54 protein-coding genes and 1 pseudogene (1 of these 55 only partly in view) are annotated in these 57671 nt (G+C 53.9%); 36 read left to right on the top strand and 19 right to left on the bottom strand.

Features of this window, described 5'->3' with window-relative positions:
• The 4 genes from EJQ19_RS09880 to EJQ19_RS09865 all read left to right on the top strand — a co-directional run.
• A protein-coding gene (locus EJQ19_RS09880; protein ID WP_126141041.1) for a HAMP domain-containing sensor histidine kinase crosses the window boundary here: on the top strand, window positions 1-34 show its final stretch. It extends 1076 nt beyond the left edge of the window; 34 of the gene's 1110 nt are visible here — the last part of the coding sequence; its start codon lies off the left edge, out of view; it ends in the stop codon at window positions 32-34.
• A 47-nt stretch (window positions 35-81) separates the two neighbouring features.
• Window positions 82-1536: a serine hydrolase domain-containing protein gene (locus EJQ19_RS09875; protein WP_126141040.1), complete on the top strand. Its 1455-nt coding sequence runs from the start codon at window positions 82-84 to the stop codon at window positions 1534-1536.
• Between the two features lie 83 nt (window positions 1537-1619).
• On the top strand, window positions 1620-2081 hold the full coding sequence (locus EJQ19_RS09870; protein ID WP_126141039.1) for a phage tail protein: 462 nt from the start codon (window positions 1620-1622) through the stop codon (window positions 2079-2081).
• Between the two features lie 174 nt (window positions 2082-2255).
• Window positions 2256-4760 (top strand): cadherin domain-containing protein, encoded by a 2505-nt coding sequence (locus EJQ19_RS09865; protein WP_126141038.1) that lies wholly within the window; start codon window positions 2256-2258, stop codon window positions 4758-4760.
• Between the two features lie 59 nt (window positions 4761-4819).
• Here the strand turns inward: EJQ19_RS09865 and EJQ19_RS09860 are convergent, their stop codons facing one another.
• The 4 genes from EJQ19_RS09860 to EJQ19_RS09845 form a co-directional block, all read right to left on the bottom strand.
• Window positions 4820-5545, bottom strand: a complete 726-nt coding sequence (locus EJQ19_RS09860; protein ID WP_126141037.1) for a hypothetical protein — start codon at window positions 5543-5545, stop codon at window positions 4820-4822.
• Between the two features lie 13 nt (window positions 5546-5558).
• Complete coding sequence (locus EJQ19_RS09855) at window positions 5559-6302, bottom strand: hypothetical protein (protein ID WP_126141036.1); 744 nt, start codon at window positions 6300-6302, stop codon at window positions 5559-5561.
• Between the two features lie 14 nt (window positions 6303-6316).
• Window positions 6317-7609: an SPFH domain-containing protein gene (locus EJQ19_RS09850; RefSeq protein ID WP_126141035.1), complete on the bottom strand. Its 1293-nt coding sequence runs from the start codon at window positions 7607-7609 to the stop codon at window positions 6317-6319.
• Between the two features lie 206 nt (window positions 7610-7815).
• Window positions 7816-8169: a DoxX family protein gene (locus EJQ19_RS09845; protein ID WP_126141034.1), complete on the bottom strand. Its 354-nt coding sequence runs from the start codon at window positions 8167-8169 to the stop codon at window positions 7816-7818.
• 142 nt (window positions 8170-8311) lie between these two features.
• Between EJQ19_RS09845 and EJQ19_RS09840 the strand changes: the two genes are divergently transcribed.
• Window positions 8312-8692, top strand: coding sequence for a winged helix-turn-helix transcriptional regulator (locus tag EJQ19_RS09840; RefSeq protein ID WP_126141033.1), 381 nt, complete (start codon window positions 8312-8314; stop codon window positions 8690-8692).
• A 112-nt stretch (window positions 8693-8804) separates the two neighbouring features.
• Here EJQ19_RS09840 and EJQ19_RS09835 read toward each other — a convergent pair whose 3' ends face one another.
• A complete protein-coding gene (locus EJQ19_RS09835; RefSeq protein WP_126141032.1) occupies window positions 8805-9104 on the bottom strand; it encodes a hypothetical protein in 300 nt (99 codons plus the stop codon).
• Between EJQ19_RS09835 and EJQ19_RS09830 the strand changes: the two genes are divergently transcribed.
• The 17 genes and pseudogenes from EJQ19_RS09830 (at window position 9076) to EJQ19_RS31775 (ending at window position 29478) form a co-directional block, all read left to right on the top strand.
• The gene (locus tag EJQ19_RS09830) at window positions 9076-9744 is read left to right on the top strand and encodes a hypothetical protein (protein WP_126141031.1); all 669 of its coding nucleotides are present in this window, start codon (window positions 9076-9078) and stop codon (window positions 9742-9744) included. The genes EJQ19_RS09835 and EJQ19_RS09830 overlap by 29 nt on opposite strands.
• Window positions 9745-9822: 78 nt before the next feature.
• On the top strand, window positions 9823-10497 hold the full coding sequence (locus EJQ19_RS09825; protein WP_126141030.1) for a response regulator transcription factor: 675 nt from the start codon (window positions 9823-9825) through the stop codon (window positions 10495-10497).
• A complete protein-coding gene (locus EJQ19_RS09820; protein WP_126141029.1) occupies window positions 10490-11842 on the top strand; it encodes a sensor histidine kinase in 1353 nt (450 codons plus the stop codon). Before EJQ19_RS09825 ends, EJQ19_RS09820 begins: the two co-directional genes overlap by 8 nt.
• 29 nt (window positions 11843-11871) lie before the next feature.
• Complete coding sequence (locus tag EJQ19_RS09815) at window positions 11872-12567, top strand: response regulator transcription factor (protein WP_126141028.1); 696 nt, start codon at window positions 11872-11874, stop codon at window positions 12565-12567.
• Window positions 12560-13645 carry a HAMP domain-containing sensor histidine kinase gene (locus EJQ19_RS09810; RefSeq protein WP_126141027.1) on the top strand — a complete coding sequence of 362 codons (1086 nt, stop codon included), beginning with the start codon at window positions 12560-12562 and terminating at the stop codon, window positions 13643-13645. Before EJQ19_RS09815 ends, EJQ19_RS09810 begins: the two co-directional genes overlap by 8 nt.
• A 99-nt stretch (window positions 13646-13744) precedes the next feature.
• Complete coding sequence (locus tag EJQ19_RS09805) at window positions 13745-14611, top strand: M15 family metallopeptidase (RefSeq protein ID WP_126141026.1); 867 nt, start codon at window positions 13745-13747, stop codon at window positions 14609-14611.
• A 330-nt stretch (window positions 14612-14941) separates the two neighbouring features.
• Entirely contained in the window at window positions 14942-16489 is a 1548-nt protein-coding gene (locus EJQ19_RS09800) for a malate:quinone oxidoreductase (RefSeq protein ID WP_126141025.1), read from the top strand.
• 164 nt (window positions 16490-16653) lie between these two features.
• Window positions 16654-18222 carry a histidine kinase N-terminal 7TM domain-containing diguanylate cyclase gene (locus EJQ19_RS09795; protein WP_126141024.1) on the top strand — a complete coding sequence of 523 codons (1569 nt, stop codon included), beginning with the start codon at window positions 16654-16656 and terminating at the stop codon, window positions 18220-18222.
• A gap of 135 nt (window positions 18223-18357) precedes the next feature.
• On the top strand, window positions 18358-20199 hold the full coding sequence (locus tag EJQ19_RS09790; protein ID WP_126141023.1) for a carboxypeptidase-like regulatory domain-containing protein: 1842 nt from the start codon (window positions 18358-18360) through the stop codon (window positions 20197-20199).
• Between the two features lie 248 nt (window positions 20200-20447).
• Window positions 20448-20759, top strand: coding sequence for a hypothetical protein (locus EJQ19_RS09785; RefSeq protein ID WP_241242818.1), 312 nt, complete (start codon window positions 20448-20450; stop codon window positions 20757-20759).
• A 2-nt stretch (window positions 20760-20761) separates the two neighbouring features.
• Complete coding sequence (locus EJQ19_RS09780) at window positions 20762-22543, top strand: ABC transporter ATP-binding protein (protein ID WP_126141022.1); 1782 nt, start codon at window positions 20762-20764, stop codon at window positions 22541-22543.
• Window positions 22503-24365 (top strand): ABC transporter ATP-binding protein, encoded by a 1863-nt coding sequence (locus tag EJQ19_RS09775; protein WP_126141021.1) that lies wholly within the window; start codon window positions 22503-22505, stop codon window positions 24363-24365. Before EJQ19_RS09780 ends, EJQ19_RS09775 begins: the two co-directional genes overlap by 41 nt.
• Window positions 24365-25153 carry a hypothetical protein gene (locus tag EJQ19_RS09770; RefSeq protein WP_126141020.1) on the top strand — a complete coding sequence of 263 codons (789 nt, stop codon included), beginning with the start codon at window positions 24365-24367 and terminating at the stop codon, window positions 25151-25153. The genes EJQ19_RS09775 and EJQ19_RS09770 overlap by 1 nt, the downstream gene beginning before the upstream one ends.
• Window positions 25154-25423: 270 nt before the next feature.
• Window positions 25424-25945 carry a TetR/AcrR family transcriptional regulator gene (locus EJQ19_RS09765; protein WP_126141019.1) on the top strand — a complete coding sequence of 174 codons (522 nt, stop codon included), beginning with the start codon at window positions 25424-25426 and terminating at the stop codon, window positions 25943-25945.
• A gap of 194 nt (window positions 25946-26139) precedes the next feature.
• Window positions 26140-27091, top strand: a pseudogene (locus tag EJQ19_RS09760) (NAD-dependent epimerase/dehydratase family protein).
• Between the two features lie 180 nt (window positions 27092-27271).
• Window positions 27272-29125, top strand: coding sequence for an LTA synthase family protein (locus EJQ19_RS09755; RefSeq protein WP_126141018.1), 1854 nt, complete (start codon window positions 27272-27274; stop codon window positions 29123-29125).
• A gap of 182 nt (window positions 29126-29307) precedes the next feature.
• The gene (locus tag EJQ19_RS31775; RefSeq protein WP_164716433.1) at window positions 29308-29478 is read left to right on the top strand and encodes a hypothetical protein; all 171 of its coding nucleotides are present in this window, start codon (window positions 29308-29310) and stop codon (window positions 29476-29478) included.
• A 97-nt stretch (window positions 29479-29575) separates the two neighbouring features.
• Here EJQ19_RS31775 and EJQ19_RS09750 read toward each other — a convergent pair whose 3' ends face one another.
• On the bottom strand, window positions 29576-30427 hold the full coding sequence (locus EJQ19_RS09750; protein ID WP_126141058.1) for an SDR family oxidoreductase: 852 nt from the start codon (window positions 30425-30427) through the stop codon (window positions 29576-29578).
• Between the two features lie 193 nt (window positions 30428-30620).
• Here EJQ19_RS09750 and EJQ19_RS09745 point away from each other — a divergent pair, with 193 nt between their 5' ends.
• Window positions 30621-30941: a winged helix-turn-helix transcriptional regulator gene (locus EJQ19_RS09745; protein ID WP_241242817.1), complete on the top strand. Its 321-nt coding sequence runs from the start codon at window positions 30621-30623 to the stop codon at window positions 30939-30941.
• 864 nt (window positions 30942-31805) lie between these two features.
• Here EJQ19_RS09745 and EJQ19_RS09740 read toward each other — a convergent pair.
• The gene (locus tag EJQ19_RS09740; protein ID WP_126141017.1) at window positions 31806-32195 is read right to left on the bottom strand and encodes a VOC family protein; all 390 of its coding nucleotides are present in this window, start codon (window positions 32193-32195) and stop codon (window positions 31806-31808) included.
• A 132-nt stretch (window positions 32196-32327) separates the two neighbouring features.
• Between EJQ19_RS09740 and EJQ19_RS09735 the strand changes: the two genes are divergently transcribed.
• Together EJQ19_RS09735 and EJQ19_RS09730 are read left to right on the top strand one after the other, a co-directional pair.
• Window positions 32328-32774, top strand: coding sequence for an Rrf2 family transcriptional regulator (locus EJQ19_RS09735; RefSeq protein ID WP_126141016.1), 447 nt, complete (start codon window positions 32328-32330; stop codon window positions 32772-32774).
• A 120-nt stretch (window positions 32775-32894) separates the two neighbouring features.
• A complete protein-coding gene (locus EJQ19_RS09730) occupies window positions 32895-33533 on the top strand; it encodes an NAD(P)-dependent oxidoreductase (RefSeq protein WP_126141015.1) in 639 nt (212 codons plus the stop codon).
• A gap of 44 nt (window positions 33534-33577) precedes the next feature.
• Here EJQ19_RS09730 and EJQ19_RS09725 read toward each other — a convergent pair whose 3' ends face one another.
• Both EJQ19_RS09725 and EJQ19_RS09720 read right to left on the bottom strand, forming a co-directional pair.
• Window positions 33578-35047, bottom strand: a complete 1470-nt coding sequence (locus EJQ19_RS09725) for a methyl-accepting chemotaxis protein (RefSeq protein WP_241242816.1) — start codon at window positions 35045-35047, stop codon at window positions 33578-33580.
• 176 nt (window positions 35048-35223) lie between these two features.
• The gene (locus EJQ19_RS09720; RefSeq protein WP_126141014.1) at window positions 35224-35877 is read right to left on the bottom strand and encodes an FMN-dependent NADH-azoreductase; all 654 of its coding nucleotides are present in this window, start codon (window positions 35875-35877) and stop codon (window positions 35224-35226) included.
• A 279-nt stretch (window positions 35878-36156) separates the two neighbouring features.
• Between EJQ19_RS09720 and EJQ19_RS09715 the strand changes: the two genes are divergently transcribed.
• Window positions 36157-37590, top strand: a complete 1434-nt coding sequence (locus EJQ19_RS09715; protein WP_420901669.1) for a DHA2 family efflux MFS transporter permease subunit — start codon at window positions 36157-36159, stop codon at window positions 37588-37590.
• Window positions 37591-37655: 65 nt separating this feature from the next.
• Here the strand turns inward: EJQ19_RS09715 and EJQ19_RS09710 are convergent, their stop codons facing one another.
• Complete coding sequence (locus EJQ19_RS09710) at window positions 37656-38933, bottom strand: sensor histidine kinase (protein WP_126141012.1); 1278 nt, start codon at window positions 38931-38933, stop codon at window positions 37656-37658.
• Window positions 38933-39610 carry a response regulator transcription factor gene (locus EJQ19_RS09705; protein ID WP_126141011.1) on the bottom strand — a complete coding sequence of 226 codons (678 nt, stop codon included), beginning with the start codon at window positions 39608-39610 and terminating at the stop codon, window positions 38933-38935. Before EJQ19_RS09705 ends, EJQ19_RS09710 begins: the two co-directional genes overlap by 1 nt.
• A 212-nt stretch (window positions 39611-39822) precedes the next feature.
• Here EJQ19_RS09705 and EJQ19_RS09700 point away from each other — a divergent pair, with 212 nt between their 5' ends.
• From EJQ19_RS09700 to EJQ19_RS09685, 4 genes are all read left to right on the top strand, one after another.
• Window positions 39823-40563: a polyphosphate polymerase domain-containing protein gene (locus EJQ19_RS09700; protein WP_126141010.1), complete on the top strand. Its 741-nt coding sequence runs from the start codon at window positions 39823-39825 to the stop codon at window positions 40561-40563.
• A complete protein-coding gene (locus tag EJQ19_RS09695) occupies window positions 40560-41240 on the top strand; it encodes a DUF4956 domain-containing protein (protein ID WP_126141009.1) in 681 nt (226 codons plus the stop codon). The genes EJQ19_RS09700 and EJQ19_RS09695 overlap by 4 nt, the downstream gene beginning before the upstream one ends.
• 31 nt (window positions 41241-41271) lie before the next feature.
• Entirely contained in the window at window positions 41272-43140 is a 1869-nt protein-coding gene (locus tag EJQ19_RS09690; RefSeq protein WP_241242815.1) for a carbohydrate-binding domain-containing protein, read from the top strand.
• A gap of 208 nt (window positions 43141-43348) precedes the next feature.
• Window positions 43349-43561, top strand: a complete 213-nt coding sequence (locus EJQ19_RS09685; RefSeq protein ID WP_126141008.1) for a hypothetical protein — start codon at window positions 43349-43351, stop codon at window positions 43559-43561.
• Window positions 43562-43629: 68 nt separating this feature from the next.
• Here the strand turns inward: EJQ19_RS09685 and EJQ19_RS09680 are convergent, their stop codons facing one another.
• The 3 genes from EJQ19_RS09680 to EJQ19_RS09670 form a co-directional block, all read right to left on the bottom strand.
• Window positions 43630-45126 (bottom strand): DHA2 family efflux MFS transporter permease subunit, encoded by a 1497-nt coding sequence (locus EJQ19_RS09680; RefSeq protein WP_126141007.1) that lies wholly within the window; start codon window positions 45124-45126, stop codon window positions 43630-43632.
• Window positions 45119-45580, bottom strand: a complete 462-nt coding sequence (locus tag EJQ19_RS09675; RefSeq protein ID WP_164716431.1) for a MarR family winged helix-turn-helix transcriptional regulator — start codon at window positions 45578-45580, stop codon at window positions 45119-45121. The genes EJQ19_RS09680 and EJQ19_RS09675 overlap by 8 nt, the downstream gene beginning before the upstream one ends.
• A 389-nt stretch (window positions 45581-45969) precedes the next feature.
• Window positions 45970-46386 (bottom strand): MarR family winged helix-turn-helix transcriptional regulator, encoded by a 417-nt coding sequence (locus EJQ19_RS09670; RefSeq protein ID WP_126141005.1) that lies wholly within the window; start codon window positions 46384-46386, stop codon window positions 45970-45972.
• A gap of 182 nt (window positions 46387-46568) precedes the next feature.
• Between EJQ19_RS09670 and EJQ19_RS09665 the strand changes: the two genes are divergently transcribed.
• The 4 genes from EJQ19_RS09665 to EJQ19_RS09650 all read left to right on the top strand — a co-directional run bounded on the left by EJQ19_RS09665 (window position 46569) and on the right by EJQ19_RS09650 (window position 50545).
• Window positions 46569-48002 carry an MDR family MFS transporter gene (locus EJQ19_RS09665; RefSeq protein ID WP_126141004.1) on the top strand — a complete coding sequence of 478 codons (1434 nt, stop codon included), beginning with the start codon at window positions 46569-46571 and terminating at the stop codon, window positions 48000-48002.
• A gap of 227 nt (window positions 48003-48229) precedes the next feature.
• Window positions 48230-48979 (top strand): DUF4352 domain-containing protein, encoded by a 750-nt coding sequence (locus EJQ19_RS09660; RefSeq protein WP_164716429.1) that lies wholly within the window; start codon window positions 48230-48232, stop codon window positions 48977-48979.
• 22 nt (window positions 48980-49001) lie between these two features.
• Window positions 49002-49355: a DUF4064 domain-containing protein gene (locus tag EJQ19_RS09655; RefSeq protein ID WP_126141002.1), complete on the top strand. Its 354-nt coding sequence runs from the start codon at window positions 49002-49004 to the stop codon at window positions 49353-49355.
• 179 nt (window positions 49356-49534) lie between these two features.
• Entirely contained in the window at window positions 49535-50545 is a 1011-nt protein-coding gene (locus tag EJQ19_RS09650) for an SDR family oxidoreductase (RefSeq protein WP_126141001.1), read from the top strand.
• 81 nt (window positions 50546-50626) lie between these two features.
• On the opposite strand, the gene EJQ19_RS09645 is transcribed toward EJQ19_RS09650, so the two are convergent.
• From EJQ19_RS09645 to EJQ19_RS09630, 4 genes are all read right to left on the bottom strand, one after another.
• Window positions 50627-51202: a GNAT family N-acetyltransferase gene (locus tag EJQ19_RS09645; RefSeq protein WP_126141000.1), complete on the bottom strand. Its 576-nt coding sequence runs from the start codon at window positions 51200-51202 to the stop codon at window positions 50627-50629.
• A 595-nt stretch (window positions 51203-51797) separates the two neighbouring features.
• Window positions 51798-53384: a catalase gene (locus tag EJQ19_RS09640; RefSeq protein WP_126140999.1), complete on the bottom strand. Its 1587-nt coding sequence runs from the start codon at window positions 53382-53384 to the stop codon at window positions 51798-51800.
• An 82-nt stretch (window positions 53385-53466) separates the two neighbouring features.
• The gene (locus EJQ19_RS09635; protein ID WP_126140998.1) at window positions 53467-54321 is read right to left on the bottom strand and encodes an aldo/keto reductase; all 855 of its coding nucleotides are present in this window, start codon (window positions 54319-54321) and stop codon (window positions 53467-53469) included.
• On the bottom strand, window positions 54318-55544 hold the full coding sequence (locus tag EJQ19_RS09630) for an MFS transporter (protein ID WP_126140997.1): 1227 nt from the start codon (window positions 55542-55544) through the stop codon (window positions 54318-54320). Before EJQ19_RS09630 ends, EJQ19_RS09635 begins: the two co-directional genes overlap by 4 nt.
• A 145-nt stretch (window positions 55545-55689) precedes the next feature.
• Between EJQ19_RS09630 and EJQ19_RS09625 the strand changes: the two genes are divergently transcribed.
• Window positions 55690-56082, top strand: a complete 393-nt coding sequence (locus EJQ19_RS09625; protein ID WP_126140996.1) for a winged helix-turn-helix transcriptional regulator — start codon at window positions 55690-55692, stop codon at window positions 56080-56082.
• Between the two features lie 50 nt (window positions 56083-56132).
• Window positions 56133-56498, top strand: coding sequence for a DUF4180 domain-containing protein (locus EJQ19_RS09620; RefSeq protein WP_126140995.1), 366 nt, complete (start codon window positions 56133-56135; stop codon window positions 56496-56498).
• A 563-nt stretch (window positions 56499-57061) separates the two neighbouring features.
• Here the strand turns inward: EJQ19_RS09620 and EJQ19_RS09615 are convergent.
• Window positions 57062-57400: an antibiotic biosynthesis monooxygenase gene (locus EJQ19_RS09615; RefSeq protein WP_126140994.1), complete on the bottom strand. Its 339-nt coding sequence runs from the start codon at window positions 57398-57400 to the stop codon at window positions 57062-57064.
• Between the last annotated feature and the right edge of the window lie 271 nt (window positions 57401-57671).

Genomic DNA, 57671 nt, shown 5'->3' with positions numbered 1-57671 from the left:
CGCAAGTTTTTTGACGGGGTTGATAAATCGTTGATAATTATCGCTTAGTATTTCCTTATCAAAAGATGAGGAGTGCTGAACATGTTCACCATACTTAAAAAAATAGGGTTGAGCTTGGGCTGCTTGTTGTTGCCGCTGATCGCCTTTATGGCTGAGCCCACATTCGCTTTGGGCGTTGAAATCCAAAACAAAGCTGACATTCAGCAGAAGCTTGACGATTACGTAACAAAGACGATGAAAGCCAATCATATCAAGGGCGCGGCGCTTGCGATCGCCAAGAATGATGAGGTTTTCTATGCGCAAGGTTTCGGAGCCCAGTCCGATGGCCGCGTGATAAACGGCAGTACCCCCTTCCCCATTGCTTCTCTAAGCAAGTCGTTTACGGCGTTGGCCGTTCTGCAGCTAGCGGAGCAAGGATTAATCGATCTTGACGCGCCATACGCGTCCTATTTTCCCGATTTGTCGGCTAAAGACGAACGTGTTCGCCATGTGACGATCCGAAACTTACTCAATCAGACCAGCGGTCTAAATGATAACGTGAATCCAGACATGACAAGATCCCCTCAATACCAATCATTGCAAGAAATTAATCAATCGCTGAATACGGTTAAGCTTGCTCATGATCCCGGAACTGCTTATAGCTATCACAATCCGAATTATGAATATTTGGCTCTGCTGGTGGAGCATGTCAGCGGTCAGAATTTCGCCGATTACCTGGCAAGTCGAGTATTTAAGCCTTTAGGCATGAATCAAACCTACAATGTCAGTTCTACACAGCAATTCAAGGATGATTCCGCTATTCCGCAGGGACATTATCTTCTGTTTGGGCGCTCTATCCGTCAAGCGGAACCATCTTGGTTTATTAATGGTCCCGCCGGTATCGTCTCTACGGCCGAAGATATGGCGAAATGGATGCTTGCCCAATATAGCGGTCGTCTGCTTTCCCCGGAACTGCTGGAACAATACCATCAAGCCGGGCAGATGAGCCCGTATGGCATGGGCTGGCTTGCCGGCAATGATGAACAAGAGGGCCGCACGATTTCCCATAGCGGAATTTTCTGGACGTATAAGTCGGAAGAGACGATCTATTTGGATCAGCAGTTGGGGATTACGATGTTGTTTAATTCAGGTTTAAACGCATTTGTTGACTATTCGGCATTTATTGACGGGATAGCAAGCATTATGCACGGCCAAGACCCCGGCGCCTCTAACCTGAACGGCAGAAATCTGGAAATCGCCATGGGTTTCTTGACCATCGTCACGTTAATCTGGGGCATCTATAGATTTATTCGTCTAGGGACAAACAAGGGCAGCATCACGACGGGAAAATGGATTCTCTCAACGGTTGGAAGAATAATTCCGGTTGCTATTCTCTTGTTTTTGCCGTCATTAGCTGCATGGATTGGTGCCGGGCGGGTAGTGCCCTGGTTTGGACTTTGGACCACCATGCCATCTCTGATCATATGGCTTGCCGTAGTATCGCTCATAAATATAGCGAATGTGGTACGCCGGTTCACGATAATAAGGCGAGTTTAGGGTGTAACGGGCAATTTTTTTATGGTGTATATTTATGGTAAAGTAGGTCTAAGCTCGTACTACAATGAAAAGAGGGATTGGCAATGTCCTATATCGTAGATTTTAAAAAAGTGTCCACGGTCGGTTTAGAATCCTCGCCTGTAGCAGAAGCGCTTGCCGGTTTACGTGCCAATGAAGCCCGTTATTTTATGAACAAATACAAGCATGAATTTACGGTTGTACCGGCTAGTGAAAGTCAGGAAACCCTTGATTATGTGAACCGCGTTTTGAAAGAACGTGATATTGCCTTTGCGGCCAAACCTTTGGAAACATCGCGTTTTCAAGTGGAAAACATCAAATTTGCCTACGTATTCTATGAGGATGGTCTTTCGATCAATGTCATGTACACCGTGGATGACCCTAAGAAGCGGGCCGTGGGCTTCAAGCTTTCAGAGGGGATGGAGGTACCGCAGGAGCTGGAAGGGAAGTTTAAGTTTGCTAGGCAGAAGTCTGCATTGGCTGGAACGATTCGAGGCTCGTTTTTTGTGATCAAAGGCGAATATTAAGAAAGTCGTCGTAAAAGGAATAAGGAGCAGCTGCTTAAAGGCAGCTGTTCTTTTTTTGAGAAAATCGACAAATCCCGCTTTTTAATGAGACAAAAGTCCTATACACCCCTTGATATATGGTATAATTCAGATATTAAATGTTTGCTTTCGGCTTATTTTCAGGGGGGAATGATTGTGCTGTCTTATCTGCATCGCTTATTAATAATCGCATTCGGGCTGCTGGGTCTGTCTCTTGCAGTTCCAGCGCTTGCTTCAGCGCAAGGTTCTCCGCAAATAGTCTCTGTCACAACTTCAGCGCATGGCTTGTTCTCGCTGGGCGTTCCGATCAACATTTACGTCACCTTTGACGCGGAAGTCGCGGTTACGGGAACACCTACAGTTGCGTTAAATAACGGGGGAACCGCGTACTATGTATCTGGCGATCATTCGAATACGCTGGTGTTTCGATACACGCCCTCATTTGGTCTGAGCATTCTCGGCCTTAATTTGTTGAACGGCAACGCACTCTCACTCAATGGCGGCACGATTACGGATATTGTGGAGAGTGTCGCCGCAGGCCTGTCGACGGTAGGATTGGAGTTAGGCTCCACGGGAGGCAGCTTCGTAGATACGACCCCGCCAGTAGCAACGTTTACGGCGAACAATGGGGCTCACGCTACGAACAATAGAGCGGTTTCGCTTGAATTCACGTACCTAGATGATGTCACCGTTAGCGGAGAGGTGTACCTGTCCCTTGATGGAGTAGCCTGGGGAAGTTCGCAGCCGGTAGGACCGACGACATACAGCTTGCCAGATGAGGATGGGTCCTACACGATCTACGCCAAGTTCCGGGATGAAGCGGGCAATGAGACAGCACCTGCCTCGCAGACGATTGTGCTCGATCGCATTGCGCCCGCAGCTCCCGTGATTACGCCGTCCACAACGGATCGTGCACAAGAAGTAACGGTAACCATCAGCTACTCGGGTGATACGGTGGTCAAAAGGTATCAGCTGTGGGGCGATAACATTGCTGAGTACACGGGACCTTTCGTGCTGACATCGAATCGGACGATCTCGGCGTATGCCACGGACGAGGCCGGCAATCCGTCTGAAACGGTGCTCGGTATTACGAATATCGATCATACGCCGCCGACCGTGACCGCAACGATCAATAACGGTGCGCTATGGACAAAAGATGCGGTTGTCACATTATCCTTCAGCGACGGAGGAACCGGCGCCGCCGGGATGAGGTTCTATTCTCCTCCTGAGACGGTCTGGTCTGATTGGGAACCATATTCGTCGACCCGACTGTACGCACTTTCGGACGGGGATGGCGAGAAGACGGTTCATCTGCAATTTCGAGATGATTATGGCAACGAAGGGGCAGCCATCTCCCTGACGATTAACTTGGATACCACACCGCCAGGAGCCGCCTTGATGATCAATGGCGGGGCGCAGGTTACGGACTCCCGTGAAGTGACGCTAGGGCTTTTTGATGACGGCAGCGGTGCGATGGAGATGCAATTCTCGGAGGACGGTGTAACGTGGACGGATTGGGAGGCTTATTGTGAGACAAAAGCGTTCACGCTGCCTGACGGCAACGGTATGAAGACGATCTATGCCAAGGTAAAAGATGCTGTCGGCAACGAAAGCGACCCGATCACCGAATCGATTATGCTGGATGTGCCGCCGCCTCCCAATCTGCCGCCGGTGATTACGTCACATGGCGGGGCGGCCACCGTGAATCTCGATATTGAAGAGAACACAACAGCAGTGAAGACGATCACGGCCGAGGATCCGGAAGGGGAATTCATCACGTTTGCCATCTCGGGCGGGAGCGATCAAGCGAAGTTCAGCATCGACGCCGTGACTGGGGCGCTGGTCTTCCAGGAGCCGCAGGACTACGAGAACCCGAGCGATACGGATGCGAACAACAGCTATGAAGTCGAAGTGACGGCCATCGACAAACGAGGAGATACGGCAACGCAGACGATCATTGTTCATATGATCAAATCGAATGACGAGCTTGCCGCAGCGGCGGTCATGGAGACCATTGATTTGCTGCCGTCGGCAACGGCCCTAACGTTATCGGACAAAACAAAGGTCGAAGCAGCACGTGCTGCCTACGACAATCTCACGTCCGTCCAGCAAAGCCTGGTTACAAACAGCAGTAAACTGTTCGCAGCGGAAGCGGCTATGCAGGCATTGGAACATGCGACAACAGAGGTCTCGGTCCTATCGGCCTTCGGTAATGCGGCTGGCGATGCGATTACGCTGCGCGTATCCTCCGAGCTGGACGGTATGCATGCGATGGAAGCCAGCCGTTTCCAGCTCATTGTGAATGGCGCGGTCGTCACGGCTTCAGAAGCGGCCTATGATCCAAGCGATGCCAGCGGCAGAACGATTCGACTTTTGTTCTCATCACCGGTCCTGCTCCATGCAACGTCGGCCTCAATAGCCGTGCAAAGCGGGGCTTTCAGAACGAGCACGCAGTACTTGAACGCGGAGATCCTATTTAGACCGATGATTACTTTTAAAAGTCTCGACATCACGCAAAACGACCGGATTGGTGTGGATGATATCGCCGGCATCATCCTGAATCCCGATTGGCATCTGGATGTGAATGCGGACGGCTTCTTTGATCAAGAGGACGTTCGGATGCTGCTCAGTCAGATTTCACCGGTATCCGAAAATAATTAGTAACGTCAGAAGCAACAGAACACATAAGTGCCCCGGTTCCTATAACCGGGGCATTCGTCTTAGGTATAGTGCAGCACAGATCCGCAGTATTCGCACGTTTTCTGTTCGCCATACTGCAGCTGCGTCTTGGAGCCGCAGCCGAAACATTCGATCGTTTTGGGCGGCGGCGGCGGTTCCTTGGGCTGCTCTTGCGTGCTCTCAAGTGTGGCGGCAAGTCCGAGAAGATCGGCGGCGAGGTTAACGGTAAGGTTGTTCGTTGCCGAGAAAGAGGCTGCTGGCTTCTGTCTGTTGGTCAGAATCACTTGGCCTGTCGGCAAATGCACGTAAGCGTCAGGCAGACGGCCCAACGCAGCCATGTGGGTCAACTCGTTGGTGACGGTCTCTACGTTCTGATTGACCACTTGCGCCATGTGGGCGATCAGGGAAACCTCTTGCTCATAGATCATGAAGTGATACTGCTCCATTCGGTTCTCCAAATCTTTTTTAAGAATGGAGGCTCTGCGGAAGTTGAGGAGGCTGGGGAGCAGGAAAATTAGACCAGTACCTATTATGCTAATGAACCTATCGTAGTTGGTGGTTGACTGAACAAACATCATAAGGAACATAAACAGAAACAGACTTAACAGCAGCCCTCCGTAAAACTGCTTATCCATAATCCTAAGATGGGTTATGTTTCGATGCTTAGCAGACCGGATAATCATCAGGATGATCGAAATAGGAAAAAAGATAATCAAAGTCGCAATGATAATACCGCCATGGATCGACGGCTTGTTGTCGGTTGCCACGCAGGTCCCCCCTTTATTTGAGCAGTTGCAGCTTCTGATTGCGATTGTTTAGCGCATTCACAATGTCGCGCACCAAGCGCCGGGTCATCGTAGGCGACGAGGGATTGTCCTGGTCACGGAGCAACTCCCGTACGCATTTATGCAGCTCGCCGGCCTGCCACAGCAGGTCTTCCTCCAAATGCACCAGGGACGGATGTCCGACAGGATCGCTGAACTTCACATTCTCCTCTAGTTCGGCGACGATTCGATGAATGTCTGTCAGATCCGTGCGCTCGAGGGCGGACAAGTCCTGCTTGATCGCGAAGATCGACGACTGGAGCTGCTTCATGAGCAGTGTTTGCGACTTGGTGCTGTCATCTTGCTCCTGAATGACGTTCTTCGCTGACGACATGATGGCGATGCCGATCCCAGCTAGAGCGGCGGTGATGAGGTGAAGATAGAGATAGGTGGAAAGAGCAACTCCGATGACCAGCCAGAACAGCAGGATGTCCACTAGGACGACGACACCGTACGCAATAATCACAACGCTAATACCGAGGTAGGCGGGTACCGTCTGCTGGAATTTGCGGCTGTTGCGTGTGGCCGTCACGACGTAGCCGAAAGCGGTCAACTCCATCAGGATCATGGCGACTAGGGAAACAAGCCAGTGGCCCCATGGCGTCGTATCCTGCCGGAAAACCATAAACAACAGAATCGTAACAAGAACAGCTAAAATGAAAACAATTGAAGCGTTACGGGAAGACCCGAACGAGTTCATGGCACTTCCTCCTTTTAGGACAGTTTATTTCCGCACTCTAGGCAAAACTTTTGTCCTGGCTGTACGTCCGTCTTACATTGTTCACACTGCGGTAAACCCACATGCACGCCGCATTCCGGGCAGAACTTGGCTCCCGGCGCCAAGACATGTCCACATTGTGGACAAGGCATGGACAGGGCGGCTCCACATTTGACGCAGGCACGTGCATGCTGGGGATTATCGGCTTTACACGTTGGGCAAGGACGGACGGCATCTCCGCAATGCGAGCAGAACTTGGAGTTCGGATCAACCGGCTTTCCGCAATTGTCGCAGGCCACTTTCTCTGCGATAGGCGCACCGGATTGAAGCGAACTGCCGCAACTGTAGCAGAATCGAGCGTCCGCTTTATTGGCGGCCTGACACTTCGGGCACGCCCGCGTCTCATCCTGCACGGTGAGCTGATTGGTAAGCTGCGCCAGATTCTGGCCGATCGGGCCGCCGATGCCGATGCCCATAGCAGCCCCGAGACCTGCGTCCATAATGGACGAGCCCACGCCATTCTTGGATGCTGCGCCTTCCAGCGTATTAAACGTCCGTTCCTGCTGGTAGGTGAAGCCGAGAATATCCATTTCCGCGCGTTTAGCCAAGGCATCTTTAAGACGCTGTGTCACGTTGTCGTTGTCCGGAATATTGATCGAGACGACATTGAAATTGGCGAGCCGGATGCCATACTCCTCGAACACGGGGCCGATCGATTGCTCCATATGTTTGGAAATGTCTTCAACATAAGCGTTAATGTCCAGAATGCTGATTTTGTTATGTACCAAATAGCCGGAAATCAGCTTGTTCACGTTCATAAGCAGCACGCCGCTAAAGTGCTTGACCAGGGTGGCCTGATCGAAGACCGGGAGCGTTCCGTTGATTTTGACCAGAAATTTGCGGGTATTCTCGATTTGCACACCGAATTGACCGAAAGCGCGTACCGACACCGGCAGTTGATACTTCGGATCCTGCAGCTGAATCGGCGATGGTGTTCCCCATTTGATGTCAAGGGTATGTGCCTTGTTCACAAACCATATTTCCGCTGTGTACGGAGATTTGCCGCCGAAAGGCAGGTTGATGATGGAGGATAATAAAGGAATGTTTTGCGACGACAGCGTGTGGCGTCCTGGTCCGAACAGATCAAGCGCTTGACCGCCTTTGACAAAAAGCGCCTCCTGCGACTCGTTCACAATCAACTGAGTCCATGTCGAAAGCTCCTCGTTGGGATACTTCCAGGCCAGAGCGAGTGGAGGTCCGTTGTATTTGACAAGATCAATGATAGCCACGTGAACAGCTCCTTTCGTAGTGCTTTATAACCAGATGAGTATAGTAAATATTACGCACGAATGTCTAATTTCGTTTCTTTACTTAATTCTCTAATCGACAAGATTTTCCTTTTTCTTTGTCAATTTTTCTGGGAGGTAGGGCAGATCGAAAGACGGTCAAAATAAAAAAAGCCTCAGCCGTTTGCAGCAGCTAAAGCTTCTTTTACTCAAAAACGGCCGATCATCACCACAACGGCCAGTGCCAGGAACACGAGATTGACGCCGATGTCCTTATACTCTTTTCGCACAATATGAAAGAGAGCGCCGAGCAGTACCACGACAGCCAATGCTAGGGCAGCAACCGGCGTCAACCAGGGGGTAATGCCTGCCGCTTGCGGCACAATAAGTCCTACCGCGCCGAGGAGCTCCAGGATGCCGATGAAGCCGACGGGGCCTCGCGGCACATCTTTGACCCACGACCAGGACTGCTGCGCTTGATCAGCTCGAAACGCCTTCATCCATCCAGAGTAAACAAAGCCCAGTGCCAAAATTCCTTGTACGATCCAAATGGTGATATGCATGTGTGAGATTCGCCCCTTGTCGGTATTGTTGGTTGACCCTTCCTAGATGCATAATAGAGCAAAGCGATTCATACAGGAAGTAGGCACTTTATCTTTACCTGGTCTACAAAAAGTTACCTTGGCAGGAGAAAGGACGGACGCGATGCCGACCATTTGTAAATTCGAGAAAGCGCTGGAGATTCTGACGGGGAAGTGGAAGCCGGTGATCTTGCTGAGGCTGTTTGCGAATGGCACAATGCGATTCAGCGAGATCCAGAAGGCGATTCCGGACATTAATAAGAAAATGCTGGCCCAGCAGCTTAAAGAGCTGGAGCATAACGACATTGTCCACCGCGAGGTGTACAGCCAGGTGCCGCCGAAAGTCGAATACTCGATAACGGCTTACGGTCACAGTCTCCATCCAGTCTTGCAAACGTTGAATGATTGGGGAGAGGGGCATGTTGAACATATGAGCCGCTTGCATGGAGAAGAGACCTCAACTGAAGCGGTGGATCGCCCCCAGACGCCGGTACGCAAGGCGTAGACCTAGACCCGTTCACAGAAGTAAAAGCCCTCACCATGAACGCTTCCCCGTTAGCGCGTGTCTAACTTGCAGGGGCGTCTCATGACTGAGGGCTCTTGGCCGTATTACGGATTTACTTCAATGCAATCGTAGTTAAGCTGCCATTCGTTGTAAAATCTTGCGTATAAGCCACGCTCGCCTTCGCCGTCACGGTACCGTCCGGACCGGTTATCGTCACGGTCGGCGCGCTGGTATAGCCCGAACCGGGGTTCGTGATCGTGGCGCCGGTGACTTTGCCATCGGTGACGATCGGGGTTGCAGTCGCCAGCGTATGCTGCCAGAGGGCGCCGTCCCTGCCGTTGTAGCGATAGAAGTTCGACACTTCGTCCAGGCGGTCGTTGGTGATGCCGTACGGCGCGAGAACGCGCAGCAAGGCTGCTTTGTTCCGCTGCGCCTCCTCGGCAGTCGGCCCGCGGTCCAGCCCGGCAGGGGTGACGCCGCTGAAGGCTTCGCGGAACACCTCGTCCGGCACGCCGAGCGCGGCGGCGATCACTGCGATCGGGCGGCCATGGTCACGCGGGTCGGTGTCGAACCCGCCGGCGATCGTGACCGTGTACGCGCCGACCACGGTCGCGCTCACGGTATCAGCGCTGCCCGCTTGCTGCGGCGCGTGGTCCGCCGGCGCACCCGGAGCGGGCGCGTTTGCCGGCGGACGCGGTGCGCCTTGCGCGGGCGCTTGCCCCGGGGGCTGCGCGCCTGCGGCCGGGCAGTCGCTGCCGGCCCCCGCTGCTTGCCCGGCGGGGCTCGGGCGATCCCCCGGCGGCTTGGCCTTTGGCGGCGGCGGTTGCGTAGCCTCCGCTGCGGCTGGGGCAGCCGAGGCCTCCTTGTTCGGCAGCACGGTTAGCAGCGTGCCTCCAGCAACGACAGTGGCCAGAAGGCCGGTGATGAGCATTTTTTTCATAGATATCATCCTTCCTTGGGGGAGTGGTGGTTCGTTTCTTGAGAACATCGTACCTGCGTTTGGTGAAAATACGGTGAAAGCGTGCGCGATATCGCCTATACTGATTTCATAAAGACTGAAGGCGGATGCTGGTGACAGGTATGGAGGATCAGGATCGGAGAGGTAGCAACCGAAAAGGGAGGGTTTGCCCATGAAAATATTGCTGGCCGAGGACGACCTGCGGCTTGGTGAACTGACGGCCCACATGCTGAAACGAAAAACGGGCGGCGACGTCGACTGGGTGACGACGGGGAGCAGCGCCTTCGACTACGCGACTGCTTCCAGCTACGACGTTGTCGTGCTGGATTGGATGATGCCGGACGGCGACGGCCGGGAGACGTGCCTCAAGCTGCGCAAAGCGGGCTATCGCGGCGCGATCGTGATGCTGACGGCCAAGGATGCGCTGCAGGATCGGGTAGAGGGGCTGGACGCGGGGGCGGATGACTACGTGATCAAGCCGTTTGAGATGGACGAGCTGCTGGCTCGGCTGCGGGCGCTGATGCGCCGTAATTTTGCGCCGCTGCAGGATGATATCGTCACGATCGGCCATCTGGAATTGCAGCGAACGAATCAGCAGGTCATGCAGGGCGGCCGGGAAATGCAGCTGTCACCGCGGGAGTTCCAGATTCTCGACCTGCTGGTTCAGAACCGCGGCCGCACGCTGTCGCGCGAGCTGATCCTGGATCGTATCTGGGGACTGGACGCCGACGTCAACCTGAAAACCATTGACGCGATCGTGAAGCTGATTCGCAAGAAGCTGGCATTCTCCGGGGCGCAGGATCTGATTCAGAGCGTGAGAGGGGTAGGATATAAAATCGATGCCTAACGCGAGCGTACCCAACGTGTTCGACCGCATGCAGCGCAAGCTGACGCTGCAGTACAGCGGGGTGCTGATCGTATTCCTTACGCTGTTTGTGATCATTGTCTATGCGCTGCTGTATCTGCTCATCTGGAACGATCAGCGCGCCCGCCTGACGAAGCTGGCGGACAGCGAGATCCGGATCCTCCAGGCCTGGGCGAATCAGGACAGCAACCCGAACCGGCTGCCGCCGCGCGAGATTGAGGACAAATTCTCGATCAGCGCCGATCAGTCGTTCTACTATTTGATCGCGGAGAGCGGCAATGTGCAGCTCGGCGACGAGACGCAGTCGGAGCTGCGCGCGCAGGTGATGGCGCTGATCGGGCAGGGGCATTTTCACGGGAAGTCGATGGAGAAGGTAACGCTGCAAACGTTCGATGATCCGAACGCGAGAGACACCGCTGTTGGCGGCAGCGCGAACTTTCTGGTCGTAGATCGGGACTTGCAGTGGCAGGGGAAGCGTATCGGCAAGCTGTATGTAGGGAAAGAGGTGACGTTTCAGCACAATCTGTTCCGCTACTTGCTGGCGGTGCTGGTCGGCCTGGCGCTAGCGTTCTTCGCGCTAGCCTTATGGCTAAGCCACTACATGTCGCGCAAGGCAATCGTTCCGGTGGCTCATGCCTACCAACGGCAGCGCGAGTTCGTCGCGGACGCCTCGCATGAGCTGCGCACACCGCTAAGCGTGCTGACGACCTCGATGGAGGCGTTGGAGCTGGAGGACCGCGACCCATTCGAGCGGAAGGTGCTGGATGGGATGAAGGCGGAGGCGCGCGCGATGACGAAGCTGACCGGCGAGCTGCTGCAGCTTGCCCGCTCGGACTCCGGCGATGATCGGCTGGCGTTCGCACGTTTCGACGCAACGGCGGCAGCGCTCGGCGTGGTCGAGAAGCTGCGCCCTATGGCGCAGGCGAAGTCGCTCGTGGTGGAGCTGGACACGCCGAGCGAGCTCGTGATCGACTGGGATCGCGAGAAAATGACCCAGCTGCTCGTTCTGCTGCTGGAGAATGCGATCAAGTACACGCCCGAGGGCGGCCGGGTCGTCGTGCGGCTGGCGGTCGTGCCGGAGAAAGGCGGCCGCGTTCTGACGATTGAGGTGCAGGACAACGGCATTGGCATCGCGGCGGAGGCGCTGCCGCGTATTTTTGACCGCTTTTACCGTCAAGATAAAGCAAGATCACGTCAAAGCGGCGGTCATGGCCTTGGTCTCGCGATTGCGAAGCAGATTGTGGAGCTGGGCCGGGGGACGATTCGGGTGAACAGCGAGGAGGGCGCGGGCAGCACGTTTCAGGTGCGGATTCCCTTGCAAGCGTGACGTACTAGAAAGAACAGGAGGAGCTCGTGATGAAGCCTACGACGATTTTAATTGCCGACGATGAGCCGGAGATTGCCGATCTGATTGCGCTGCATTTGGGCAAGGAGGGCTATCGCTGTATCAAGGCGGCGGATGGCCGGGAGGCGGTGCAAGCGGTACAGACGCATGCCATCGACCTGGCGATTCTGGACATTATGATGCCGCAGCTCGATGGCTATGAGGTGACTCGGCAAATTCGCGAGCGGCACCACCTGCCGATCATTTTCCTCAGTGCGAAAGCTTCCGATCTCGATAAAATTACGGGACTCGTGCTGGGCGCCGACGATTATATGACGAAGCCGTTCAACCCGATGGAATTGGTTGCACGGGTGAACGCCCAGCTGCGGCGGGCTCAATTGCTGAATCAGCCGGCGCCGGACGCCAGAGCCGTGATCGAAGCGGGCGGTCTGATCATCGACCCTGAGCAGCGCAGCGTGATGCGCTACGGCAGGCCGGTCGAGCTGACGCCGAAGGAGTTCGATATTTTGTACCTTTTGGCCGCTCATCCGAAAAAGGTGTTTAGTGCGGAGCATCTTTTTCAGGCGGTCTGGGGAGAAGTCTACTATGAGAACGGCAATACGGTGATGGTGCATATTCGCACACTGCGCAAGAAGCTCGGGGAAGAACACGACAAGCAGAAGTGGATCAAAACCGTCTGGGGGGTCGGTTACACATTCAATGGCTAACATACTGCGAAGCTTCCGTTTCAAAATGCTGCTGCTGCTCGGACTGAGCATGGGGATGTCCGGCACGCTGGTCTATCTGCTCTATAAAGTCTTGCAGATTTACTATGCGGGCGTGCGCCGAGAAGATTCGCTGGCGCGGGTGCGCAGGGCGATCTATGAATTCGGGGACTTGAATTTTTTCCTGCTGCTGTTCATTCCGCTTGCGATTGTGTTTTTCTTTTTTCTAACGAAGCCGTATGCCGCTTATTTCCGGGAAATATCGACCGGCATTCACCGGTTGGCGCAAGGCGATTTCGGGCATCGCGTCCATGTGGAATCGAACGATGAGTTTCAAACAATTGCAGCGGACATCAATATGGCCGGCGAGAAGCTGCAGAAAGCGATGGAGCGGGGTGATTTCGCCGAAAGCAGCAAGGACCAGCTGGTTCTGAACCTGGCGCACGATTTGCGCACCCCGCTGACGTCGGTGCTCGGTTATCTCGATTTGCTGCTGCGTGACGAAGGGCTGACGCGGGAGCAGGCTGTGCACTATACGACAATCGCTTTCACCAAGTCGAAGCGCCTGGAGCGGCTCATCGACGAATTGTTTGAGATCACGCGGATGAATTACGGCAGGCTGGAGCTAGAGAAGCGGGACCTTGATCTCAGTGAGCTGCTGGCGCAATTGCAAGAGGAGCTGTATCCGATCATGGAGAGCAGCGGGTTGATTGTGCGCCCGGAGCTTGCGCCACAAGTGAAGATCGCGGCGGATGGGGAGCTGCTGGCGCGTGTGTTTGAGAATCTGCTGACCAATGCCTGCCGATACGGACAGGACGGGCAATTTATCGATATTCGCTGCTTTGTGGAAGCCGGCGAGGCTGTGGTGCAGATCATCAATTATGGGGACGTGATTCCGCAGGAGGAGCTGCCGCGTGTGTTTGAGATGTTTTATACCGGCGACCGGGCCCGGACACATCGGGAAGGGGGGACTGGCCTCGGTTTATTTATCGCGAAAAACATCGTCGAGCAGCACGGCGGCACGATCTCGGCGCAGAGCAGTGTCGTTGGCACGAAGTTTGAGGTGCGGCTGCCTCAGTAGCCGCCCAGCCGTTTTAAGAAAAATTTTAGATTTGACCCACTTCGGATTTAAACCGTTTTTCTTATCCTGATAGCAGGAAATTCAGGGAGGAAATGAACGATGAAGAAGTGGCTTTTGGTGCTTATTCTTGTAGGGCTTCTAGGTTATGGAGCTTCGAATTGGCGGTCCTCCGCGCAGCCGTCGCTGTCGGTCGACTTTCAAGCTGAGGATCAACCGGCTTCCCTTGGCCCGACCAAGACCGTTAAAGTCAAGAAGGAACAGGTCAACCAAGGGAATCTGGTCCTCATTAATAAAACGAACCCTGTCCGCGCGGCAGGCAAGAAGGCGGATGTGGTTAAGCTGTCTCAACAACGGGATCAAGCTGTCAGCTACAGTCTGCTCGATAATACGATCCGTTTGTCGCAGAGTGTGCTGGGGCCCTTGCAGACGATGCTTGGAGCGGCTGAACAGGAAGGGGTTCGCCATTTCATGATCACCAGCGGCTACCGGGACAACGATGAGCAGGAAAAGCTGTACCGTGAGATGGGCTCCGATTACGCGCTTCCCGCCGGCTACAGTGAACATAATCTGGGCCTTGGTCTCGATATTGGCTCGACGCAGGGCGAAATGAGCCGAGCCCCGGAGGGCAAGTGGCTGACGCGCAATGCGGCGGCGTATGGCTTTATTTTACGCTATCCCAAAGATAAAACGGCCGTCACCGGCATCCAGTTTGAGCCTTGGCATTTTCGGTATGTCGGCTTGCCGCACAGTGTTGTGATGCAGGAGAAGAACATGGCACTGGAGGAGTACCTGGATTATCTGAAGGAGCAGAAGACGTACGCTGTGAAAATCGGCGAAAAAACGTATCAAGTGTCCTATTATGAGGTCACAGGTAGCGCCTCCATACCGGTACCGGCCAACGGCCGCTACGAGCTGTCTGGCAACAATCGGGACGGTGTCATTGTGACGGCAACGGTTGGCGGATGAGAGGGCGACGCCTGCGGTCTGCTCATCTTTGGGAAAACATCGTTGGATGCTGTCCGCTTTCTTGGGGCAAATTAAGCTTGGGCATACAACCCTCCATAACCAATTAAACTCAATGAGGGTCATGCTCGCTGCGGGCGCTCCCTAATTGAGTTTTTTGTATCCTTGACAGGATGGTGGGGCCGGTTGTCTTCTACAGAACGGAAACTGTAAACGGATTGTCACTTTTTAACCGCTTCTAGGCACCTTCACTAAAATTTACAGGCTTTCAAATACGTTTTAACTATCATATAATAGTAGGTAATCTTATCTGTCCATCGGCGCGATGAACGGATGATCGGCAAAGCATGGTCAAATATTAGTGTAAGGATGGTAACTATGAGCAGCAGAGACAACCATACAGACGTTATCTTAATTGGTGCCGGCGTTATGAGTGCGACATTAGGATCGCTGTTGAAAGAATTGGTGCCGGATTGGAAAATCTCCGTATTTGAGAAGCTCCCGACCGCAGGGGAAGAAAGCTCCAATGAATGGAACAATGCGGGTACAGGGCATGCAGCGCTGTGCGAGCTGAACTACACGGAAGAGAAACCGGACGGTTCCGTCGACATAAGCAAGGCGATTAAAATTAATGAGCAATTCCAGGTGTCCAGACAGTTCTGGTCCTACCTCGTTGAGAAGAAATTGATCGAGAACCCGCAGGAATTCATCATGCCGCTGCCTCATATGAGCATGGTCCAAGGGGACAACAATGTGAAATTCCTCAAAAAAAGGTTCGAGGCGATGTCCAGCAATCCGCTGTTCCAAGGCATGGAATTCTCCGATGATCCGAAGAAATTGATGAAATGGATTCCGCTCATTATGGAAGGCCGGACGTCGAAAGAACCGATCGCGGCGACCAAAATTGACACCGGTACGGACGTGAACTTTGGCGCTTTAACGCGACTCTTGTTTGACTACTTGGTGGAGAAAGATGTCAAAGTCAACTACATGCACAGCGTTGAAAACATTAAACGCACAAGAGACGGCCTGTGGCAGTTAAAAGTGCGCAATTTGTACAACGGTGTGGCCGAATATCATACAGCCAAATTCGTCTTTATCGGCGGGGGCGGCGGCAGCTTGCCTCTGCTGCAGAAATCCGGCATTCCGGAAGGCCGGAATATCGGTGGCTTCCCGGTCAGCGGGATTTTTATGGTATGCAACAACCCTGAGGTCGTGGAACAGCACAATGCCAAAGTGTACGGCAAAGCGCCGGTCGGCGCGCCGCCGATGTCCGTTCCGCATTTGGATACGCGTTACATCGACAACAAGAGATCGCTGCTCTTCGGACCGTTCGCCGGCTTCTCGCCGAAGTTCCTCAAGACTGGCTCGATGTTCGACTTGCTCGGCTCCGTGAAGCCGAACAACGTAGCGACAATGCTCGCCGCGGGCGCGAAGAACATGTCGCTAACGAAGTATTTGATCCAGCAAGTGATGCTGTCCAAAGAGAAACGGATGGAAGAACTGCGTCAATTCGTGCCGAACGCGAAGAGCGAGGACTGGGATCTGGTCGTTGCGGGTCAGCGCGTTCAAGTCATCAAGGATACGGAGTCCGGCGGCAAAGGAACGCTGCAATTCGGTACGGAGGTCGTCAGCAATGCGGACGGCACGATTGCAGCCCTGCTCGGCGCTTCTCCAGGCGCATCGACGGCGGTGTCGGTTATGCTCGAGTTGATGAGCAAATGCTTCCCTTCTCACATCAAGGAATGGGAGCCGAAAATCAAGGAAATGATTCCTTCCTACGGCCAATCTCTCGTAAAGAATCCGGAGCTGATCAAGCAGATTCATGCATCTACCTCACAGGCGCTCGGTCTGAACCGGGAACTTCAAACGGTAAACTAATCCGTCACATCGCTGTGCCGATGAAGCGGCCCTCGTCCCCGAAGTTAGGGGACGGGGGCCGTTTTGCTTTGTGGAGAGGCGCTGCAACAAATCATGCAAATTTAATTTCATCTGTGCTAACATGAAAGGTATCCAACAGCTGAATCAAAAGAGGGTAATCCGCCGTGCATTCGGAACTGACCGCTTATATTACACTTGCTTGTACATCGGGCGTACTGAACCTGTATCTCTGCCTCTACGTGCTGATCAAACGCCATCGATACACGAATATCGCAAAGCTGTTTCTTGTCTATACGATCTGTATCGCCGTCTACTGCTTTTCTTCGGCGCTCGGCTTGCTGTCCACGACAATCCATGAGCTTAAACTATGGACCGCCGTGCAGTATATCGGCATGCCATTTTCACCGCCGCTGGGCCTGCTGTTTGTCATGCGTTATTTGGGCTTCCCTGTGACAAGAAGAAGAGTCATCTTGCTGCTGGCGATTCCTGTGATTAGTTTATGTATGGTCGCGACCAACGACTGGCATCATCTGCATTACCGCGTATTCGAAATCGACCCGATCCTGGGCGCGCCTTACGTTCATCAGGAGATCGGCGTCTGGTATATGATTCACGGCGTGTTTACGTTCGGAAGTATGTTCGTCGCCTTCTGGCTGGTGATTTTCCAGTGGCGGGAGACGGCAAAGACGTACCGCCCGCAGCTGATTGCGCTGATGTTCGGGCAGTTGGTGCCGATTGTCACCGCGTTTGTCTATCTGGTTGGGCTTACGCCGCCCGGCGTGGACCCCGTACCGATGGTGCTCTGGATTTCTTCGCTTCTCTACGTATGGTCGATTAACTCATCGCGCTTGTTCACGCTGATGCCGATCGCGAAGGATGCGATTTTCCAGAGCATCAATGACGGTGTGTTAGTCCTCGATGAATTCAACCGGATCATTGAGTTTAATCGCGCCTGCCAGAGGATGCTGCCCCGCCTGCACAAAAGGCAGCTGGGACAGCAATTCGCCGAGACGTGGCCTAAGCTGGCCGGGAGTCCGTTTCCGTTCCCGCTTAAGGTGGAGGCGCAGAGCTTGGAATTGCAGCTTGCTAATGAGGGGCGGCCGGACGCGATGTACCAGGTACGGATCACGCCCCTGGAGCATGCGAATCAAGGCGAGGGCTTGCTGCTGATTTTTACTGACATTACGGAGTTAAAAAGGCTGCAGCGGCAGCTGGAACACCACGCGTATTACGATGAATTGACCGGGGCTCCGAACCGCCGCGCGTTCTTTCAGCAGGGCACGATGACGCTTGAAGAAAGTAGACAAGCCGGGGAGCCGTTTACGGTCGTGCTAATGGATGTTGATTATTTCAAAAAAGTCAACGACACCTTCGGCCACCATGTCGGCGACCAGGTGCTTATGCACGTGGCGCACCTATGCCAGCAGGAGCTGCAAGCCGGCGAACTGTTCGCCCGATACGGCGGCGAGGAGTTCGTGCTTGCCCTGAAAGGGCGCACAATGCAAGAGGGCGAGGCGGTGGCGAACCGCCTGCGGACCTGCATCGCTTCCAAGCCGCTCACGACGACCGAGGACAAGATCCCGGTGACGCTCAGCCTCGGTGTCGCCGAAGCGGAGGACGGGCCGGAAGAAACCTTGTCGCAGCTGCTGAACAAGGCGGATCAGGCGCTGTACGCGGCGAAGCAGGCTGGGCGCAACCGGGTGTGCGTGTATGCAGGGGGCGGAACAGCCTGAGAAATAAGTCATCGAGGCCCAAGCGGTTTTAAGCGCTTGGGTCTTTTTGGTGTCGATTTATGCAAAAATCCGTCTATTTATGTCTAAAGTCCTATGATATGATGGGAGTAATCAGCCATTTTTTGGAGGGAAATCATGAAACGGTTCGGCAATTATTCAGTATTTCTGCTGTTGATTATGCTTTTTGGTACGTTCGCCGCGCTGGCGCCTGCCGCTTCGGCTTCAGTTGCGAACAGTCGAGCTGCGGTCAATGTGATGGTGAGCAGCTCGCACGGGTACCAGCTTTCTAGTTCCAGCGTCACGCTGACATCGTCGGCGCTTTCTTTTCCGCTTACCTTGCGAACGAATGCTTCGGGGAAAGCCACTATTCCCAATTTGCCGGTTGGTGAGTATACATTAACCGCATCGGCCAGTGGGCATACACCAAGTCAACCGATCATCGTCACATTGACAGCGGGGCAGACCCTCGACTATACGTTTACGCTTGTCGGCGACGATGCCGCCATGGGGATTGACTTTCTCAACCCCAACAATTATTCGCAGGATGCAACTCAGTTTCAAGGCACCGTCTCCTGGTCAACCTACGGTCCGATTCCGCTGCATTCCGAAATGCAGCTGCAATTTCTGGATGCCCAGAACGGGCAGGTAGGTTCGCTGATCGCGACGATGTATACGAGCAACAATACGAATACTTATTCCACTGACGTGTCGGCAACGGCAATTCCTTCAGGCGCCACTCGGATCGGAATCGCGCTATTGAATGAGAGCGGGAATGTCATCGCGACGCGAACCTCTCCGATTTGGAATTATGGGCGGCACAGCGCGAAGGCCTTCAAATTTCTGGACACGGATCCGAATGGCGGGGGCATTCAGGCTGTCGTGACTTGGTCGGGTGCGTCGGATGAAGCTTCTCTGGCAGGGTACAAGCTTTTTTACTGGGTCAAGGGTGAGAATTTGTGGAGCTATTGGGACAGTGTAGCGAAGCAGGAAACGGGGATAGGTACGGCGGGGAAGTACGGTTATGCCTTTGATGCACTCCCCGCAAAGACGATCGCGATCCTAATCGGCAGCGTCAACAGCAGCGGGGAGGAGATCAACTCTTATCCGACGGTTTACGTTATCGATAATCGACTGGGTGATGTCGATCTGGATGTTGATTATCCAGGCAGTCTGCCGGCACCGGCTATTCTTCAGGATTACACGTATTCACTGGTGCCGGGCACCATTTCCGGCCAAATTAACTTCTCAGTGCCCGCGAATCACAGCCAGATTCAGGGCTACAATCTTTATTTTGCCGATGCGGCAGGGACGAAACTGCAAGCCATCGGCAGAATCGACGTACCGGATTCTCATTCCCAGCAAACGTATGATTTAAATGCTAACCAGCCCATTCCTTGCGGCGCAGCCAAGTTTGCGCTCTATTCTTACGGAGTGGATGGGGAAGACACCTATGAAAGCGAACCGGTCTTGTTCCCGATCAAGACGCTGAACGGTGCGACAAGTACGGCGGGTTGCGTGCATTTTGTGGATATGGAAGCGCAGGGGAATCTTCTGCACGGTCTTCTGACCTGGCAGTCGGCAACGAGTACAGCAGGGTATAGCAGCTACCAGATCGATTTTCTCGATAGCGAGGAGCATTTTGTAGACAATATCGGTGAAGTGCCGACAGATGCAGAGACGACCTTTGCTGTACCACGCGGGTTGGTGATTCCGAGCGGCGCTGCGTACATCGGTATTCGGCTCAAGGATAGTCAGGGGCACACTTCCGACTATTTGACGGCGTTCCGGATTGAGGACAATCAGTCCGAGGAGCAAGTAAGAGCGGCCGTCAGAGAGGCCTATTTCCCAGGCGCCTACCCTATTGGCTTGGACGCGATTACAGGCGTTTTGCTTCAGCCGGGCGGCGCTGCTGCGTATGATCGAATGGATGCCGAGCTGCTGTTGTCGCTCATTGATTCGACGTTAGGCCCGAGGTAAACGTAAGCTGCGAAAGCGTCTCTATCCCAGTGGATAGGGACGCTTTTTGTATGTATCGGCACTTTGGACTATTCCGGGCGACTCCGGGGAGCGGTCTCGGTGAAAGGAACGGGAGGTTTTCCAGTTCGTGTGAATGGTATCCGTTGACGAACCTCTATGCTAGGCAGCACTGTAATTTTTGTTGACACTTTGCATACAAATGTATACAGTCATTGTATACAAACGTATGCAAGGAGGAGAGCGTGTGCATGAGAGAATTTGAAGGCCATATGAAAGGCGACAAGCATCGGGAGCGGGGCGGCGGCCATAAAGGGCGTCATCATCACGGGGCACAGACGTTCCGCCGAGGGCGGGCGTTGGAATTTCTGGAGCGGCTGAACGTGAGTCGGACGACACTTAGGCAGCAGCTTGAATCCACGGATTTTCAAGAGATCCGTCCCATGCTCCTAGGGGAACTGAAAGCAATCGAGACGGTCATCGACCAGTTTACGAAGCATTTTGAAATCCGTGAGCTTGAGGAGGCAGAAGAGCAAGCTGAGGAAAAGGAAGGACGCGAGTAGCCGTGTGGGGATTACGTGCTTATATCAAGCCTTACTGGAAATTCGTTGTGCTGGGCCCGCTTTTTATGATTTTCGAAGTGTTCTTTGATCTGCTCCAGCCGAGGCTAGCCGCTCATATCGTGAACTTCGGGGTGGTGCTGCGGGACTACAGCGTCATTGAACGCACGGGGATCGCGATGTTCGCGGTGACGCTGCTTTCGCTGATTACAGGCGTGGGCTGCAATTTGTTTGCGAGCCGGGCTTCTCAGAATTTGGGTGCCGACATTCGTGAGGCGCTTTTCACCAAAATTCAAACGTTCTCTTTCGAGAACATGGATAAGTTCCAAACGGGATCGCTCATTACTCGTATGACAAACGACGTTGTCCAAGTGCAGAATCTGATGCAGATTATGCTTCAGGGCCTTGTCCGGTCACCGAGCTTGCTGATCGGGAGTGTCGTCATGGCGCTGCTGATGAATGTGAAGCTGGGGCTGATTTTGCTGGGAACGCTCATCGTCTTAATTGCCGTGTTGGCGGTGCTGATCCGGTACTCCTCGCCGCTGTTTGCCGGTGTACAAGCGAAGCTGGATGCGGTAAATACGCGGATTCAGGAAAATTTGGCGGGTATTCGGGTCGTCAAAGCATTCGTTCGCTCGGATTACGAAACGAAGCGCTTCCGCGAGGTGAACCGCGAATACACGCACATCTCGATCAAAGCGGCGCGGTTCATCGCGCTGAACTCGCCGATCGTGACGCTGATCATGAACGCGTGCCTGGTCGTTATTTTGCTCTATGGCGGCAATCTGGTATGGGACAGCTCTGTTCAGGTCGGGGATCTGGTCGCGTTTGTGAATTACGTTGTGCAGGTCCTGTCGTCGCTGCTCATGGTGAGCGGGCTGCTCATGAACGTGTCACAGGCGAATGTGTCCGCACGGCGCATTCAGGAAGTGCTCTTGACGAAGCCGCGGATCGCCAGCGAAGGCATGGCCGTCGAGAACGCGACCGCGATTCCGGCGGAGCACGTGAAGTTCCAGAACGTCGCGTTCGCCTATGCGGGCTCGCAGGATGACCGAAGCCTGGTGCTGCGCGACATCTGCCTGGAAGCCAGGCGCGGGGAAACCGTCGCGCTGATCGGGGCGACCGGGTCCGGCAAATCCACGCTCGTGCAGCTGCTGCCGAGGCTGTATGATGTCACCTCCGGCTCCATCGCCATCGATGGCCGGGATCTTCGCGAGCTGCCGCTTGCTGCACTTCGAAGCAGCATCGGCATGATTATGCAGGAGTCGTTCCTGTTTACGGGCACGATCCGCGACAACATCGCCTTCGGCAAGCCGGACGCGACGCAGGAAGAGATTGAGGCGGCCGCAGCGGCTGCGCAGGCCCACGACTTCATCGCGAAGCTGCCGGAGGGCTATCATACGCTGCTCGGGCAGAAGGGCGTCAATCTATCCGGCGGGCAAAAGCAGCGGATTTCCATCGCGCGGGCACTGCTCGTGAAGCCATCCATATTGATCATGGACGACAGTACAAGCGCGCTCGATCTGGCTACCGAGCAGCGGCTTCGAACGGCGCTGAGCGCGCTGACGCGAGACAGCATCACCTTCTTGATCGCACAGCGGATATCATCGGTGATGGCCGCGCAGAAGATTATCGTCCTCGATGAGGGTGTCATCGCCGGCAGCGGCACGCATGAAGAGCTGCTTGCATCCTGCGCTGTGTATCAAGACATTTATCGCTCGCAATATGGCAGAGAGGAGGCGCCGTATGTCCACCGACCATCGATCCAGTCCGCCACAGGCGAATAAAGCGCAGGCGCATTTCGAACAGATGGGCTTCCGTCCAGGGCAAGGGCCGCATCACGGGGCCGTGCCGAAGGTAAGGTCCAAAAACACCAAAGAGACGCTGCTGCGAATCTGGGGCTATCTGAAGCAGCAGCGGCAGGCGCTTGTAATTGTGATCGTGTGCACGGCGCTAACGTCCGGTTTATCGCTGCTAGGCCCCTATCTGATCGGCAAAATTATCGACAACCACATTATGCCGCACCGCCTGAACGGACTCCTGCGGATGGGCTGGCTGCTTTTCGGCGTGTACGTGCTGGGCGCTATGTTCACGTGGATTCAGCAGTATGTAGCCTCAAGCTTATCCCAGCACACCGTGCGGGAGATGCGCGAGGACTTGTTCCAGCAGTACCAGCGGCTGCCGATCCAATTCTTTGATCAGCAGCGCCATGGTGAGCTAATGAGTCGGGCGACCAACGATATCACCAACGTCTCCAACACGCTCAATCAGACGGTCGTGCAGATCATCTCCAGCGTGCTGATGCTGGTCGGCAGCTTAGCGATGATGTTGAGCTTAAGCCTCTGGATGACGCTGGTTACGATTTTAACGGTACCGATTATCGCCTTTTTGACGAAAAAGATTACTAAATACACGCGTCAATATTTCTCAACCCAGCAGAAGCAGTTGGGAGACGTGAACGGCTTTGTGCAGGAGAACATTTCAGGCCTTAAGGTAGTCAAAGTGTTCGGGAGGGAAGCCAAGTCGGTCGAGCAATTTCGCGAGATGAATGAAAAGCTGCGAACCATTGGCATCAAGGCTCAAAGCCTCTCGGGCTCGATGGGTCCGCTGATGAATGCGATGCGCAACTTGAGTTTCGTGGTGATCGCCGTGTTCGGGGGGATTTTCGCCTATCATGAAGTGATTACGATTGGCATTATCGTCAGTTTTCTAAACTACGCCAACCAATTCAGTCAGCCGATTAACCAGCTCGCCAACCAGTACAATCTGTTTCAATCTGCCGTTGCGGGGGCGGAGCGTGTGTTTGAAGTGCTAGATCTGGAGCCGGAGACGCTCGGTGAGAAGGAAAGCGCTGCGGCACCGGCCATCCGGGGCGAAGTGGTCTTCGACCGGGTCAACTTCGGGTACACCTCGGACGTAGCGGTGCTCAAAAACGTGTCGCTTCAGGCGAAGCCCGGCCAAACGATTGCGCTGGTCGGCCCGACGGGTGCGGGGAAAACGACGATTATCAATTTGCTGACGCGATTCTATGACATCCAGTCCGGGCGCATCCTGATTGACGGCGAGGAGATTCAGACGATGAACAAGTCGGCGCTGAGGCGGCACATCGGACTGGTTCTGCAGGACGCGTATGTGTTCTCCGGAACGATCCGCGATAACATTCGCTACGGGCGGCTGAACGCGACGGATCAGGAGGTAGAGAAGGCGGCTTGGCTCGCCAATGCGGATAGCTTTATCCGCAAGCTGCCCAGCGGCTACGATACGTATTTAAGCGCCGAGGGCGGCAACCTGAGCCAGGGTCAGCGGCAATTGTTAACCATCGCGCGTGCGGTGCTGGCCGATCCGGCGATTCTCATTCTGGATGAGGCGACGAGCAGCGTGGATACACGGACAGAGCTTCATATCCAGGAAGCGATGCGAACGCTGATGCAAGGCCGAACGAGTTTCGTCATCGCGCACAGGCTGAGTACGATTCGTGAGGCAGATGAGATACTGGTCATTCAGGACGGGCAAATTACAGAGCGGGGGTCGCACGACGAACTGCTGAAGCGGAATGGGTTCTACGCAGGCTTGCATCGCCATCAATTTGTGCAGGGAGAGGTTGGCTAATGAACTGGGAACGCTATATCGGGATCGATTACGCCGGGCGCGGAGAGCCGCACGAGCGAACGGTCGGGATTCAAGTCGTTGAAATCGACCGTGAAGGCCATGTACAGCGCATGTCGCCGCCTGGAGGCTCGGCGCGATCGTTCAGTTGGTCACGACAAGAAGTTTACACATACCTTCACACACAGCTGGCCGTAAAAAAGGAACAGGTTATAATCGGCATCGATCATAACCTGTCTTTTCCTTATTCGTATTTTGGAGAACAAGGATTGCGGGATTGGGACGACTTTCTATCGCATTTTGTAGCGCTCTGGCCGACCCGTGAGCAGTCGGTGCGGGCCTGTCGGGAGCAGGCGCCCCCTTACAAAAATGGGGCCGAACTGCGGATCACCGAAACCTACACAGCTTCCGCCAAAAGTGCCTGGAACTTCGAGCAGCTCACCGGCGCCGTCTCCTATTCGACGCATGCGGGGCTGCCCTGGATTCACGCGCTGCGCACCGAAGCCGGAAGCGGCCTGCACATCTGGCCGTTTGACGGCTGGCGCCCACCCGCCGACACCAGCGTGCTGGCGGAGGTGTACCCTGCGCTGCTGTACCAGCGGTACAAGCACGCGGACGATTTTCCCCGCGACTGGCCGCGCGATGCGCAGGACGCCTACGTCATCGCCGCGTGGCTTCGCGAGCGGGACGGCAACGGCACGCTGGTGCGCTACTTCGCGGCGGATACTTTGACCGCAGCGGAGAAAGCGATTGCGCAGCGGTGCGAAGGTTGGATTCTGGGCGTGTGTTAAGCTCGGCTGCACACGCCGCGCCGTCTCGTTCAGCGACTCCGTGGACGCGGCGACTTTTTGCGTTGCTTCGCCAATATCTTCAATGACTTGCACCAGCGCCTTAATGTCAGTTTCGACGCGCTCGATTTTGGCGCTGTTTGCTTTCATAGACGTCATACGTAAGCATCCGGGCACATGGCACTGAGCGTAAAGAGTTGCAGGAAGGACTATAATCTTGTTACACTGAGTTAATTGATTGATCACTTATTATAACGTGGAGGTAAGGTTCTCATGGCAAAAAGCGAGGCGTCGTCCGTCAATCGACGGACGGAAATTATTATGGCTGCGATCGAGGTATTCGCAGAAACGGGGTACTACCGGGCAACGACCGCAATGGTTGCCAAGCGAGCGGGCATCTCTCAGCCGTACGTCTTCCGCTTCTTTGAAACCAAGGAAGCCTTGCTGTTGGCGGCGTTGGAAATGTCTTGGGTGCGAATTGCTTCATCGTTCCGGCAAGTGACGGACACAGTGGCGGACGACCGGCTGGAGCGAGAGTTGGTCGAGGCCTACGAAGATATTTTAGCCGATTACCGATCAGAGACACTGCTCCAGATGCAGGCGCAGACGATGATGGAGAAGCCGATTCGCGAGGCCATGCAAGCCGGTTTCAGGGAAGTGAGAGGGATTGTGCTGGAAGCTTTTCATAAAATCGGAGTTCCTCATGCGACGGAACGGACGCTGCTGTTTCTCGCGCGCGGCATGCTGTGCAATATTGCAATGGCGCTGGACCTGCCGGAACTTATGGAGGGCTAGCCTCGCGAGGGGCTGTCTGGAACGCTTGAAGTGGAGCGGGGACTCCAAGTTGGTTTTGCTTGAAAAAGAAGGTCCAATACAAAATAGTTATTGATCAATCACTAANNTTAGTGATTGATCAATAACAGATGAATATGTTTTCTCATGACAACCACACGGTGCTGGTTTGAACTATGAAACGGAGGCGTATACCCATGAAAAAAGCAATTGTACTAGGAGCAACCGGCGGAACTGGTGCTGCGATTACGGAGGAACTGATCGAGCGGGGCATCCCGGTCATCGCTTTGCCGCTCGCGCGGCAAGCTTGAACAACTGGCAGCAAGACTTGGCCAGCCCGCGCATTTGACACTATCCATCGGCGATGCGTTTAAAGCAGACGACATCGCAGCTGCAGCCACTGATGCGGAAGTGCTGTTTCATTGTGCGAATGTCCCCTATCATGAAATGGCGGAAAGGCTCCTTCCGCTAGGCGAGGCCGTTATGGAGGCTGCTGATCGCCTCGGCCTTAAGGTTGTCGTCGTGGACGGCATCTATCCGTATGGCCGCAGGCAGACTGACCTTGTGACTGAGGAGCACCCGAAGCAGCCACATACCCGCAAAGGCCGCGTCCGGCTCCGCTTTGGGGAGATGGTGCTGGATCGCGGTCGCTGGCCCCGGGCGCGTTCTCTCATTGTGCGGCTGCCTGACTACTACGGACCTTCGGCCAACGAGGCCTCTTACCTGGGCTCAACACTGCAGGCGATTGCTGCGGGCAAGCCGGCCTTTTTTATAGGCACGATGCAGGTTCCGCGCGAATACGTCTACCTGCCCGATGCGGCCAGCATGATCGTTGAGATCGCACTGCGGGACGCTTCGTACGGGCAGGAATGGAACATTCCGGGCGGCGGCGTAATCGCTGGCAAAGAGCTTGTCCGCATCGCCCGCGCAGCTAGCGGAAAACGGAAGCCTGTTTTTGCCTTGGGCTCCATCTCCCTTTCGATTCTAGGGCTGTTCATTCCGGTTATGAAGGAAGTCGTTGAGATGCTTTATCTAACCAAGGAGCCGCTTAAGCTGAGCACACATAAATATACGCAAGAGATTGGCCCGATTGCAGCAACGCCTTTTGAGGAGGGGATAGCGTCAACGATTCAGCAACTGAAAAAGTAAGCTCATACCCAAAAGCCATCCCCCTTCGGAGGGCTAAAGCTGTTTCATCGCCATTTTTGTCAACATCATGAAGATTTGGCGGCAACCGCTTGTTTATCCTCCCTTTACGTATACCCAGATACGGCTTCGCTTGCTATAATTATGTATTAGTTTCATTGCTTGCGAAAGGAGTGGAGAGGTATGGCTTCATTGTTCAGGAACCGATTATTTTTATTTTCGGCCTGTATGATGATCAAAGTTTCTGTCGCTTGGACGATCCTTTTTGAAACCGGACCTTCGCTGCGCATTTTGCTGACGGAAGTGCCGTTTATTCTAATTGCCTACACCCTTGTGGAATATTTGGCGAAAAAGAGGAAGATGCTCTGGTACCTCATCGTCGATTTCCTGATTACCCTGCTGTTCTTTGCACTTGTTATTTATTATAAGCACTTCGGCGTCATTGCAACGTACCATGTGCTGGGGCAGGCCAAACAGGTAGGCGCCGTGAAAAAGAGTATTTTCTCCGTCATCGAGCCGTCCTATTTCCTAATGTTTGCCGACATTGTCCTGGTAGGTGTTCTGCTGCGCTTCAAAAATAAAGCCCCGCGCTTCCGAAGGGTCGTCACAACGCCGATTTCCTTCAAAATTGTAAGGCGTGTTGCGCTGGCCTCCATTGTCCTATGTACGCTGAGTGTGCTTCCGAACCGCGGCGCCTTGAACGAGAACGTGAAGGCCGAGAAGATGGGCATTTTGAATTATGAAATCTACAACCTCGTCGACCGGAAAAAAGAAGAAGTCATCAGCGCGAACGCCATCTCGCAACCCGTGATCGATGAGCTCAAAAATAAATCGGCCGTCACCGCTCCGCAATTATTCGGGTCAGCTCAAGGGAAAAACTTAATCATCATTCAAATGGAATCATTTCAAAATTTCTTAATTCATCTTACCGTTGACGGCACAGAAGTGACGCCGAACTTGAATCGGCTGGCGGCATCCAGCTATTATTTCCCGCGGTTCTACCAACAAATCGGGCAAGGGAACACCTCCGACGCCGAGTTCCTGACGAACACGTCTTACTACGTGCCGCCGAACGGTCCTGCTTCCCAGGTTTATGCGAAGAAAGATCTCCCGAGCCTGCCGAAGCTGTTGGAAGACCAAGGCTATACGACGATGAATTTTAACACGAATACCGTAACGTTCTGGAATCGCGACGATTTATACAAAGCCGTTGGCTTCGACAAGTACTATGACAAAGCGTTCTTTAAAGATGAAGATGCGTTCTTTTACGGAGCGTCCGATGAAGTGCTTTACCGGAAAACGGCCGAGGAGTTGCAAAGCTATCAGGATCAAGGGCAGCCATTCTACGCCCACATTATTTCGATGAGCTCGCACAATCCGTTCACGATTCCGGCGTCCAAGTATCATATGACGCTGCCGGATCGCTATGAAAACACGTTTGTGGGGGACTACATCCGGGCGGAAAATTATGCGGATTACGCGCTGGGCCTCTTTATTCAGGATTTGAAGGCGAGAGGGCTGTGGGACAACAGCCTCGTCGTCGTTTATGGTGACCACCGCGGTTTGCCGCTATTCTCTTTGAAGGATGAAGATAAGGCCCTGATGAAGGAAATTCTGGGGCATGATTACGCGGAAAAAGATTTGATCAACGTACCGCTGATGATCGCCGGCGGCGGCATCGATCATCCCGCGGTACAGATGCAGCTCGGCGGCCAAGTGGACACGATGCCGACAGTGGCGAATCTGCTTGGCGTCTCGCTGTCCAACTACGTGCATTTTGGCCAGGACCTGTTCAATCAGACCGCCTACAACCTCCTGCCGCAGCGCTACTATTTGCCGACAGGTTCCTTTGTGAACAACGAAGAATTGTTTATGTCCGGCAAAGGCTTCGAGGACGGCAGCGTCCTCACGCTCGCAGGAAACAGCGAGTCGCATCAGTCGGCGACCGAGGATGAATTCAACCGGGCGCTGGGGCTGCTGCAGCTATCCGACAGTTACGTGTCACAGCTGCCGGACCGGACGGAGGAAGAAGAATAAACCATGTGCAGGGTCGCATGCTTTCGGCCTGCGATAGACACAATAACCCCTAGGCTATTGCAAAGGGGGGAGAACGACATGGCACAACAACAAGGCCAAGGCGCTAAGAACACAACGAAGAAAACCGCAAATGACAAAAACAAAACCAATGACAATAACGAATAAAGGATGAGGTGACCACCATGGCGGGAAGAAACAGCAAACCTGACAATGATGGCCCATCCTCGAATCCGGGCCGACTTGACCAATACGGCGATAAGCTGGCGTCCAGCAACGCAGAAGAGTTCGAAGACGCGGCAGCCTCCGTGTGCAGCACTTCTGCAGTCGTGAATAAGGGCGAGCAGGAGTCGTAGTTGGCAAAGCTGGAAACCAAAAACCTCTAGGCCATTAGATGGCTTAGAGGTTTTTTGGCGTGGCTTAACGCTGCAGTTAGTAACGGCAAGTGAATCATTACGCAAGCAAGGAACGGATCGCTTCTTCTAGCGGAGTAGGCTGATGGCCTAACAGTTGCTCCAAATCGTTGCTTTCCACTTCCAGGGCTCCTGCACCGATCTGGCTTTGCATAGCAGCCAACATATCGGCAACCGGTTGTGGCAGTCCTGCTTGACTCAGTATATTGCGATATGCCGCTGGATCGACATATTGAACCTGCACAGTCCGACCCATAGACGACGCGAATATCGCCGACAATTCCTCTTGCGTTAACAGCTTGCCCGTCAATTCGTAAACGACGTTCTCGCGCCCATGTCCGGCAAGCACCTTAGCCGCCGCTTCGGCATAGTCGCGGCGAGTTGCCCAACCCGTCTTACCTTCTCCCGAAGCGATCACCCATTGTCCGCCGTTCAGAACTGTCTGGAATGTGGCCATTTCATTTTCCAAATACCAGTTATTGCGCAGTATGACATACGGAATACCCGATTGCTGGATCGCTTCCTCCGTCTTCTTGTGGCTTTCGGCAAGCGTCAATTTGCTGTTGGACGCATTTGGCGCACTTGTGTACGCAATAAAGCCGACATTCGCTTCATTTGCCGCTTTGACGACTGCCGTCTGCTGACTGACCCGGTTGATCAAGTCGTCCGTCGAGATCATAAGCAGACGATCAATACCAGTGAAAGCCGTTACTAAAGAGTCGTAGTCATTGAAGTCTGCGGTGCGGACATCGATACCGCGTGCACGAAGATGCTCCGCCTTCTTCGGATCGCGTACGCTAACGGCGACTTGCTCAGCAGGTACGAGCTTCAGTAATTCTTCTACGACGAATGCTCCAAGATTTCCCGTTGCTCCGGTGACCAATAATTTCATCATTGTTTCCTCCAATTTTATGTTTTTTCGCGAGCAAGCCATTCTGCTTATTTTAGTCAAAGATAAATTGTCTCGGTCTATGGTATTATAAATATCACACGCAATTTAGAGCAAGTACGATATTTTAGTATCGTAGGTATACAAAAAGATACTATAAGAAGGTGCCAATATGGATGATAGGATGGAGAAGAACATGAGTATTCAAGGCTGTCCATTTTTCACGGTTCAGAAGCTGCTGGCGGGAAAATGGGCTTTGCTTATCATGTATTTTTTGGGCGAGGAGACGCTTCGGTTTAATGAGCTTCAGCGCAAACTGGATAACTTGACACATGCAACCCTTGCGAAGCAGTTAAAGGCATTAGAGCTGTCGGGCTTAATCATTCGAAAGGAATATGCTCAAATCCCGCCCAAGGTGGAGTACTCGCTAAGCGAACTTGGCCAAAAGCTGCAGCCAAGCTTGAACTCGCTTTTCGAATGGGGCGGTGAATATTTGAAATATACGAGCGGCAAATAAATGAATTAATGCATGCGGGTCGACTCGATTTATTGATGCTGAACGGAATGATGATGATGAAGTACGGGGCGGTGTTATTTTGCGTCGATTGTCCCATATGCAATATATTTAAGATCAATTCATGGATGTTACGGAGGTATCCGAATGGCCAGTGAATGTATTAATGAGCGTTACAAGGAAGCAAATAAAAATTTTCGACTCTACTCGGGAAGCTTATGAATGGGCAGATCACTACATTCTGACTTTGCAGGAGGTCTTAGCGTTAACGTTGGGTATGCAACTCCAGACTTACAGCTATTTAGTCGAGCACCTTCCAAAATAGGAACAATATAACAATTTAAGGGGTAATGTTAATATTTCTCTGGATTGGGTGTTGATGCATAAGATTTGGATAACATCTTGTAACGAGTATCAATAATTTCTTTTGATGGTTCATATTATTTCCGCCCCCATAGAATGATTTGATTTCCTCGATCAGGCTCGTCTATTCGCAATTCGCAAGATTTCATGGCTTGTTTGAGTTCGGGAAAAACAATAGGGATCTGAAGTTCACGTGAATCTGTAATCTCATTTAATTTAAGAGGGTTAAACCACTCTTATTTGCCCGATTCAGCCTGATTGAGGAGAATATAGGAGGGGTAAACCACCTCTATTGGGGGTGAATCTGCACGTTTTCGAGCTGTCGGCGCAGAATAAGAGGGGTTTACCACCCTTATTTGACCGATCCGGCCGGAATGTGAGGAAATAAGGGGGGCTAGCCACTTCTATTTGGCTGGAATTGCATTTTTCCAGGTTGCCGATATCTAATCTCCATGCAGCCAGATTAAGCGCAATGGCGGCTTTACAACATAATAGGCGAGATCGCTATTGCTCCGCCATATAAAGCAGATTCCAACGGTGGCCGTCCGGGTCGGCGAACGCCGCGCCGTACATCCAGCCTTGATCGTGCGGTTTACCAAGGATAGTCGCGCCGGCGCTCTCCGCTTTGGCGATCAGGGCGTCGACCGCAGCTTTGCTTTCCATGCCGAGCGAGATCAGTACTTCCGCGCTGCTGCTTGTATTGGCAATCGCCGCGCCACCTGTGAAGGAGCGGAACACCGGCTCCGGGAATAGCATGACGATGAGTCTCTCGCGGCCGACAACGAGCTTGATTTTATCCGTCATGTCGGTGGTGTCGAAGCCAAGCTGGGTGTAAAAGGCTGCGGAGGTCTGAATATTGTGCATGGGCAAGTTTAACCATACGGATGTGGACATGGGGATCGCGCTCCTTAAAATGAGATGATGTTCAATAGGTTCATCATACCATGCTTGTCCTTGGGAAAGAATGCAGTGTTGACAGAGATGTTCAGTTGTAACTATAATGATTACAACGAAAGGGTGTTCAACATGCAAATCAGCAGCAGGTTTTCCATTGGCGTGCATATTCTTTCGCTGCTTGCCATTCATCCGACCGAGCATCATACTTCTGAGTGGATCGCAGGCAGCGTTGGCACGAACCCGGTGATTATTCGGAAGGTGCTAGGCTACTTGAAGAAAGCGGGTTTGGTCAACGTCCGCGCCGGCAGCGGCGGGGCCACGCTGGCGCGCAGCCTGGAAGAGGTTACGCTGTTGGATGTGTTCCATGCCGTCGATGTGGTGGAAGAGGGCAAGCTGTTTCATCTGCATGAGCAGCCGAATCCCGCGTGCGAAGTTGGCGCGAATATTGAGCAGGTGCTCCGGCTCCTGCTGGTGAAGGCACAATCGGCGATGGAAGGTGTGCTCCGGGAAATCACGATGAAAGAACTGGTCGAGGTTCTGGCCCAGGAGATTAAGGCGAAGCGTACGGCAACGTAACTGCCGCCTTCTGCTGCATTTGTTGTAACTTATGTGATTACAACGAGACAGGCATAAGAACAGGATCCCTTTTCGCAAAATAGATCGATGATCATACATTTGAATAGGAGGCAGAGTACAATGAAAATTGGTGTGATTGGGGCTAGCGGCAAAGCAGGCCGTGTGATTGTGGAGGAAGCGGCAGCGAGAGGGCATGAAGTGACGGCGATTGTGCGGAATGCGGGAAAAGCGCCGGAGGGCGCAGCGGTGTTGGCCAAAGACGTCTTCGAACTGACGGCACAGGATCTTGGCGGCTTCGACGTCGTCGTTAATGCGTTCGGCGCGGCGCCAGGCCAAGAGCATCTGCACGTGGAAGCGGGGCGTGCGTTGATTGCAGCGCTGCAAGGCGCACCGAACACCCGCCTGATCGTCGTCGGCGGGGCGGGTAGTCTGTATGTCGACGAAGCGATGACGCTGCGCGTGGTCGACACGCCGGATTTTCCGGAGCTGTACAAGGCGACGGCGCTCAATCAAGCGCAAAATCTGCAAGATTTGCGGGAAGCCTCGGGCATCCGATGGACATTCGTCAGTCCTTCGGCGTTTTTTAACCCGGACGGCAAGCGCACCGGCGCTTACCGCAAAGGGAACGAGCATTTGCTCGTGAACAGCAAGGGGGACAGCTACGTCAGCTACGCGGACTATGCCATTGCCATCGTGGATGAAATCGAGCAGCCGCAGCATGAGAACGCACGCTTCACCGTGGTCGGGGAAGCAGAGTAAGTATAAAAGAGCTAGGCCCCGGCAAACAGGGCCTAGCTCTTTATTTACCGCTTGGCCATCCGAGCCAAGTCGTTCGTCAGCGTGTCGAGCTGCAGGAAGCTCTCCAGAATGTCGCGGATGCGGCTGTCCTGCGTCTGCATATTGGCGGACATCTCCTGGATGGATGCCATGTTCTCCTCGGTGATGCCGGCAATCGTCACCATCTGATCCGTGATCCGCGTATACTCGCGGTTCAGTCCGTCCGCGGCGCTGTTCACCTGCGCCGACTGGCTCTCCAAGTGACTGGCGTCGCGCGCAAGCGCGCGCATCACTTGGATCACTTTCTGCGCGGCCTCGCTTCCGCTGGCCACGGAGTGCTGGCCCTGCAGGACTTGCGCGGCGGCCTGCGACGTTTTGGAGCGGATATCTTCGAGAATCCCCTCGATCTGTTCCGTTGATTGCTGGGAGGACTCCGCCAGCTTGCGAATTTCATTGGACACGACAGCGAAGCCGCGTCCATGCTCGCCGGCTCGCGCCGCCTCAATGGCGGCGTTCAGCGCGAGCAAGTTCGTCTGCGTCGAAATGTGCTTGATCGACGCGACGATGTCGCGGATGAGCGAGCTTTGGCTGTCGAGCTCATTCATCAGGTGCACAGACGAGTCGATCGTCTGATGGGCTTGCGTCATTTGCGCTTCGAGGGATGCTGCTTCCTCACGCCCCGATGCCGTAAGCTGTGCCGTCGACATGGAGAGCTGACTCATTTCCGTAGCACGGTTCGCCAAGGAGGCGACGGATTGCTCAATCGCGGTAATCGATTCGCTGATGTCTGTAATACTGGCGGTCTGCGTTTCCGTGCTGGCGGTGATTTCACCGAAGGCAGCGGTCACCTCCCGGGAAATCGTGCCCGTGGATGTCGCATTCTGTTTCAGGTTCGAGCTGAACGCATGCAGCATAGCCAGCGAAGCGGAGACCTGTTGAATGAGGTCGTCCGACTTATTTTTTTCCTCGATGGCGTGCTCGCTTTGCTTATGCATCTCTTTCTGCAGCTTTTCGCTGAACCGGGTGGAGACAAAGAGCGGCAAAGCGAATAAGGCGAAATACATATACATTGTCATGGGTGCGTTATCCCCGAATATGGCGGTCCGATCAGGGCTGAGGAAGAAGTATGTCGTGAGCAGGACGCCCATGAGGCTGGAGAATGCGATGGCCCGGGAGCTTGCGTACAAGGTCATGATCGCCAGGTTGACATAGACCAGCAAGTAAGTCGTTAGTATCGGGCCGGTCAGCATCAGCAGCAGCGTAAGCAGCGTAATGATGGCGGATAGGATAAACATGATATAGGTGGTTAGCCATCGTTTGTACGTAAGGACGGTTGCAATGCCGCAAGTGACGGTTCCCACCAGCAGCAGCATGATCATGGAATCCGTTCCGGCCCCAGTGAGGACATCGACCGCCAAGCCAAGCAGCAGCATCCCCCAAATAATATTCACAAGCAGTTTATTGCGGCGATGCAAAGTATCAAGCGCGTTCATCATCTGGCCACCTTTTGTTCAGGAGTACTTTCAACGATTCGATGATACCATAATTCGACAAATAGATGCATAAATTTTACCTAAAGGAAGAGGGGCAGGCGCAGCAAAAAAGCGTAAGGGACGTAAGGATCCTTTACGCTTCACTTTAAACTGCCAATAGATTGCACGCTGGCTCGTGTTTAAGTAGTAACCCCCGAATGAGCGGCAAAATGCCTCGCCGCTTCCTCGGCTTCCTGCTTCGCTTTGCTGAGAATGGCTTCCCTCTCGAGTCTCGCGCCGCCTTCTGCGCGGATAATCGTATAATCATCGATCCCGACGAAGGTGGAAATCATTTTCAAATACTTATGAGAAAATTCGACATCGGCGTACCAGCCGCCCTGGGAATAGATCCCGTCGCTCGCCTGAATCACCAACACCTTGCGGCCGTCGTTTAGCAGCCCGATCGGACCATTCTCGCCGTAAGCGAAGGTTTCGCGGGCGATCAGAACGTTGTCCAGGTAATCCTTCAACTTGGAGGGAATGTTGAAATTGTAGAGAGGCAGCACAAATACGTAGCGATTGGCCCATTTGAACTTCTCCAGCAGCTCGCCCATGCGATGGGTAATTTTGTGCTCCGTTTCACTCAAATCTTCGCCTGCTGCCAGCTTGCCCCATGCACTAAGGACGACGCCGTCTACGACAGGAATGTCGTTGCCGTACAGCTCCAGCGTTTCGATTGCCGCCGTGGGCTCGAGCTCATGGAGCTTCTCTTTAAAATGGCGGGCGACTTGCAGGCTCTTGGACTTCTCAATCGCAACCTTGGGGTGCGCGTTAATGACCAGTACTCGTAGCATAGGTTTCTCCTTTTGTACACGAACTTGGATGCTGAATCCGTCAGCATTTAATATTTCAAACCCCTTGTGAACTTATGCCCTCGCGGGGGAATAGCCATGGACGGTCTCATTTACCAAAGGTAAAAAAACGGCAGGTCGGAAAAAATAATTGTAATTAATGTTCGGTTCTTGTTCGCGTCTTCGATATTTGGTAAGATGGTTGGGGTACTTGAAAAAAATGGATAGGATAGAGGAGGATGAATTGTGAACATATCAAGTGAGGCCGGCGGCTCTGCCGACCTGAGCGGCATCAAGCGGGGGCCGATTGTCGCTGCGCTGGTGATTGGCGCTTTTGTAGCGATTTTGAATGAAACGCTGCTGAACATTGCTTTCCCGGATCTGATGAAGGAATTTGGCGTCCTGCCGGCGACGATTCAGTGGCTGTCTACGGCATATATGCTGGTTATCGGGGTGCTTGTCCCGGTTACGGCCCTTTTGCAGCAATGGTTTACAACGCGGCAGATGTTTTTAACAGCTATGATTCTATTCCTTGTCGGTACGGTTATTTGCGGAACTGCACCGATATTTAGCATGCTGCTCGTGGGTCGGGTCGTGCAGGCAATTGGAACGGGGCTTATGCTTCCGGTCATGATGAATACGATTCTTGTTATTTTCCCTCCAGAGAAACGTGGCGGCGCCATGGGGATGATCGGTCTGGTCATCATGTTCGGACCGGCGATCGGGCCGACATTGGCGGGGCTCATTATTGACCAGCTTGACTGGCGCTGGCTATTTTACCTGGTAACACCGCTGGCGTTATTCTCCGTCATTTTTGCGGCCGCCTATTTGAAGAATGTTTCCGATATTACGAAACCGAAGGTTGATATTTTGTCTATTTTGCTGTCGAGCATCGGCTTTGGCGGCATCGTGTATGGCTTTAGTAAAGCGGGCGAAGGCTCTTGGTCAGCGCCTGAGGTGGTATGGACGATCGTCGTCGGCGGCATCGCTGTGGTGCTGTTCGTGATTCGTCAAATGCTGATGAAGGAACCGATCCTGAATCTGCGCGCGTTCAAATATCCGATGTTTACGCTGGTGACGATCATGATGCTGGTGCTCATGATGACGTTATTCTCGACGATGATTCTGCTGCCGCTGTTCCTGCAGACGGCGCTGATGATGACGGCGTTCAAAGCCGGCTTAACGCTAATGCCGGGCGGTGTGATCAACGGGATCATGGCGCCGATCTCCGGGAAGCTGTTCGACAAGTTCGGGCCGCGTGTCCTTGTGATTCCAGGGCTTATCCTGGTGATGCTGGCCGTGTGGCTGTTCACTGGCATTACGGTTTCGACGACAGCCGGTTATGTTGTCACCCTGCATATTATTCTACTTATCGGGATCTCGCTGGTGATGATGCCGGCGCAGACGACGGGGCTCAACGAGCTGCCGCGTCACTTATACCCGCACGGTACGGCGATTCTGAACACGCTGCAGCAGGTGGCGGGCGCCATCGGCACGGCGTTGTTCATCTCGATCATGTCGTCCGGCACGAAGAAGTACATGGAGACGGCGGCGAATCCGAACCCGGCCGAAGGGCTTGTGGCGGGGTTGCATGACGCGTTCCTGATCGGCTTCTGGATCGGCTTGATCGCGCTTGTACTGAGCTTCTTCATCAAGCGCGTGAAGGCACCAGCGGAAGATGCAGGTCATGTGCCTGTGAAGGAACAGCATTCGTAAGGTGAAAAAAGGTTGCCCAAGGTCGTGATGACCGAGGGGCAACCTTTTTTGTATGTTGAGGCGCGCTACGCGCCCAGCGGCAGCTGCACGGTGAACGTTGTCGATTCGCCGACAACGCTCTTCGCGCTGATGCGGCCGCTGTGTTGCTCGACGATCGACTTCGCGATCGCGAGGCCGAGGCCGTAGCCGCCCATTTTGCGGGAGCGGGACGGGTCGGCACGATAGAAGCGGTCGAAGATATGCTCCAGGTGCTCGGGCGCGATGCCCGGCCCCGTGTTCGTCACCGTCAGGAGCGCATCATTATGCCGCTTGCGCAGCGACAAGGCGATGCTGCCCTTCGGGTTCGTGTATTTAATCGCGTTGTCCAGCAGGATCATCACGACTTGCCCCAGCTGCTCGCTGCTGCCGCGCACGGTGAGTTCCGGCTCGATGTCGTAGCTCAGCGCGATGTCTTTCTCGAAGGAGACGGCCTCCATCGCGAGCAGTACGCCCTCCACGGCGTCGCTCAGATTGACCGGCGTCACGATCATTTGCATCCGCGCGTCGTCCATCTCCGTGAGGTACAGCAAGTCGTTAGTGAGTGTCTTCATGCGCTCGGTCTCCGATTTGATATGTTGCAGCCACTTCGCCTGCTGCGCGATGGTGTCCTCGCTATTCGCGAGCAGCACATCGGCGTTCGTGTTGATGACCGCTAGCGGCGTTTTCAGCTCGTGCGAGGCGTCGGCGATGAATTGCTTTTGCCGGTGGAACGCTTCCCGCACGGGCGCAATCGACCGGTTGGCAAAGAAGCGGCTCGTAAAATAAATGACCACGAGCATCACCAACCCCACGATCAGGAACGTGTAGATGAGGGTGGTGAGAATTTTGACCTGGGCAGTGACATCAAGGAAAACGACGGAATAGCCGTTAGGCGTCAAATCCACCTTGTAGGCCCAACGGTTACCGTCCAGCGTGAACTGTCCGCCATTCGCGGGGCCGGAGGACACCTTGGCAATGGCATCGGTGTAGAAATCCTCGTCCATATCGAAACGAGAGTTTGTCGACGTAATCGCCCAATGGACGTCGGTCTGCAAAGAGAAGGAGACGGAGCGCTCTGCCGGTGGCCCCATGCCGTCATCAAACATCGGCGACCTGCCTTTGTCCCCGACGCGGTGCGGCTTGCCTTGACCGCCGCCGCCATCCGGGCTATGCAGGAAATCCGAGACCTTCCCGAGTTCCATCTGGATGTCGCGGTGCACGTTCCCATACGTGATCGTATAGATCGCCGCGAAGGCGGCCAGCATCATGACGGAGATGATGACCAGATTCAAGATAAGGAACCGATTCCGAAGCTTCGTAAACATCACTCAGCCGCCTCCAATACGTAACCGACGCCGCGCAGCGTGTTGATGCGGACAGCGGATTGGAGGAAGGTTAATTTTTTGCGTAAAAAAGAAATATACACTTCCACATTGTTATGCTCGGCCTCCGAATCGAACCCCCACAGCTTCTCGATGATTTGCTCTTTGGAGGTGACGGCGGTCTTCCGGGTGATCAGGAGCTCCAACAGTTCGCTTTCTTTTAAAATAAGCTTCATCTCCTTCCCCTTGCAGGTCAGCTTCAACGTATTCGTATTCAGTTCAAGATCTCCGAATTTCAATCCGTCCTCCGGCAGCACCTCGCCTTTGCGCCTTAGCGCCGCGCGGATGCGAGCCAACAGCTCTTCCGTTGAAAAAGGCTTGGCAACATAATCGTCTGCCCCGTGATCGAGTCCCGCGATTTTATCGGAAGTTTCCCCTTTGGCCGTCAGCAGAATGACCGGTGTAGCCACACCTTGGCCGCGCAGCTTGCGAAGAACGGTGATCCCATCCTTCTCCGGCAGCATAATGTCCAGCAAAACTAAATCATAAATCCCGCTCAGCGCGTTATCGAGACCCGACTGCCCGTCATGGACGGTGTCGACGGAGTAGTTATGTTTTTTCAAAATTTGCGTTAACGCTTCAGCGAGATGAATTTCATCTTCGACGATCAGGATGCGCATGCCCATCTCTCCTTTGCCGCTTGGAGGCGGCATGTGATGTGTTGCTTCTTATAGTAGAGATGCAACCTTTAATCAACCTTAAGTTTCATCGTAGCACGAGTCCTTGCCGCAGGAAAGAAATGGTTCAATCATTTAAGTTTCGTTAAAGGTTCGAGCCCTAAGATAAAGCCATGGCACAGCGATACAACGTTAAGTGGAAGGGGCCGAGACACATGGCAATTGAAGTTTTTAACCGATATGAAAATAAGTACTTAATGGATCAGCTGGCTTTCGAGCGATTGTACAATCGACTGCTGGAGTACATGGAGTGGGATGAAAATAACAAGAACGGCCAATTTTATGCGATCAGCAACATTTATTATGATACTGAGCATGACGCTTTGATTCGTACGAGCCTGTCGAAGCCGAAATACAAGGAAAAGCTGCGCATCCGCGCTTACGGCGTGCCGCAGCCGGATGGCAAGGTGTATCTGGAACTGAAGAAAAAGGTATTCGGCCTCGTCAACAAACGACGGACGGCGCTCAAGCTGAACGAAGCGTACGCGTACATCCGTACGGGCATCATGCCAGCGTATCAGCCTTATATGAATAAGCAGGTGCTGCAGGAGATTGATTATTTCCTCGGCCGGTACACGCTGATGCCGAAAGTGTATCTGGCTTATGACCGGATGGCGATGTTTTGTCGGGGGAATCGGGATTTGCGGATTACGTTCGATACGAATATTCGGTCCAGACGATATGACGTCAAGCTGGAAAACGGAGACTTCGGCGAGCAATTGCTTGAGAGCGGTCAATGGCTGATGGAGGTCAAGGCGGAGAAAACGATTCCGATCTGGTTATCCCGCCTGCTGAGCGAGCATCTCATGTTTCGCACGAGCTTTTCGAAATATGGCAATGAATACAAGAAAAACCGACGAAATAACCCTCAGCTAAAGGAGCGAATTCTCTTATGATCGATTCACTATTCTCCCAAGTATCGACGAGCGCAGAGCTAACGATGTCGACAGCCCTGCTGACGATGGTGATTTCCATTGTGCTAGGTGCCATGATCTCTTTCACTTACCGCAAAACGCAGCCGAATTACACGCAGAGCTTTACGCTGACGATGGTTGTGCTTCCGGCGATTGTCGCCATCATCATTCTGCTTATTGGCAGCAACATAGCCCGCGCATTCTCGCTGGCCGGCGCTTTCTCGATAATTCGTTTCCGAAGCGCGCCAGGGGATCCGAAAGATATCGCTTTCGTCCTGTTCACAATGGCCGCAGGGCTTGCATCAGGGGTTGGGGCGTTTGGTTACGCTGTGTTGTTCACTGTCGTGCTTTGTGTACTGATGTTTGTTCTGAAAGTGATCAAGTTTGGTGAAAAGACAGCGACGCAAAAACTGCTTAAAGTCACGATTCCCGAAAACCTCGGCTATGAGGAAGCGTTTGATGAGATTTTTCGCCAATTTAACATTGCCTATGAACTTAGAAAAGTCAGAACGACCGAGCTTGGCAGCTTGTATGAGTTGGTGTACGCCGTCACGATCGAACATTTGACGAACCAGAAGGAGTTCCTGGATGCGATCCGCACGCGCAACGGCAATCTTGATATTACGTTAACGATGAATCCTGTGACACAGGAGTATTAATAACCATTTTGAAAAGAGAGGAAGATGACCTATGAAAAAATCTTTATTGGTGAAACAATCCGGCGTTGCGCTGTTGTGCGTCATGATGCTGGCGGCATGCAGTCAGGAGGAGGGGGCGGCATCCGGCGGGGAGGCACCGGCAACAGCGACAGCACCGGCCTCGACTACGGCCGCAAAGACCTCCAGCGCTACGGTGTTGGCGAGTCTGGATACGGCGAAAAATGTGAGTTATGACGCGGACGATACTTACTCCGACTGGTCAACAGGAGCCGTGACGAAGATTGCGTTAAGCGGTTCGGGTGCGACGGTAGACGGTTCCGGCGTTGAAGTGAAAGACAGTTCAGTTACGGTAACGAAGGCTGGTACTTATGTGTTGAGTGGAAAATTAGACAATGGTCAAATAAAGATCGATGTCGCAGATAAAAGTGTTGTAAGACTCGTATTGAACGGAGTGGAGCTTCACAATGAGACGTCTTCCGCGATTTATGTAAAAGAAGCCGGCAAGCTTATTATCTCGCTCCCTGACGGGACGACGAATACGGTTTCCGATGGCAAAACCTATATCTTTGAGGACGCTTCGTCCGATGAACCGAATGCTGCCATTTTCAGCAAAGACGACATGACGATTAACGGCAGCGGGAAGTTGACTGTGCAGGGAAATTACAACAACGGGATCACCAGCAAGGATAAGCTGAAAATCACAGGCGGACAGCTCAGTGTGCAGGCGGCGGATGACGCCGTAATGGGCCGTGACCTGGTGGCCGTGAAGGACGGCAGCTTGACGATCAGTGCGACCGGTCACGGGATGAAAACGACGAACGACAAAGAGGGCTCCGAAGGCGTGATCGCCGTTTCGGGCGGAACATTCGCAATCACATCCGGCGAAGATGCACTGCACAGCAGCGGCGGCATCGTGATTACCGGCGGCGATTACAAGATCAACGCCGGAGACGACGGTATCCATGCTGACTTGGCGCTCGAAATTGCCGGCGGCACTATCGACATTGCGAAGTCGAATGAGGGGCTTGAGGCGCCGAGTATTGTGGTGGCCGGCGGAACGACGAATGTCGTTGCCTCGGACGATGGCGTGAACGCCGCGAGCGGCAGCAGTGAGACGTCGGGCGAGGGTGGCGCGCCTAGCGCTGGAGGCCAACCGCCTGCTGGCGGAATTGGCGGCCAAGGCGGGACGGCAAGTCAAGGGATGCCAAGCGGCCAAGGCGGTGGGCCTGGCATACCAGGCGGTGCTGGAGGCGGGTCCTCCTCCACGAACAAGCTGACCATTACCGGCGGCACCTTGACGGTGGACGCCGCGGGCGATGGACTGGATGCGAACGGGTCCATCGAAATGTCGGGCGGCACCGTTATCGTGAACGGACCGACCATGAACGGCAACGGGCCGCTCGATTATGACGGCACGTTCGTGATGACCGGCGGCACGCTGATCGCCGCAGGCAGCTCGGGCATGGCGCAGGCGGCGTCCGATACGTCGACGCAAGCGGGTGTTATGATGACGTTCACGCAGGCACAAAAGGCGGGTACAATCTTCCACCTGCAGGACAAGGACGGCAAGGATATTGTGACCTTTGCGCCGTCGAAGAGCTACCAGTCCGTGTACGTCAGCACGCCGAGCATGACATCGAGCGGCGCGTATACGGTGTACACGGGCGGCTCGGCCAGCGGCACCGCGGCGCATGGATTGTATTCGGGCGGATCGTACACTGGCGGCACGAAAATCGTTGGCTTTGACGCCGCGAAGGTCATTACGTGGCTAAACGAGTCCGGCGTCACCGAAGCGAAAAGCGGCATGGGCATGCCGGGCGGAGGTGGCGGTGGAGGTGGCCGCGGGCCAGGCGGTGGGCGTATGATGCAGGGCGGCGGTCAGGCGCCGCAGGGGCAGTAAGCGTCGGCAATCGGCTTTTAGCCGGCAGTTGGGTAGAAAAAGTGGTGTTGGAGTGCCCCATAAGGCACCTCAGCACCACTTTTTTGCATTTACTGCCTGTTCTACATAAAATCCTGTTACCACTTAGATTACTGTTGCTTATCGAAGAGGAGAAAGAAATTCCTGCGAAAAGACAGGCTTTTTTCACAAAAAGGAGATGTTTCACAAAATGCCTGCGATAGAGCAGGTTTTTTATGCCGAGATCGCTCAAACCGGGGAGTTCACTGGGGATTCCTGCCGTTTTGCAGGCTTTTTCTCAAATCAGGATGGGAAAGAGGAAAATACCTGCTTTTTTGCAGGCTTGATGATCCATCCTAAAGCTTTCTCGGTTCCTCGTTCCATGATCATTACCAGGCATACAGAGGCACAAGCACATGCATAAAAAACCACCCCTACGAGACCGTGTCTCGCAGGGGTGGCCCATCTACCTCAAGCCGCGGGAGCGGCTTGTTATTTCGCTTCCTGCACCTGACCCGGTGCAGCCGCGGCAGTTGCCGGCTCTTCAGGCGGCGATGTTTTCTTAATGAAGAACGCAAGGATCAGCGCAGCGATGGTCATGAACGTCGCGACTTCGAACGCGAAGTTAATGCCGTACACGGTCGCATGCTGCGTCACGTCGGCCATTTTCGCGGCGTCTTTCGGATCGATTTTGCCTTCGATGATGAGATCTTTGGCACGGGACGTCGCAGCGTTCGTCATAACGGTCACAAGCAGGGCCGTACCCAGGGCACCGGCGATGTTACGAAGGGTCTGCGACATCGCGGAGCCATGCGCGTTCAATCTTCTCGGCAGCTGGTTGAGACCTGCGGTTTGAATCGGCATCATCAGCATGGACATCCCGAACATCCGTGCCGTGTAAATGAGCATCATGTGAGAGTAAGTAGAATCGACCGTCAGATGGCTGAACTCAAAAGTGGTGATCGTCGTGATGATGAGACCGACGACGGCCAGCCAGCGCGCGCCGATTTTATCGAAAATGATCCCGGTAATCGGGGACATGATCCCCATCAGAATGGCACCCGGCAAAAGCAGCAAGCCGGACTTGATCGGCGAGAAGCCGCGGATGTTTTGCAGGAAGATCGGCAGCAAAATCATCGCCGAGAACATGGACATTGTGATGATGACGTTAATGATGGTCGTCAGTGAGAACATGTTGTATTTGAAAACACGCAGCTCCAGCAGCGGTTTCTCAACCGTGAGCTCGCGCCAGACGAACAATGCCAAGGCGACCCCGCCAACGACTAGACAGCTGACAACCGTTGCGCTGCCCCAACCGGCGGAACCGGCGTCTGAGAATCCGTACAGGATACCCCCGAAACCGATCGTGGACAAGATGACGCCGAGTGTATCGAGCTTAGGCGACGAGGTTTTGATGACGTTTTTCATGGAGAAGAAGCCGAAAATGAAAGCAAATAGCGATAATGGCAAAATAATATAGAATAACACGCGCCAGGAGTGGTGTTCAACGATCCAACCGGACAGCGTCGGGCCTACGGCCGGTGCGAAAATCATAGCAATCCCCATCAGCCCCATCGCTTTGCCGCGTTCGGCAACCGGGAAGATGGTCAGGAAGACGATGGTCATAAGCGGCATCAAGATGCCTGCGCCTACGGCTTGAATCAAGCGTCCTACCAGCAGAACGCTAAAACCTGGCGCTACCGCCGCGATAATTGTCCCTACGGCGAAAAAGCCGGAAGCGACCAGAAAGAGACGGCGTGTTGTAAATTTCGAAATCAAATAAGCGCTGACCGGGACCAAGACACCGTTAACCAGCATGTATCCATTGATGAGCCATTGAATCGTGTTTTCGTTCACGTTCAGATCGGCCATCATTTTCGGCAGGGCAACGTTGAGCAGCGTTTGAGCCAGCAAAGCGACAAACGCCGCGATAAGTAAAGAAGCGACAATCGGGCCTCTTTTGAGCGCAGTTGTTGCGGTGTTACTCATAGTGGGTATGTTCCTCCAGTTCTTTGTGCAGGATTTGCACGATTTGTGCTTGCGTGCGAAGCAGGTCATCCAGTTGATCTTGTACCATATCCTGTAGAGGCGCAAAATGCTTCAGCTGTCTCTCCTGGATCAACTGCAGCTTGCGCCTGCCTTCCGCAAGAAGCTTTATGAAAACGGAACGCCGATCCGTGCTCGAGCGCTCGCGGGATACTAAATTGGCCGCGACCATGCGGTCAATGACGCCGCTCGTGGTGCTCGCGCTGACATACAGACAAGCCGCCAGCTCGGATTGCATAATCGAGGGGCGATCCGCCAGCATTTTCAGGACAATATACTGAATCGGCGTCAGATCAAGCTCCCCGGCGACTTTCGTCAGCAGCTTATGAAAGACCTGATTCACTTCGCGGAAAGACTGAATAATTTGCAGCGTGCGCTGCTGCTGGCGATCATCCATCTTCATTCATTCCTTACGCTTAGGCGATTTTGACAACCGCCATTAGTTCTTATGCTAATATTTCGCATGCGAACTATTATAAAAATGATTGCGGTTCCATGTCAATTAGAAAAATTAAGGTTGTTGAAGTAGTTTGTAACGAACGCTTCTACGCCATGCGCGAAAAGCGCCGTTCACATTATTTGCCTTCCATGATGAGCGCAAGCCCATCCCGGTCCACGTCATCCGCCGCGCGGCGGAATTTCGGCAAACTCCTGCCGCAGCGGCGATGTCAAAAAGCTCCCCCTCCATTTGGCGGAAGGGGAGCTTCTGGTGAGCACGGGCCGACGGGGCGTGCTCTTTTGTTCCGCCGGGCTGCAAGACCTTGTGAAGAGGGCCTGAGCCCCTTCTTATAAAAAGTTCAGGTTCAGCTTCGTAAGCAGTTCACCAAACACCTGTCGTTCCTCCGGCGTCCATGTTGCGGTCAGCTCGCTGATGCGCTCTGCGCGGGCTTTCCGATGCTCGGCGAGCTGTTCCTCGCCGTAGGGCGTCATTTTGAGCGAGTAGGAGCGTCCATCGTTCGGGTCAGGAATGCGGTAGACATATTCACGCTGCTCCAGAGCGGCGGTTTGACGGCTCACCGTGGAAATGTCCAGCTTGGAGCTGTCGGCAAGCGCTTTGACGCTGGCGGAGCCTTGCTTGCCGATCTGATGGAGCAGCAAATAAGCCGAGCGGTCGAGTACGCCGATCTTTTTATGAATCGAAGTTGACGTGACATGTCGGAGCAAAATTGCGAGCTGATATTCAATCATTTCTTCGGGCGTCATAGATAGGGCACCTCATTTTGCATGTAGCCTTGCTGGGGCTATCTCATATTGTGTAATAACAGGGCTGGAAGCGCAAGTGGTTATTGACAATGCCAGAGATCGTTGTATAATACAACTTTAATAGTTGCCATTGCAACTGATTTGGACGGAACTTCAGCATGCGTAAAAAGGAGAGCAACCCCATGACTCAGGAAAAGCCCGCGTCAGTGTCATTTTGGAGCATTATTTTCGCGATATTCTTCGGCAACTTTATGGCCACCCTCAGTACGACCAGCATCAACGTCGCGCTGCCGGTGTTCATGGACGATTTCAGCGCCTCGCTGAACACAGTTCAGTGGCTGATGTCCGGCTTTATGCTTGCGACGGGGGTTATTGCCCCGATTATCGGTTTTCTGGGCGACAGACTCAGCTACAAGCGCCTGTATGTCTATGCGCTAGGCGGATTTACGGCCGCGTCCCTGCTTTGCATTTTTGCCTGGAACATCCACTCCTTGATTGTGTTTCGGATTATTCAGGGCATTTTCAGCGGCATCATTATGCCGACCACGATGACGATTATTTATCAGGTCATCCCCAAGGAAAAGCAAGCTTCCGCGATCAGCTTGTGGAGCGTTTCCGCCATGCTGGCGCCGGCATTTGGGCCGACGATCGGCGGCTGGTTGACCGAGTCTTACGGTTGGCATGCGCTGTTCCTCATGAACGTGCCGATTGGCCTGATGGCGTTGTTTGCGGCGCAGCGGTATATTCCGTTTTATCGTCTCAGCAAGGGGTTGTCGCTTGAAGTCGTCGGCTTCATCTCCGTTATTGTAGGCACCAGCTCGCTATTGATTTCCTTTTCCCAAAGCCACGATTGGGGCTGGACGTCCTGGAAAACGATGTCTCTCATGGGTGTGGGGGTGCTTTTCATCGGGTATTTTGTTCTCCGTTCGCGCCGGGTAGCGGCCCCGCTGCTGAATATGACGCTGCTGCAGAACGCGAGATATACGTATAGCTTAATTCTAAACTGCGCGATTACGATTTCTTTATACGCAGGTACTTTCTTAATCCCTATCTATATGCAAAAAATTCAAAACGCCAACACCCTCCACACGGGCCTTGTCATGCTGCCGGGCACGTTGGCGATGGCTCTGATCTCGATGGCGGTTGGTAAAATATACCATAAAGTCGGCCCGTTTCGCCTGATTTTATTCGGATGCCTCCTGATGGGGATCTCCACGTGGGCATTGTCCCGTCTCGATCTCGTCTCGGCAACGTGGTTTATCGTACTGTGGATCGCCATCCGCTACATCGGTATCGCGATGAGCAACATGCCGGTGACGAACTCGGCCATGTCGGCCGTGCCTTCCGAGCTGTCCGGTCAAGCGTCTGCGCTGATGAACTGGATTCGCCAAGGGACGGCGGCGCTGTCGGTCAGTATTTTCAGCACGGTGCTTTCATCCCGTACGGTAACGCATTTGAGCGAACTGGGGGCCGGGAAGGATGGTCATAACGCCACGCTCGCGCTAACGCTCAGCATTCAGGACGTGTTCATCATCGGCACTGTGCTGGTCGTGCTGGCGATTCCGCTGACGTTTCTGATTCGGAAGCCGGTGGGGGCGGGAGGGGGCGCGGTGTAGAACTGGGCAGGGAACTCGAATAAGTTGAAAATGCAGGGTATGATCTGAAAAACCGCTTATTAGTTTGACGGAAGTGCGGCTTCCGGGACTAAAGGCGGTTTTTATTTAGCCTAGATGATAGTTTTTAGTTTAATAGTACTATGGAACTGTATTTTCCTGGAGATTATTGACGGACTTTGTAGTATTGTAGTACTATGGGTTGGAAAACGTTGGGAGGTTATTCCTGTATGTGGATTGCACTATCGTTAATTGGTTTTTTTGCTGCACTGATCTTCTTGGTGATGGGGGTCATCGGGGCAATTAAGAAGAACGGTACAGCTAAAAAAAGATTTCTTTGGGCACTTGCTAGTTTTATTGCCTTTGTAGTTGGCGCTTCGAACTTGCCTCGATCAGAGAAGGAGCCCCTTAGCGGTCAAGCTGAGACGGTTTCTGCAAAGGTAGAGGATAAAGAAGCTCAGAAAGCAGCGGCTGCTGCGGAGAAGGCAGCAGAAGATAAAGCTAAGGCTGAGGAAAAGGCCAAAAAAGAAGCAGAGGCCAAAGCTGCGGAAGAAGCAAAGGCTCCAAGGACAGGAGATACTGTTTCGGTGGGTAGTTTCTCGGTATTAGTTAATAGTCCAAGCACAGAACCATCCATTGGTAACCAGTTTCTTAGTCAAAAAGCTAAAGGGGTTTATTGGGTATTTCCGGTGTCAGTTAGAAATGACGATAAGGAGGCAAGAACGGTCGATAGTTCTATGTTCCAGTTGGTCTCAAATGCTGGTGTGAAGTATGATCCAGATCCCACAGCCGCTATCTATGCGAATAATAACTCTCCTTTTTTTCTTGAAAAAATTAATCCAGGCATCGTGATTAAAGGCTTCGTTGTGTTTGATATGCCAACTGACCAGCAAATTGCGGACTATAAGATGCAGGTGCGGGGCGGTATTGGATTCAAGACGACTAAACCTGTAGATATTATTTTAAAACCAAAAGAGTAGATAATAGGAGGTAGTAACAGACATGAAGGTAGCAGCTCTTATTCTTGGCATTCTAGGTGGATTATTTGGAATTGTCGGCGCGATCATGGTAGTCTTTATTGGTGGAATTGGCGGCGCTTTCGCGGCGGAGGGCGCGACACAAATCACAGGTTTGGGCTTTGCTGCGATTCCTTTATCCTTACTAGGATTAATTGGCGGAGCTATGGCCATGGCAAAGCCAAAAGCCGCAGGAATCATGATGTTACTTGCAGGAGTTGGTGGTTTTATTGCGATTTCAGCAGGGTTCCTTTTAGCTGGCCCACTTTTAATTGTTGGAGGCATTCTCAGCTTGGTAGCTGGCAAAAGGCCTAAAAAGACTGTAGAAATCTCTGGTTAATAGGCTATTGCCCTGAACTTGTTGTCGTATAGAGCATATTTCTGGGTTACAGATGTATTTAAAGGGAGACAGTTCAATGAACTGTCTTCTTTATTTTTCAATTTTTGAAGGATCAGAAGTACTGACGGCGAACTCCTACCAATATAGCATGTATTATAGATAACGGAGGCGAATACACGTTGAGAGCATTATTCATCGGCGGTACCGGTACGATCAGTTCGGCCATTACGAAGCAGCTGGCGGCAGACGGGTGCGAGCTATATTTGATCAATAGAGGGATTCGGACCAACGCACTGCCCGAAGGCGTGAAGCTGCTGCAGGGCGACATCCAGGATGAGGCTCATATCGCGATGCTGATCAAGGATTTGACGTTCGACGTTGTGGCGGATTTTATCGCGTTCGAGCCGTTGCAGTTGGAGCGGGATTATCGGCTGTTCAAGGGGAAGACGAAGCAGTTTATCTTCATTAGCTCCGCTTCGGCGTATCAGACACCGCTTTCCGACTACCGGATCACGGAGGGGACGCCGCTGTCCAACCCGTACTGGGCATACTCCCGAAATAAAATCGCCTGCGAGGAATACCTGATCAAGATGTACCGGGAAGAGGGCTTCCCGATCACGATTGTCAGGCCGAGCCACACCTACGATGAGCGGTCGATTCCGCTGGGCGTCCATGGCCGCAAAGGCAGCTGGCAAGTGGCGAAGCGCATGCTTGAAGGCAAGCCGGTCATCATTCACGGCGACGGCACATCGCTTTGGACGATGACGCATCATCGGGATTTTGCGAAAGGGTTCATCGGGCTGATGGGCAATGCTCATGCGATTGGCGAAGCGGTTCAAATTACATCGGACGAGACAGTGACGTGGAACCAGATTTATGAGGCGATTGCGGATGCGCTCGGTGTGAAGCTGCAGGCGGTGCACGTGGCATCGGAACTGTTGGCCGCCGGCAGCACGTATGACTTCCGCGGCGGATTGCTCGGCGACAAGGCCAATTCCGTCGTGTTCGACAACGCGAAGCTGAAACGGTTGGTGCCGGATTATGTAGCGACGACGCGCTTCGATCAGGGGATTAAGGGAACGGTGGCCAACATTTTGGCCCATCCCGAGCTGCAGGTGGAAGATCCGGAATTCGATGCATGGTGCGATCGGGTCATTCGTGCCGTGCAAGAAGCGATAGAGAAGATATAGCGCTTATCATGAAAAAGAACCTCATCCTCCACGATTACGTGGAAGCTGAGGTTCTTTTTCGTGCGAGTGGTGCGACGTCTGTCAAAAAAGCAAAGCTAGCATGACGACATCGAGCAATTGCTTGGTCACTTCATGCATCATATATTGCCGAAGGAGGCCTTCCTCTTCAAAGCCGAGTTTCTTCAGCAGCTTGAGTGAGGACTTATTCTCGGGATACACCTCCGCTTGAATGCGTCGCGGCCCGAGATGCTCGCGAGAGAAGCCGATGACGGCTTGCAGCGCTTCGGACATGATGCCTTTGTTCCAGTACTCGGCGTTCAGATCATAGCCGACAGTCAGCGGATACTGCGGCGTATCGTCAAAAACCCCGCGCGTCGGCATCAGCAGAATCGTGCCCAGAATGTTCGACCGGCTGGCGGCCCCCAGCGAAATGCCCCAAGGGATAATGCGCCGGTCGGCATAAGCTTGATTCCAGGCGGCAATCAGCTCGCGCGTGCTTTCAACGGAAGCGGGACCATGCCAGTCCAGATGCTCCGTCACATGAGGATTGCGATAGTAGGTGAAAATTTCTTCTGCATCCGATGCCTCCATCTGTCGCAGCATCAACCGTTTGGTATACAGCACAGGGAAGGAAGAAAACAGCGTCGAGACCGACATCGGCGTCACCTGCCTTTACATAAGAATAGTAGATGATTTCTATTCTAGCGGAAAATCGTTAAGATAATCTTAATGCCAGCTTAAAGATAGGGAGAAATGTAGTTCAGCCCTGCAGATTCATGGCCGAGGGCGAGCCGCAGGCAAGCGAATCAGGCTTTCGTGTAAAAAACATGCGAGCCAGCCCGGCCCGACCAGCGACGCCCGAATCATCCCCGTACCGAGCCAGCCGTGCCTGAACTAGCCTCCCAAGCGTAGCAGCCCCCGAACAGCACCAACTACCTGCATAAACTACAGGTTTTTTGCTCAAATTCAGGAAAAATCAACGATTACCTGTAAAACCTGCATGTAATTTTAGCGGAATAGTGGATTTTACCTCGTTTTCGGCCGATGTGGGCGATTTTACATGTACATTTTGCAGGTAAATGGGCAATAAGATCGCCTGACCCTGCAATTACCTGTACAAAATACAGGTTCCCGCCGCGCCACTACCCACTGCCTACTGCCCGCAGCCCTATGCAGCCCGCCGCGCCGCCGCAGGGCAGCAGAAAACCCTCCCGAACCATTCCGGGAGGGTTGATCGAACAGGACGGACCGATCAATATCCGTCCGTCTTCTGCCCGGCGCCGGCTGCAATCGCCGCGCCGGCTTTTTCCTCGGCGGAGCCGAGGTGCGCCTGATCCACCTTGGCTTGCGCCAAGCCTTCCTTCACGCGGCGGCCATAATCGGCATCCGCCTGCGTAAAATACGAGATCATCTTCTCCTGGATGACCGGCGCACAGATCTTGAGCGCGTCAACCAGATTCGCAATCAGTTCATCGCGCTCCCAATCCTCGAACTTGCGGTACGTCTCGCCCGCCTGCCCAAAATCATTCGTGCGGCTGATCTTCTCCCGCACTAACTTATCATGGTACATCGGCTGATGCTCCTTGCCGGATGGCATGGCTTCCTGCAAGCCGCCGAGCGACGACGGCTCGTAGTTCACATGGGGATTCTGGCGTGCGCCCTGATCCACCATGTACGCCATCTGCCCATCCCGCTGATTCGTCGCCACCGGCGACTTTGGTGCATTGATGGGCAGCTGCAAATAATTCGTACCCACGCGGTATCGCTGGGTATCGGAGTACGAGAACGTCCGGCCTTGCAGCAGCTTGTCGTCGGAGAAGTCGAGCCCGTCCACGAGGACGCCGGTGCCGAAGGCCACTTGCTCGACCTCGGCAAAATAATTCGCCGGATTGCGGTCCAGCACCATTTTGCCTACCTTCAAAAATGGAAACTTCTCATGATCCCACAGCTTCGTCGGGTCCAGCGGGTCGAAGTCGAGCTCCGGGTGCTCGTCATCGCTCAAAATCTGCACACATAGCTCCCACTCGGGATAGTCGCCGCGCTCAATCGCTTCGTATAGGTCCTGCGTTGCGTGGTTGACATTTTTCGCCTGGATGGCTTCCGCTTCGGCTTGCGTCAGATTCTTGATCCCCTGCTTCACCGGCTCCCAATGGTACTTCACCAGCACCGCCTCGCCGTCTTGATTGACCCATTTATACGTATTCACCCCGGAGCCCTGCATCTGCCGATAGTTGGCGGGAATGCCCCACGGCGAGAAGACGAACGTAATCATATGCGTCGCCTCCGGCGAATTGGACACGAAATCAAACATGCGCTCGGGGTTCTGGAGATTCGTCACAGGGTCCGGTTTGAACGCATGCACCATGTCGGGGAATTTCAACGGATCGCGGATGAAAAAGATTTTCAAATTATTCCCGACCAAATCCCAGTTGCCGTCTTCCGTATAAAACTTTGTAGCAAATCCGCGCGGGTCGCGGAATGTTTCCGGCGAATAGGTGCCGTGCACCACTGTCGAAAATCGAACAAACACCGGCGTCCGCTTGCCTGCCTCCTGAAACAGCTTGGCGCGGATGTACTTGCTTACCGGCTCGTCTCCGACCTTGCCATACGCCTCGAAATAGCCATGCGCCCCCGCCCCGCGGGCATGCACGACACGCTCCGGCACGCGCTCCCGGTCAAAATGCGAAATTTTCTCGATATAATGGTAATTCTCGAGCGTCGAAGGGCCGCGATTGCCGACCGTTCGGATGTTGTGATTATCGGAAATGGGGTGGCCCTGGCGGTTCGTCAGCGTCATTGATGCGGGTTCATTGCCCGTGGTGGTTTCCTTATTGTCCATGGCTCGTGGTACATCCTCCCTGTATTGGATAGATGTACTTTCTGCCATCCCGCTGGAAATTATTCACTGCATGCCCGCAGCTTTAAAAGTCAAAATTGTCCGGGTCCGGGCCGACGCGCCGGTTCTCGTTCAAGGCGTCGATAGCCTGCATCTCCGCGGCCGAAAGCTCGAAATCGAACAGGGACGCATTCTCTTGAATGCGGTGGGGTTTCGTCGATTTCGGAATCGTCACGATGCCGCGCTGCAGATCCCAGCGCAGAATGACCTGCGCCACCGATTTGCCGTGGCGCGCGCCGATCGCCTGTATTACCGGATGCTCCAGCAGCTGTCCCTGCATGAGCGGCGACCACGCTTCGAGCTGGATACCGTGCTCGCGGCAGTACGCGTCCAGCTCCTGCTGCGCGAGCAACGGGTGCAGCTCGACCTGGTTCACCATCGGTTTGATGCGGGCGGTCTGCATCAGTGTCTCGAGATGGTGGACGTGGAAGTTGCTGACGCCGATAGCACGGACACGACCAGCGAGATACAGATCCTCCAGTGCGCGCCACGCTTCACTGTATTTGCCCTCGACCGGCCAGTGGATCAGGTACAGGTCGAGCTGTGCCAGACCGAGCTTCTGCAAGCTGGCCTCGTAGGCCGCCAGCGTTGCGTCATAGCCGAGGTCGGCGTTCCACACCTTCGACGTGACAAACAGCGCTTCACGTGCCACGCCGTGCTCGGTAATGGCTTCGCGCAGCCCTTGACCTACGCTCGCTTCATTGCCGTAGATCGCAGCCGTATCAATGCTGCGGTAGCCGGTACCGATCGCGGCTTTCACCGAATCGACCACCTCCGGGCCGTCGGCGACTTGAAAAACGCCAAGCCCCAGGCGCGGCATCTGAACGCCGTTATGCAGGGCGACAGTATCTTGTATGTTTTGAATAGTGTGATTGCTCATTGGGAAACTCCTCCTATATGTTGGGCTTGTTGTTGCTGCGGTTGTGCAGATACGGATTTTTCCAGGGAACGGCTCCAGGCTGTGAGCCCCACCGCGCCGAGAACCATGAGGCCGCCGACCCATGTGGTGTGAATCAAGCCAAGGTGATCGGTTACGAAGCCGCCGAGGGAGGCGCCGATGGCAATGCCGGCATTGAATGCCGCAATGTTAAAAGCGGATGCCACGTCCTTGGCCTCAGGCGCGAATTGCTCGGCTAGCTGTACGACATAGATTTGCAGGCCGGGCACGCTCATGAAGGCAAGTAATCCGAGCGAAAAAATCGTGATTAAGCCCGCGACTTTGAACGGCGCGGTGAACATCAAGACGAACAGCACGACGGCCTGCGCGAGAAACATGATGAGCAGCGCTTTGCTCGGCTTGTGGTTCGCGGCACGTCCTCCGATGACGTTGCCTATGGCGATGGCAATGCCGTACACGAGGAGGATGAGCGCAACGGTGCTCTCTTGAAACCCTGCGATGTCATGCAGCAGGGGAGACAAGTACGTAAAAACGACGAACGTCCCGCCATACCCCAGGGCGGTCATGGCCAAAGCGAGCAGCAGCCGCGGGCTGGCGACCAGCTTCAGCTGCACGGCGAGCTTCGTCTTGGTGCCGCGGCGCAGCTTCGCGGACACCAAGACCAGGTTCGCGATCAGCGCCAGCACGCCGACGGCGGCGATCGCGAAGAACGCGGCCCGCCAGCCGAGCTGCTGGCCGAGGTACGTGCCCAGCGGCACCCCGGTGACGGTGGCGACGGTTAAACCGGAGAACATGAGCGCTATCGCGCTTGCCCTGCGGTTCTCCGGAACGAGATCTGCGGCGATCGTGGACCCGATCGACATGAACACGCCGTGCGCCAGCGCGGACACGATGCGGGCGATGAGCAGCACCGCGACGCTGCCCGCGGTCGCGGCGAGCAGGTTGCCGATGATGAACACCGTCATAATCCAGAGCAGCAGCGTTTTGCGGGAAACGGTGGAGGTCAGCGACGTGAGCACGGGGGCTCCGAAGGTGACCCCAAGGGCGTATAAGGTGACGGTAAGACCCGCCGTCGTGAGGGCTATATGAAGGTCTTCAGCGATGAGCGGAAGCAGTCCGACACTGATAAACTCGGTTGTGCCAATAGCAAAGGCGCTAACTGCGAGGGCGAGCAGCGCCATCGTGGATTTCTGGTTGTGCTCCATGTGGGTTCACTCCTAACAACAGTACTTGTAATTCCCGGCCGGTAGATGCTATTATCAGATATTCCGATCGGAAAGAACAGTACGTACTTTCAAGTACTGTAGGTACTTTTTAGTGCCTATGGGAAAGTGTTAGGAGGAGAAGCATATGAGCCAAAAGCTGTACAATATCGGGGTGGAAGCGACACTCGAGGTGATCGGCGGCAAGTGGAAATGTGTGATTTTGTGCCATTTGACCCACGGCAAGAAGCGCACCAGCGACTTCAAACGCCTCATGCCGCGCATCACGCAAAAAATGCTGACGCAGCAGCTTCGCGAGCTGGAAGAAGACGGCATCTTGCGCCGCATTGTTTACAACCAGGTCCCGCCCAAGGTGGAATATGAGCTGACGGAGTACGGCATGAGTCTGAAGCCGATTCTGGATTCCTTGTGTTCATGGGGGGAGCGGCATATTATTATGGAGCATGGGGATTTATCTGCCGTGTTGGAGGATAATGTCCTGAATAAGAAGGGCGAGGCGGAGCCGGTTGTGACGTCTTGATCCTGTTATGGCAGTTGGCACAATAATCAAGTAAAAGGGAGGCGAGCAAGGTGAACATTACCATGAATCAAAAAGGCACGTCCGAAGTCGCGATTGTGGAGAGCGCTGACGTGCTGATCCGCGAGGTCCAGGATGCGCTGGACCTGATGGCGAACGTGAGGTACGCCCACGATTGCCATAAAATCGTGATCCGGAAGGAGAACCTGACGGAGGAATTTTTTGAGCTGCGCACGAAGCTGGCGGGCGATATTTTGCAAAAGTTCACCAATTATCAAGTGAAGCTGGCCATTGTCGGCGACTTTTCGCAGTATAACAGCAAAAGCCTGCGCGATTTTATTTACGAATGCAACCACGGGCGTCACTTCTTCTTTGTCGCCGACGAGCAGGCGGCGCTGGATGCGCTGCATGAGGTGTAGCGGGCAAAGGCGGCAAGGCTCGTGGCAGCGCGACGCCGACGCCACGCCAAAAACGCCGGCTTATGCCGGCGGGTTCCCATAAAGGACCGCGGCCTGGAGGGCCGGTAAGCGGTTAACCGCCGCGCCGCAGGGTCACCTTCCTGTATTTCTTACAGCAAATCATGCAGGTGAAGGTCAGAATGATATATTTTCCTGTATTTCCTACAGTAAACCAGGCTTGAAATTACGAGAAATCCTCCAAATTGGCGACCGTCCTATTTTTTGCTGTAAGAAATGCAGGTTCTTGCCCGATTTTTCGGTTTTGGGGCCATTTACATGTACTTTTTGCAGGTTGTGCCTAAGAAAGATGTCCAATGCAGTCCATACAGCCCCTAAACCCATGTGATTGTTCTAGCCGACCGCACATAGCCCCAGCCTCATGCCCCATACGGTCTCATACTGTCCCGTGCCGTCCCATTCGGCTGCCCCTGCCGGCTGCAGGCATCTAAGCGGCAGCCTTAGGGCGGCCGATGCCCCATATTGCGGCCATCGAAAGGCGTGAACTCGCCGCCTTTGCCAAGAGCTTACCCTTCCTGCCGCTGGCGGAATTGGCCAGGTCGCACCTTTTTCACCTCAAACATTTTCACCGTTGAGCTGACCACATAGTCTGGCGGCTGTTGGCCGCGGGCGTTGCGGTGACCTTCGAGATGGGCGGGGCTTTTCTCCCAGTTCTTCCACGCTTCTTCAGACTCCCAACGAATGAAGACGACAACTTCTTCTGTCTCCTTGTTCTTCTTATTGACCATCACGGTAACGTCGATCAGACCTTCCATGCCGTCCAGCGGCCCTTCCTTGCTAAAGCGTTCCACAACCTTATCGGCATTCCCCGGCTGCACAACAATCGTTCTTTGTTGAATAAGCATGGCATTTCCTCCAAGCGGTAATAGCGTGGTGGCTACGGTGCACAAGCTCACCGGATGACACCCAATTGAGAATAATTATCAATTATATTGGGCATCACGTCAATAGCCGATTCGTCGTGCGGCAGCGCGACCCTCAACCGCTGAAAGCGCCGCTGGCGATACGTCGCGGTACGGAATCAATCCAACCAGACGCCGGCGGACGATGCGGAGCACACGGAAACGATCCAATCAGACGCCAGTGGCCGATATCACGCCAGCCACCGCCACGACC

It is taken from the genome of Paenibacillus whitsoniae (assembly GCF_003955665.1).
Taxonomy (GTDB): Bacteria; Bacillota; Bacilli; order Paenibacillales; family NBRC-103111; genus Paenibacillus_E; species Paenibacillus_E whitsoniae.
This window is presented reverse-complemented; position numbering and strand designations above follow the sequence as displayed.

Excerpts from the sequence above, each read along its gene's own strand:
- EJQ19_RS09635 (WP_126140998.1), bottom strand. The coding sequence starts at position 54,321 with ATGAGCAATCACACTATTCAAAACATACAAGATACTGTCGCCCTGCAT.
- EJQ19_RS09710 (WP_126141012.1), bottom strand. The coding sequence starts at position 38,933 with ATGTTTACGAAGCTTCGGAATCGGTTCCTTATCTTGAATCTGGTCATC.
- EJQ19_RS09630 (WP_126140997.1), bottom strand. The coding sequence starts at position 55,544 with ATGGAGCACAACCAGAAATCCACGATGGCGCTGCTCGCCCTCGCAGTT.
- EJQ19_RS09735 (WP_126141016.1), top strand. The coding sequence starts at position 32,328 with ATGCAAATCAGCAGCAGGTTTTCCATTGGCGTGCATATTCTTTCGCTG.
- EJQ19_RS09625 (WP_126140996.1), top strand. The coding sequence starts at position 55,690 with ATGAGCCAAAAGCTGTACAATATCGGGGTGGAAGCGACACTCGAGGTG.
- EJQ19_RS09750 (WP_126141058.1), bottom strand. The coding sequence starts at position 30,427 with ATGAAATTATTGGTCACCGGAGCAACGGGAAATCTTGGAGCATTCGTC.
- EJQ19_RS09870 (WP_126141039.1), top strand. The coding sequence starts at position 1,620 with ATGTCCTATATCGTAGATTTTAAAAAAGTGTCCACGGTCGGTTTAGAA.
- EJQ19_RS09845 (WP_126141034.1), bottom strand. The coding sequence starts at position 8,169 with ATGCATATCACCATTTGGATCGTACAAGGAATTTTGGCACTGGGCTTT.
- EJQ19_RS09875 (WP_126141040.1), top strand. The coding sequence starts at position 82 with ATGTTCACCATACTTAAAAAAATAGGGTTGAGCTTGGGCTGCTTGTTG.
- EJQ19_RS09785 (WP_241242818.1), top strand. The coding sequence starts at position 20,448 with ATGAGAGAATTTGAAGGCCATATGAAAGGCGACAAGCATCGGGAGCGG.
- EJQ19_RS09695 (WP_126141009.1), top strand. The coding sequence starts at position 40,560 with ATGATCGATTCACTATTCTCCCAAGTATCGACGAGCGCAGAGCTAACG.
- EJQ19_RS09680 (WP_126141007.1), bottom strand. The coding sequence starts at position 45,126 with ATGAGTAACACCGCAACAACTGCGCTCAAAAGAGGCCCGATTGTCGCT.
- EJQ19_RS09825 (WP_126141030.1), top strand. The coding sequence starts at position 9,823 with ATGAAAATATTGCTGGCCGAGGACGACCTGCGGCTTGGTGAACTGACG.
- EJQ19_RS09705 (WP_126141011.1), bottom strand. The coding sequence starts at position 39,610 with ATGCGCATCCTGATCGTCGAAGATGAAATTCATCTCGCTGAAGCGTTA.
- EJQ19_RS09770 (WP_126141020.1), top strand. The coding sequence starts at position 24,365 with ATGAACTGGGAACGCTATATCGGGATCGATTACGCCGGGCGCGGAGAG.
- EJQ19_RS09765 (WP_126141019.1), top strand. The coding sequence starts at position 25,424 with ATGGCAAAAAGCGAGGCGTCGTCCGTCAATCGACGGACGGAAATTATT.
- EJQ19_RS09800 (WP_126141025.1), top strand. The coding sequence starts at position 14,942 with ATGATCGGCAAAGCATGGTCAAATATTAGTGTAAGGATGGTAACTATG.
- EJQ19_RS09740 (WP_126141017.1), bottom strand. The coding sequence starts at position 32,195 with ATGTCCACATCCGTATGGTTAAACTTGCCCATGCACAATATTCAGACC.
- EJQ19_RS09690 (WP_241242815.1), top strand. The coding sequence starts at position 41,272 with ATGAAAAAATCTTTATTGGTGAAACAATCCGGCGTTGCGCTGTTGTGC.
- EJQ19_RS09840 (WP_126141033.1), top strand. The coding sequence starts at position 8,312 with ATGCCGACCATTTGTAAATTCGAGAAAGCGCTGGAGATTCTGACGGGG.
- EJQ19_RS09775 (WP_126141021.1), top strand. The coding sequence starts at position 22,503 with ATGTCCACCGACCATCGATCCAGTCCGCCACAGGCGAATAAAGCGCAG.
- EJQ19_RS09830 (WP_126141031.1), top strand. The coding sequence starts at position 9,076 with ATGCCGTACGGCGCGAGAACGCGCAGCAAGGCTGCTTTGTTCCGCTGC.
- EJQ19_RS09725 (WP_241242816.1), bottom strand. The coding sequence starts at position 35,047 with ATGATGAACGCGCTTGATACTTTGCATCGCCGCAATAAACTGCTTGTG.
- EJQ19_RS31775 (WP_164716433.1), top strand. The coding sequence starts at position 29,308 with ATGGCGGGAAGAAACAGCAAACCTGACAATGATGGCCCATCCTCGAAT.
- EJQ19_RS09685 (WP_126141008.1), top strand. The coding sequence starts at position 43,349 with ATGCCTGCGATAGAGCAGGTTTTTTATGCCGAGATCGCTCAAACCGGG.
- EJQ19_RS09730 (WP_126141015.1), top strand. The coding sequence starts at position 32,895 with ATGAAAATTGGTGTGATTGGGGCTAGCGGCAAAGCAGGCCGTGTGATT.
- EJQ19_RS09805 (WP_126141026.1), top strand. The coding sequence starts at position 13,745 with ATGAAGAAGTGGCTTTTGGTGCTTATTCTTGTAGGGCTTCTAGGTTAT.
- EJQ19_RS09670 (WP_126141005.1), bottom strand. The coding sequence starts at position 46,386 with ATGACGCCCGAAGAAATGATTGAATATCAGCTCGCAATTTTGCTCCGA.
- EJQ19_RS09745 (WP_241242817.1), top strand. The coding sequence starts at position 30,621 with ATGAGTATTCAAGGCTGTCCATTTTTCACGGTTCAGAAGCTGCTGGCG.
- EJQ19_RS09855 (WP_126141036.1), bottom strand. The coding sequence starts at position 6,302 with ATGAACTCGTTCGGGTCTTCCCGTAACGCTTCAATTGTTTTCATTTTA.
- EJQ19_RS09790 (WP_126141023.1), top strand. The coding sequence starts at position 18,358 with ATGAAACGGTTCGGCAATTATTCAGTATTTCTGCTGTTGATTATGCTT.
- EJQ19_RS09820 (WP_126141029.1), top strand. The coding sequence starts at position 10,490 with ATGCCTAACGCGAGCGTACCCAACGTGTTCGACCGCATGCAGCGCAAG.
- EJQ19_RS09815 (WP_126141028.1), top strand. The coding sequence starts at position 11,872 with ATGAAGCCTACGACGATTTTAATTGCCGACGATGAGCCGGAGATTGCC.
- EJQ19_RS09660 (WP_164716429.1), top strand. The coding sequence starts at position 48,230 with ATGTGGATTGCACTATCGTTAATTGGTTTTTTTGCTGCACTGATCTTC.
- EJQ19_RS09640 (WP_126140999.1), bottom strand. The coding sequence starts at position 53,384 with ATGGACAATAAGGAAACCACCACGGGCAATGAACCCGCATCAATGACG.
- EJQ19_RS09700 (WP_126141010.1), top strand. The coding sequence starts at position 39,823 with ATGGCAATTGAAGTTTTTAACCGATATGAAAATAAGTACTTAATGGAT.
- EJQ19_RS09810 (WP_126141027.1), top strand. The coding sequence starts at position 12,560 with ATGGCTAACATACTGCGAAGCTTCCGTTTCAAAATGCTGCTGCTGCTC.
- EJQ19_RS09645 (WP_126141000.1), bottom strand. The coding sequence starts at position 51,202 with ATGTCGGTCTCGACGCTGTTTTCTTCCTTCCCTGTGCTGTATACCAAA.
- EJQ19_RS09655 (WP_126141002.1), top strand. The coding sequence starts at position 49,002 with ATGAAGGTAGCAGCTCTTATTCTTGGCATTCTAGGTGGATTATTTGGA.
- EJQ19_RS09755 (WP_126141018.1), top strand. The coding sequence starts at position 27,272 with ATGGCTTCATTGTTCAGGAACCGATTATTTTTATTTTCGGCCTGTATG.
- EJQ19_RS09675 (WP_164716431.1), bottom strand. The coding sequence starts at position 45,580 with ATGGATGATCGCCAGCAGCAGCGCACGCTGCAAATTATTCAGTCTTTC.
- EJQ19_RS09720 (WP_126141014.1), bottom strand. The coding sequence starts at position 35,877 with ATGCTACGAGTACTGGTCATTAACGCGCACCCCAAGGTTGCGATTGAG.
- EJQ19_RS09665 (WP_126141004.1), top strand. The coding sequence starts at position 46,569 with ATGACTCAGGAAAAGCCCGCGTCAGTGTCATTTTGGAGCATTATTTTC.
- EJQ19_RS09615 (WP_126140994.1), bottom strand. The coding sequence starts at position 57,400 with ATGCTTATTCAACAAAGAACGATTGTTGTGCAGCCGGGGAATGCCGAT.